44 protein-coding genes and 1 tRNA gene are annotated in these 53,541 nt (G+C 35.5%); 38 read left to right on the forward strand and 7 right to left on the reverse strand.

Going from position 1 to position 53,541, the window contains the following annotated elements; translation table 11 throughout:
• The first annotated feature begins 275 nt into the window (after window positions 1-275).
• From rpsF to ACEN4I_RS10490, 11 genes are all read left to right on the forward strand, one after another.
• On the forward strand, window positions 276-575 hold the full coding sequence (rpsF, locus tag ACEN4I_RS10440; RefSeq protein ID WP_204212979.1) for a 30S ribosomal protein S6: 300 nt from the start codon (window positions 276-278) through the stop codon (window positions 573-575).
• A gap of 42 nt (window positions 576-617) precedes the next feature.
• Entirely contained in the window at window positions 618-1,139 is a 522-nt protein-coding gene (gene ssb, locus ACEN4I_RS10445) for a single-stranded DNA-binding protein (RefSeq protein ID WP_407102901.1), read from the forward strand.
• A 27-nt stretch (window positions 1,140-1,166) separates the two neighbouring features.
• Complete coding sequence (rpsR, locus tag ACEN4I_RS10450; RefSeq protein ID WP_407096325.1) at window positions 1,167-1,400, forward strand: 30S ribosomal protein S18; 234 nt, start codon at window positions 1,167-1,169, stop codon at window positions 1,398-1,400.
• A 240-nt stretch (window positions 1,401-1,640) separates the two neighbouring features.
• Entirely contained in the window at window positions 1,641-3,674 is a 2,034-nt protein-coding gene (locus ACEN4I_RS10455) for a DHH family phosphoesterase (RefSeq protein WP_407127737.1), read from the forward strand.
• Window positions 3,671-4,126, forward strand: a complete 456-nt coding sequence (gene rplI, locus ACEN4I_RS10460) for a 50S ribosomal protein L9 (RefSeq protein WP_407096327.1) — start codon at window positions 3,671-3,673, stop codon at window positions 4,124-4,126. The genes ACEN4I_RS10455 and rplI overlap by 4 nt, the downstream gene beginning before the upstream one ends.
• A gap of 246 nt (window positions 4,127-4,372) precedes the next feature.
• Window positions 4,373-5,755 carry a replicative DNA helicase gene (dnaB, locus tag ACEN4I_RS10465; RefSeq protein ID WP_407096328.1) on the forward strand — a complete coding sequence of 461 codons (1,383 nt, stop codon included), beginning with the start codon at window positions 4,373-4,375 and terminating at the stop codon, window positions 5,753-5,755.
• A 190-nt stretch (window positions 5,756-5,945) separates the two neighbouring features.
• Complete coding sequence (locus ACEN4I_RS10470) at window positions 5,946-7,238, forward strand: adenylosuccinate synthase (RefSeq protein WP_407096329.1); 1,293 nt, start codon at window positions 5,946-5,948, stop codon at window positions 7,236-7,238.
• A 93-nt stretch (window positions 7,239-7,331) separates the two neighbouring features.
• Window positions 7,332-7,404 (forward strand) — tRNA-Lys (locus ACEN4I_RS10475).
• Window positions 7,405-7,740: 336 nt separating this feature from the next.
• Complete coding sequence (trkA, locus tag ACEN4I_RS10480; RefSeq protein ID WP_407096330.1) at window positions 7,741-9,093, forward strand: Trk system potassium transporter TrkA; 1,353 nt, start codon at window positions 7,741-7,743, stop codon at window positions 9,091-9,093.
• Between the two features lie 15 nt (window positions 9,094-9,108).
• On the forward strand, window positions 9,109-10,560 hold the full coding sequence (locus ACEN4I_RS10485; RefSeq protein WP_407096331.1) for a TrkH family potassium uptake protein: 1,452 nt from the start codon (window positions 9,109-9,111) through the stop codon (window positions 10,558-10,560).
• A gap of 296 nt (window positions 10,561-10,856) precedes the next feature.
• A complete protein-coding gene (locus tag ACEN4I_RS10490) occupies window positions 10,857-12,311 on the forward strand; it encodes an alpha-amylase (protein ID WP_407096332.1) in 1,455 nt (484 codons plus the stop codon).
• Between the two features lie 403 nt (window positions 12,312-12,714).
• Here ACEN4I_RS10490 and ACEN4I_RS10495 read toward each other — a convergent pair whose 3' ends face one another.
• Both ACEN4I_RS10495 and ACEN4I_RS10500 read right to left on the reverse strand, forming a co-directional pair.
• Entirely contained in the window at window positions 12,715-13,161 is a 447-nt protein-coding gene (locus tag ACEN4I_RS10495) for a YtxH domain-containing protein (RefSeq protein ID WP_407096333.1), read from the reverse strand.
• Window positions 13,162-13,218: 57 nt separating this feature from the next.
• Window positions 13,219-13,647 (reverse strand): DUF948 domain-containing protein, encoded by a 429-nt coding sequence (locus ACEN4I_RS10500; RefSeq protein ID WP_407096334.1) that lies wholly within the window; start codon window positions 13,645-13,647, stop codon window positions 13,219-13,221.
• Window positions 13,648-13,948: 301 nt separating this feature from the next.
• Here ACEN4I_RS10500 and ACEN4I_RS10505 point away from each other — a divergent pair, with 301 nt between their 5' ends.
• The 12 genes from ACEN4I_RS10505 (at window position 13,949) to ACEN4I_RS10560 (ending at window position 28,791) form a co-directional block, all read left to right on the forward strand.
• A complete protein-coding gene (locus ACEN4I_RS10505; RefSeq protein ID WP_407096335.1) occupies window positions 13,949-14,464 on the forward strand; it encodes a PTS glucose transporter subunit IIA in 516 nt (171 codons plus the stop codon).
• Between the two features lie 180 nt (window positions 14,465-14,644).
• On the forward strand, window positions 14,645-15,349 hold the full coding sequence (yycF, locus tag ACEN4I_RS10510) for a response regulator YycF (RefSeq protein ID WP_407096336.1): 705 nt from the start codon (window positions 14,645-14,647) through the stop codon (window positions 15,347-15,349).
• A gap of 3 nt (window positions 15,350-15,352) precedes the next feature.
• Window positions 15,353-17,191: a cell wall metabolism sensor histidine kinase WalK gene (gene walK / locus ACEN4I_RS10515; RefSeq protein WP_407096337.1), complete on the forward strand. Its 1,839-nt coding sequence runs from the start codon at window positions 15,353-15,355 to the stop codon at window positions 17,189-17,191.
• Window positions 17,188-18,498 (forward strand): YycH family regulatory protein, encoded by a 1,311-nt coding sequence (locus tag ACEN4I_RS10520; protein ID WP_407096338.1) that lies wholly within the window; start codon window positions 17,188-17,190, stop codon window positions 18,496-18,498. Before walK ends, ACEN4I_RS10520 begins: the two co-directional genes overlap by 4 nt.
• On the forward strand, window positions 18,485-19,348 hold the full coding sequence (locus tag ACEN4I_RS10525) for a two-component system regulatory protein YycI (RefSeq protein ID WP_407127739.1): 864 nt from the start codon (window positions 18,485-18,487) through the stop codon (window positions 19,346-19,348). Before ACEN4I_RS10520 ends, ACEN4I_RS10525 begins: the two co-directional genes overlap by 14 nt.
• 40 nt (window positions 19,349-19,388) lie before the next feature.
• The gene (locus ACEN4I_RS10530; RefSeq protein ID WP_407096340.1) at window positions 19,389-20,198 is read left to right on the forward strand and encodes an MBL fold metallo-hydrolase; all 810 of its coding nucleotides are present in this window, start codon (window positions 19,389-19,391) and stop codon (window positions 20,196-20,198) included.
• Between the two features lie 1,027 nt (window positions 20,199-21,225).
• Window positions 21,226-21,999 carry a YveK family protein gene (locus ACEN4I_RS10535; RefSeq protein ID WP_407102900.1) on the forward strand — a complete coding sequence of 258 codons (774 nt, stop codon included), beginning with the start codon at window positions 21,226-21,228 and terminating at the stop codon, window positions 21,997-21,999.
• Window positions 21,992-22,696 carry a CpsD/CapB family tyrosine-protein kinase gene (locus ACEN4I_RS10540; RefSeq protein WP_407102899.1) on the forward strand — a complete coding sequence of 235 codons (705 nt, stop codon included), beginning with the start codon at window positions 21,992-21,994 and terminating at the stop codon, window positions 22,694-22,696. The genes ACEN4I_RS10535 and ACEN4I_RS10540 overlap by 8 nt, the downstream gene beginning before the upstream one ends.
• A gap of 45 nt (window positions 22,697-22,741) precedes the next feature.
• Complete coding sequence (locus ACEN4I_RS10545; RefSeq protein ID WP_407096343.1) at window positions 22,742-23,713, forward strand: glycosyltransferase family 2 protein; 972 nt, start codon at window positions 22,742-22,744, stop codon at window positions 23,711-23,713.
• Between the two features lie 216 nt (window positions 23,714-23,929).
• Window positions 23,930-25,102, forward strand: coding sequence for a S1C family serine protease (locus tag ACEN4I_RS10550; protein ID WP_407102898.1), 1,173 nt, complete (start codon window positions 23,930-23,932; stop codon window positions 25,100-25,102).
• An 859-nt stretch (window positions 25,103-25,961) separates the two neighbouring features.
• On the forward strand, window positions 25,962-26,441 hold the full coding sequence (rlmH, locus tag ACEN4I_RS10555) for a 23S rRNA (pseudouridine(1915)-N(3))-methyltransferase RlmH (protein WP_407102897.1): 480 nt from the start codon (window positions 25,962-25,964) through the stop codon (window positions 26,439-26,441).
• A gap of 94 nt (window positions 26,442-26,535) precedes the next feature.
• Window positions 26,536-28,791 carry a DUF815 domain-containing protein gene (locus ACEN4I_RS10560; RefSeq protein ID WP_407127740.1) on the forward strand — a complete coding sequence of 752 codons (2,256 nt, stop codon included), beginning with the start codon at window positions 26,536-26,538 and terminating at the stop codon, window positions 28,789-28,791.
• Window positions 28,792-28,857: 66 nt separating this feature from the next.
• Here the strand turns inward: ACEN4I_RS10560 and ACEN4I_RS10565 are convergent, their stop codons facing one another.
• The gene (locus ACEN4I_RS10565) at window positions 28,858-30,024 is read right to left on the reverse strand and encodes an IS256 family transposase (protein WP_284029006.1); all 1,167 of its coding nucleotides are present in this window, start codon (window positions 30,022-30,024) and stop codon (window positions 28,858-28,860) included.
• Window positions 30,025-30,259: 235 nt separating this feature from the next.
• Between ACEN4I_RS10565 and ACEN4I_RS10570 the strand changes: the two genes are divergently transcribed.
• The 4 genes from ACEN4I_RS10570 to ACEN4I_RS10585 all read left to right on the forward strand — a co-directional run bounded on the left by ACEN4I_RS10570 (window position 30,260) and on the right by ACEN4I_RS10585 (window position 34,855).
• Window positions 30,260-31,009: a hypothetical protein gene (locus tag ACEN4I_RS10570; protein ID WP_407102895.1), complete on the forward strand. Its 750-nt coding sequence runs from the start codon at window positions 30,260-30,262 to the stop codon at window positions 31,007-31,009.
• Between the two features lie 226 nt (window positions 31,010-31,235).
• Window positions 31,236-32,129 (forward strand): hypothetical protein, encoded by an 894-nt coding sequence (locus ACEN4I_RS10575; RefSeq protein ID WP_407102894.1) that lies wholly within the window; start codon window positions 31,236-31,238, stop codon window positions 32,127-32,129.
• Between the two features lie 306 nt (window positions 32,130-32,435).
• Window positions 32,436-33,749, forward strand: a complete 1,314-nt coding sequence (locus tag ACEN4I_RS10580; RefSeq protein ID WP_407102893.1) for a serine/threonine-protein kinase — start codon at window positions 32,436-32,438, stop codon at window positions 33,747-33,749.
• A 290-nt stretch (window positions 33,750-34,039) separates the two neighbouring features.
• Window positions 34,040-34,855: a hypothetical protein gene (locus ACEN4I_RS10585; protein WP_407102892.1), complete on the forward strand. Its 816-nt coding sequence runs from the start codon at window positions 34,040-34,042 to the stop codon at window positions 34,853-34,855.
• Between the two features lie 243 nt (window positions 34,856-35,098).
• Here the strand turns inward: ACEN4I_RS10585 and ACEN4I_RS10590 are convergent, their stop codons facing one another.
• Complete coding sequence (locus ACEN4I_RS10590; protein ID WP_407102891.1) at window positions 35,099-35,479, reverse strand: VOC family protein; 381 nt, start codon at window positions 35,477-35,479, stop codon at window positions 35,099-35,101.
• A gap of 236 nt (window positions 35,480-35,715) precedes the next feature.
• On the opposite strand from ACEN4I_RS10590, the gene ACEN4I_RS10595 reads away from it, so the two are divergent.
• The 4 genes from ACEN4I_RS10595 (at window position 35,716) to gloB (ending at window position 39,352) form a co-directional block, all read left to right on the forward strand.
• Window positions 35,716-36,384 (forward strand): DNA alkylation repair protein, encoded by a 669-nt coding sequence (locus ACEN4I_RS10595; RefSeq protein WP_407102890.1) that lies wholly within the window; start codon window positions 35,716-35,718, stop codon window positions 36,382-36,384.
• Window positions 36,385-36,543: 159 nt separating this feature from the next.
• Complete coding sequence (yghU, locus tag ACEN4I_RS10600; RefSeq protein WP_407102889.1) at window positions 36,544-37,332, forward strand: glutathione-dependent disulfide-bond oxidoreductase; 789 nt, start codon at window positions 36,544-36,546, stop codon at window positions 37,330-37,332.
• Window positions 37,333-37,448: 116 nt separating this feature from the next.
• On the forward strand, window positions 37,449-38,192 hold the full coding sequence (gene map, locus ACEN4I_RS10605) for a type I methionyl aminopeptidase (RefSeq protein ID WP_407102888.1): 744 nt from the start codon (window positions 37,449-37,451) through the stop codon (window positions 38,190-38,192).
• A gap of 458 nt (window positions 38,193-38,650) precedes the next feature.
• Entirely contained in the window at window positions 38,651-39,352 is a 702-nt protein-coding gene (gene gloB, locus ACEN4I_RS10610; RefSeq protein WP_407102887.1) for a hydroxyacylglutathione hydrolase, read from the forward strand.
• A gap of 178 nt (window positions 39,353-39,530) precedes the next feature.
• Here gloB and fabV read toward each other — a convergent pair whose 3' ends face one another.
• Window positions 39,531-40,727: an enoyl-ACP reductase FabV gene (gene fabV / locus ACEN4I_RS10615; RefSeq protein WP_407102886.1), complete on the reverse strand. Its 1,197-nt coding sequence runs from the start codon at window positions 40,725-40,727 to the stop codon at window positions 39,531-39,533.
• A gap of 315 nt (window positions 40,728-41,042) precedes the next feature.
• On the opposite strand from fabV, the gene ACEN4I_RS10620 reads away from it, so the two are divergent.
• The 7 genes from ACEN4I_RS10620 (at window position 41,043) to ACEN4I_RS10650 (ending at window position 51,308) form a co-directional block, all read left to right on the forward strand.
• Window positions 41,043-42,614 (forward strand): histidine kinase N-terminal 7TM domain-containing protein, encoded by a 1,572-nt coding sequence (locus ACEN4I_RS10620; RefSeq protein ID WP_407102885.1) that lies wholly within the window; start codon window positions 41,043-41,045, stop codon window positions 42,612-42,614.
• 461 nt (window positions 42,615-43,075) lie between these two features.
• Window positions 43,076-44,080 carry an adenosine deaminase gene (gene add, locus ACEN4I_RS10625; RefSeq protein ID WP_407102884.1) on the forward strand — a complete coding sequence of 335 codons (1,005 nt, stop codon included), beginning with the start codon at window positions 43,076-43,078 and terminating at the stop codon, window positions 44,078-44,080.
• Between the two features lie 427 nt (window positions 44,081-44,507).
• Window positions 44,508-45,392, forward strand: a complete 885-nt coding sequence (locus ACEN4I_RS10630; RefSeq protein WP_407096355.1) for a helix-turn-helix domain-containing protein — start codon at window positions 44,508-44,510, stop codon at window positions 45,390-45,392.
• Entirely contained in the window at window positions 45,385-46,323 is a 939-nt protein-coding gene (locus ACEN4I_RS10635; protein WP_407102883.1) for an FAD:protein FMN transferase, read from the forward strand. The genes ACEN4I_RS10630 and ACEN4I_RS10635 overlap by 8 nt, the downstream gene beginning before the upstream one ends.
• A gap of 30 nt (window positions 46,324-46,353) precedes the next feature.
• On the forward strand, window positions 46,354-46,962 hold the full coding sequence (locus ACEN4I_RS10640; RefSeq protein ID WP_407102882.1) for an NADPH-dependent FMN reductase: 609 nt from the start codon (window positions 46,354-46,356) through the stop codon (window positions 46,960-46,962).
• A gap of 18 nt (window positions 46,963-46,980) precedes the next feature.
• On the forward strand, window positions 46,981-48,231 hold the full coding sequence (locus ACEN4I_RS10645; protein ID WP_407102881.1) for an NAD(P)H-dependent oxidoreductase: 1,251 nt from the start codon (window positions 46,981-46,983) through the stop codon (window positions 48,229-48,231).
• A gap of 536 nt (window positions 48,232-48,767) precedes the next feature.
• Complete coding sequence (locus ACEN4I_RS10650) at window positions 48,768-51,308, forward strand: HAD-IC family P-type ATPase (protein WP_407102880.1); 2,541 nt, start codon at window positions 48,768-48,770, stop codon at window positions 51,306-51,308.
• Window positions 51,309-51,364: 56 nt separating this feature from the next.
• Here ACEN4I_RS10650 and ACEN4I_RS10655 read toward each other — a convergent pair whose 3' ends face one another.
• Together ACEN4I_RS10655 and ACEN4I_RS10660 are read right to left on the reverse strand one after the other, a co-directional pair.
• Entirely contained in the window at window positions 51,365-52,807 is a 1,443-nt protein-coding gene (locus tag ACEN4I_RS10655) for a helix-turn-helix domain-containing protein (protein WP_407102879.1), read from the reverse strand.
• A gap of 40 nt (window positions 52,808-52,847) precedes the next feature.
• Window positions 52,848-53,207, reverse strand: coding sequence for an MmcQ/YjbR family DNA-binding protein (locus ACEN4I_RS10660; RefSeq protein WP_407102878.1), 360 nt, complete (start codon window positions 53,205-53,207; stop codon window positions 52,848-52,850).
• Window positions 53,208-53,541: the final 334 nt, after the last annotated feature.

Consider the following 53,541-nt stretch of genomic DNA (forward strand, 5'->3'; position numbering starts at 1 on the left):
AGCTTTTATTACTTTATATTTCTTATCTTCATTCATCGTTAGTATTATCCTTTTCATGATTTTATTTTATCATTTTGGGACATTTTATGCTTCGACCTACTTAGGACATTATCACGTTCGAACGATATATAACGTGTATCACGACATTTAGTTGTTGACAATAGTCAATAAAAACAGTATAATAATTAGACGTGAGTAATCTACTCGTTAGATATACTTTCCTTGCTCTTTTTGTCAAAAAAAGAGCCAAAGTCCATAAGGAGGTGACAGTCAAGATGAGTCAAACAGCAAAATACGAAATTTTATACATTATCCGTCCTAACATCGATGAAGCTGAAAAAACAGCTTTAGTAGAACGTTTCGATAACATTTTAAAAGATAATGGTGCTGAGGTAACTGAATCTAAAGACTGGGCGAAACGTCGTTTAGCATATGAAATTAAAGGTTACAGAGAAGGATTATACCGTCTCGTACATTTAACTTCTTCAGATGCAGCGGCTATCAATGAATTTGATCGCTTAGCTAAGATTAATGATAATATCTTACGCCATATGATCGTTAGAGAAGACGATTAATTTAATTGTTTCATGTGAAACAATCGGAAGGGAGCGGATATAGTGATTAATAATGTAGTGTTAGTTGGAAGAATGACTAAAGATGCAGATTTAAGATACACGTCTAATGGAACAGCAGTAGCTTCGTTTACTGTAGCAGTCAATAGACAATTCACTAATCAAAGTGGAGAACGTGAAGCTGACTTTATCAACTGTGTTGCATGGAGAAAAACAGCAGAAACGTTAGCAAACTTCACGAAAAAAGGATCTTTAGTTGGGGTAGAAGGCCGTATTCAAACACGTTCTTATGATAACCAGCAAGGTCAAAAAGTTTATGTTACTGAAATTGTAGTAGATAATTTCTCAATGCTTGAACCAAAATCTGTTACAGATCAAAGAAGAGCGCAAGACAATGGATCAACTACATCCAATTCGTCAAATAACTTTAATTCTTTTAATGCTAATCAAAACAAATCACAATCCCAACAAACTCCTGCTAGAGATTATCAAAATTTTGGAAACTCTGATCCTTTTGAATCAAGTGGACAACCTATTGATATCTCTGACGATGACTTACCGTTCTAAAATCGATTAATTAAAGGAGGAAATGAAATGGTACAACGCAGAGGCGGACGTAAGCGCCGTAAGGTTGATTTCTTTGCTGCTAATCATATTGAAAAAGTTGATTACAAAGATGTTGATCTTCTAAAAAGATTTATTTCTGAACGTGGTAAAATTTTACCTCGTCGTGTAACTGGAACATATGCTAAAAACCAACGTAAGTTGACTAAAGCTATCAAACGTGCACGCGTAATGGGATTATTACCGTTCGTTACTGAAGAATAAAATAAATTATTCAAAAAGACCGTGAGCTTATAACCAGCACGGTCTTTTTTAATTCCATTTGTAAGAGAAAAATGTTTCATGTGAAACATTTTAAAAGAGATGTACACATCAGTAAAACTAAGTTGGAACAACAGGTGTTGGTGTCTCCAAAGACTTTGTCAACGTTCTAGTATCTCAATAAGATAAGTGGTAGAATAGAACAGAACGGTGGTCAGAGGCGAAGGAGAAAAGGAGTTATAAATGAAAAATAAATTAACAGATGAAAAACTCCCACAGTTTTTAAAAAATGAAAATGTTAAACTAGCTGCAGTAGCATTGATTGTCATACAATTAATTGTTATTTTGTTAGGCTTTTTTTCTAACGTCATTATCGGACTGGTTATGTTGGTTATTTTCATTGTATTCTTATTATTGATTTATTTCTTTTCAAAACGAATGATAGGAAAAATCAATAAATATATCGATGATCTTTCTTACCGTATTAAGCGGGGCGAACAAGAAGCGTTGATTAAAATGCCAATTGGAATCATTCTATTTGATGAAGACTATAAAGTGCAATGGACCAATCCTTATTTTCAAGCACATATAGGCTATCAAGAAGAAATACTAGGGAAAAAAATCGAAGAGATTGATGAAGAGTTAAACCAGTTAATCAGACAAAGTCATGCAGATAACTTAACAACTATTGTATGGGGAGATAAGAGTTACCAAATCATCATCCAGGAAGATATCCGAGTGATTTATTTGATGGATATATCTGAATATAGTCAAGTTAAACAACGGTATCAAAATGAAAAAATTGTTTTAGGAAATATCTTTGTTGATAATTACGATGAAATTGTTCAAGGTATGACAGATAGAAACATCTCAAATATCAATACATTTATTACTACTCAATTATCAAACTGGGCCAAAGAACATCAAATTTATTTAAAACGAGTTTCTGAAGATCGGTTTATTGTATTCATGCACCGCAAATCGTTAAAGCAAATGGAAGCAGAAAACTTTAGTATCTTAGACCAAATAAGAGAAAAAACTTCTAAACAAAATATTCCGCTCACTTTAAGTATTGGTATCGCATATACAGAAGCTGATAAAGAAAATGAAAATTTAAATGAGTTGGCTAGTCTTGCTCAGAGCAATCTAGATTTAGCGCTGGGACGGGGTGGTGACCAAGCGGTTATTAAATCTTTATCTGGAGAGATGCGTTATTACGGCGGAAAAACAAATCCAATGGAGAAAAGAACGCGTGTTCGATCTAGGATGATCAGTCAAGCTTTACAAGAATTAATGAAGCAAGCTGACCAAGTTGTTGTAATGGGACATATGAATCCTGATTTAGATGCTATCGGTTCTGCTTTAGGTATTAGACGGATTGCTGAAATGAATAACAAAGAAGCATGGGTAGTTGTAGAGCCAGATCAATATAGTCATGACATTGAAAAACTCATAGAAGAAATTGAAAAAGATAATCAGATCAGTCGTTACATTATTACCCCAAAAGTTGCTGAGGAAATGATGACAGAAAATACTTTAGTTATTCTGGTTGATTTTCATCGACCGTCTATGGCGATTGCTCCTGATCTATTGAAGCAAAAAAATCGAGTCGTTGTTATAGACCATCATCGTCGAGGAGAAGAGTTCCCAGGAAATCCTGCATTAGTTTATATTGAACCGTATGCATCATCAACGGCTGAATTGGTCACTGAACTATTTGAATACCAATCTCAAGAAGCTGAACCAATCAATAAAATCGAAGCAACAGCTATGTTGGGTGGTATAGTAGTGGATACCAAGAGTTTCTCTTTACGCACGGGGTCACGTACTTTTGATGCAGCAAGCTATTTACGTTCTTGTGGTGCGGACGCTGTGCTTATCCAAAGATTATTAAAAGAAGATACGGATACGTATTTGCTTCGCAGTCATTTAATAGAGTCCATGGAATTTGTTACTCCTAATATGGCTGTTGTAGCTGGTGAAGAAAACCAAGAATATGATACAGTAGTAGCAGCACAAACAGCCGATACGATGCTATCTATGAGTAAGGTTGATGCCGCTTTTGTAATTTTTAAGCGATTAGATAAACGTATTGGAATCAGTGCTCGAAGTTTAGGCGAAATCAATGTTCAAGTTATTATGGAAGAATTGGGCGGTGGCGGACATTTGTCAAATGCTGCTACCCAACTAGAAAATAGTTCAGTAACTGAAGCTAAAAAACAATTAAAAGAAGCTATTTTAGCTCATTATTCTACTAAGGAGGCTGCAACAACATGAGAGTTATTTTTTTAAAAGATGTAAAAGGACAAGGTAAAAAAGGCGAAGTGAAAGAAGTACCAAATGGGTACGCTTCAAATTTCTTATTTAAAAAAGGGTTGGCGAAAGAAGCCAATGCTGCAAGTGTCAGTGAGTTAAAAGGAAAGAAAAAAGCACAAGAAAAACAAGAGGCTGAAATTCTTGAAGAGGCAAAAGAGTTAAAAGTCTTTCTGGAAAAAGAAGAAAATGCCATTGAGATCAAATCAAAAGCAGCTGATGATGGTCGATTATTTGGATCGGTAACAACGAAACAAATCGCTTCTGCTGCAAAAAAACAATTGGGTATTGAATTGGATAAACGAAAAATCGACTTGAATGTTCCTATGCGTTCTTTAGGAACTCAAGTAATGGATGTTAAAATTCATCCACAAGTTGTTGCAGAAATTACTGTACGGGTTGTACCTGAAAATTAAAGTGAACCGCTAAATAAGTTAGCCAAGAGAAAACTTGGCTGACTTATTTTATTGGAATCAAACTAAGGTAAAATAAATGCTATTGAATGATGTGACGCTAAAAGATAACTTTACGCCAAAAGGAACAAACGTTCCCTTTGTTAGATTGTAATCTCAGTGATTTTCAGTTAGAATAATAGCAGAAATGACACATTGAATGTGGAACAGTACAAGCGTTTTTATGTATTTGAAAGGAAGTTGAAAAACTTGGCAAATGAAGCGTTCCAAGATCGTTTACCACCGCAAAGTATTGAAGCTGAACAAGCTGTATTAGGATCTATTTTCTTAGATGCGGATACACTTGTTGGAGCTTTGGAGTTTATAGAAGCTAAGGATTTTTATCGTCGTGGTCATCAAATGGTTTTTCAAGCTATGATGGACCTCAACGATGAAAATGAAGCTATTGATATCGTTACGATCACAAATGCATTAGAATCCAGAAACCAATTAGAAGACATTGGGGGTATTCCATATCTGACAGAATTAGCAGTGGCGGTACCAACAGCGGCAAACATGGAATATTACGCAAAAATTGTGGAACAAAAATCCATTTTGAGAAACCTTATTCATACAGCCACAGAAATTGTGGCTAAAGGATATGAGGAATCTGATGAGGTTGCTTCAATTTTAGATGATGCGGAAAGAAGTATCTTAGAAGTATCGGAGAGACGAAGCAGGACCGGTTTTTTGTCTATTTCAGATGTGTTAAACTCAACTGTAGCTCAAATAGATCAATTGTATCAAAATAATGAAGAAATTACGGGCTTGCCAACAGGATACAAATTATTAGATAAAATGACTGCTGGCTTGCAAAAAGAAGAGCTGATTATTTTAGCTGCCAGACCGGCTGTAGGGAAAACGGCTTTTGCTTTAAACATTGCTCAAAATGTTGGAACAAAAACGGATGAAACAGTGGCTATTTTCAGTCTGGAAATGGGAGCCGAGTCTCTTGTTAACCGGATGTTGTGTTCAGAAGGCAGTATCGATGCCAGTAATTTAAGAACAGGTAATTTAACAGAAGAAGAATGGCAGAATTTGATTATTGCCATGGGTAGTTTATCTAAAGCGAGTATTTATATCGACGATACTCCAGGTATACGTGTGGCTGAGATTCGTGCCAAATGTCGTCGTTTAAAGCAAGAAAAAGGTAATCTGGGATTGATACTAATTGATTATTTGCAACTTATTGAAGGAACAGGTAAAGAAAGTCGTCAACAAGAAGTATCTGAAATTTCACGTCAGTTAAAAAAATTAGCTAAAGAATTGAAAGTTCCCGTTATTGCGTTATCTCAGTTATCTCGTGGCGTGGAACAAAGACAAGATAAACGTCCAGTATTGAGTGATATTCGTGAGTCTGGTTCAATCGAGCAAGATGCGGATATCGTAGCGTTTCTTTATCGTGATGATTATTATGATCGCGAGGGTCAAGAAGATGGCGAGGATAACTTTGAAGCAGATGAAGACAACGTGATAGAAGTAATCATAGAAAAAAACAGAAGTGGTGCAAGAGGAACTGTAAAATTATTATTTATTAAAGAGTACAATAAATTTTCTTCCTTATCTTACTATCCTGAAGATGCCATCTCATAAAAAATTAAAGGCTTCATAAACGAGTATAAAGTTCGTTTATGAAGCCTTTAATTTTTCTTTAAGATGAAATGATTCGCCTTTGGACCTTTATTTTAAATAAAATAATAAAAATGTTCGTTTTTTATTGAATAGTAAAAAGATTACTGGTACACTACAAAAGGATTTTTAAAAATAAAAAAGAGGTGTTTTTATGTCTTCTGTAGTAGTTGTTGGTACACAATGGGGCGATGAAGGAAAAGGAAAAATTACCGATTTCTTGAGTGAAAATGCGGATGTGATTGCACGTTATCAAGGTGGAGATAATGCAGGCCATACGATTAAATTTGGTGGCGTAACGTATAAACTGCACCTTATTCCTTCTGGTATCTTTTCTTCAGAAAAGATAAGTGTGATAGGTAATGGAGTAGTGGTTAACCCTAAGGCTCTGGTACAAGAGTTGGCTTATTTGCATGAAAAAGGAATCAGTACAGACAATCTCCGAATCTCTGATCGTGCACATGTTATCTTACCGTATCACATTCAATTGGATCAACTACAAGAAGATTCTAAAGGCGCCAATAAAATCGGAACAACTATCAAAGGAATCGGTCCAGCATATATGGATAAGGTTTCTCGTGTAGGCATTCGGATTGCTGATTTATTGGATAAAGAGCTTTTTGAAGAACGTTTGCGTGTTAACTTAGAAGAAAAGAATCGGTTGTTTACTAAATTATATGATTCAACAGCTATTGAATTTGAAACTGTTTTTGAAGAATACTATCAATATGGCCAAGAAATCAAAAAATATGTAACAGATACAACCGTTATTTTAAATGATGCTCTTGAGGCTGGGCAAAATGTTTTATTTGAAGGGGCTCAAGGGGTTATGTTGGATATTGACCAAGGCACTTATCCTTTTGTAACTTCTTCGAATCCAGTTGCTGGTGGAGTGACAATCGGAAGCGGAGTTGGTCCTTCAAAAATCAATAAAGTAGTTGGTGTATGTAAAGCCTATACTTCTCGTGTAGGTGATGGTCCGTTCCCAACGGAATTGCATGATGAAATTGGACAACAGATTCGAGATATAGGGAAAGAATACGGAACAACAACTGGACGTCCGCGTCGTATTGGCTGGTTTGATACAGTTGTGATGCGCCATTCAAAACGCGTTTCAGGAATCACCAATTTGTCTTTAAATTCAATTGATGTATTAAGCGGATTAAAAACGGTTAAAATTTGTACAGCTTATGAGCGTAATGGAGAGAAAATTTTTCATTATCCTGCAAGCTTGAAAGAATTGGCAGAATGTACTCCGATTTATGAAGAAATGCCAGGCTGGGAGGAAGATATCACAACTTGTCGTACATTGGCAGAATTACCTGACAATGCTCGGAATTATGTGGAACGTATTTCTGAATTGGTAGGAGTTCGAATTTCAACTTTTTCAGTTGGACCAGGTCGTGAACAAACGAATATTTTAGAAGATGTTTGGAGTCAAATCTAAATAAAAGCCAATTGAATACAAATTATTTAAGAAAAAGTGTCACCAATGTGAAAAAATGTGTTATAATTGTTTCGTTGCATTGGTGACTGATTTGGGTTATTAGCTCAGTTGGTAGAGCAGCTGACTCTTAATCAGCGGGTCGAGGGTTCGAGCCCCCCATAACCCATAAGTTAAATACATAAAAAACTTTAGTTTAATTTCCAAAGAATATTTTGGTAAATAAATTAAAGTTTTTTTTATTTTGTACTTGTTTACTATATGACTTAGAGAACGTTAACTAATTAAAGCACGGTATATCCATAAATAAACAGAAAAAGTGAGACATACTTCTTAGGTATTTCCCAGGAAATAATACACGAATTGATCGTCTGGTGATTGTATTTTTTTTATATTCTGCTAGAATACATCTGTTAATAAAATTACTGTATAAAATAGCCGTAATATGCTAAGTTGATTATACTTTATGGATTAAAATTAGAAAGCATCGTAGGGGGCAGGAAAAATGAATATTGTTATTGCTGGAGGAGGCAAAGTTGGAGAGGTTCTCTGTTCAGAAATTTCCTCTGAAGGAAATGATATTATCCTAATTGAAAAGAATAGCAAACGAATAGATGCTTTAATCAGCAAATATGATATTGCAGGAATAGCAGGAAATGGAGCTAGTTTTGATCTACAAATGGAGGCTGGCGTTCCAAATTGTGATATATTCATTGCTGTGACTCCACAAGATGAAATCAATATTATGTCAGCAATTATAGCCAAAAAACTAGGCGCAAAATATACAATTGCACGTGTTAGAAATCCAGAGTACACAAAACATATTGGGTTTGTTAAAGAGAGTTTAGGCATTACTATGATGATCAATCCTGAACTGGAGTCTGCAAAAGATATTATGAAAGTTATTAAATATCCTACTGCTTTAAGCGTAGAATCATTTGCAAGCAATCGCGTCAATCTTGTAGAACTAAAAATTAAACAAAATAGTCCGTTAATAAATATTAGTTTAAAAGACTTTAGAACGCGGTATGGGAATATTTTGGTGGCCATCATTCAACGTGGAGATGACATTATCATTCCTTCTGGAGAAAACTATTTAAGAGAAGGAGACCGTATCTATGTAGTTAGTTCATTGAAAGAAGTGAACAAGTTCTATAAGTTGATGGGAGACAATCGGGCTAGAATGAAGTCTGCTTTAATTATTGGTGGCGGACGCATTACTTATTATTTAATCAATATGTTGAAAGATTACAAAATGGATATAAAAGTTATTGAAAATAATGCAAAAAGAGCCGAAGAACTAAGTGAAGCCTTTCCTGGAATCATGGTGGTTCATGGAGATGGAACAGACCAAGAATTTTTAGAAGAAGAGCGTATTGAGGGATACGACGTTTTTATCAGTCTAACAGGTGTGGACGAAGAAAATATCATCACTTCTTTGTACGCATCTCAACAAGATGTAAGAAAGATCGTTACAAAAGTCAATCGAACATTATTGCTGAAAATATTTGGTACAATGGGATTACAAACTGTTATTACACCAAAAAGGGTGATCGCGAACACTATCTTACAATTTGTACGTTCCTTAACCAATCAATCTGTTTCAAATGTAGAAGCGTTATTCCGTTTAGCGGATAATCAAGTTGAAGCTCTTCAGTTTAGAGTGAAGGCAAGTAGTCGTGTGGTTAATGTACCGTTAGAATCCTTATCAATAAAATCGCATTTACTAATTGCTTATATTATTAGAGGCAAAAAACTCATTGTTCCTGGAGGACAAGATACAATAAAAACAGATGATCATGTTATTGTCATTACAAAAGAAAAAAATTATGATGACATTGATGATATATTAAAATAAAGGGGTATCGCACTTGTGAACATTAGTATGGTGAAATATGTTATTGGAAGAATTTTACAAGTTGAATCTCTTTTACTAGTTTTTCCTTTGATAGTTAGTATCTTTTATCAAGAAGAATGGAAATACCCATTCAGTTTTCTAGCTATTAGTGTACTTTTGCTAGTTATTGGATATCTATTAAGTAGAAAAATACCAGTGAAAAAACAATTATTTGCTAAAGAAGGCTTTGTTATTGTTTCATTATCTTGGATACTGCTTTCCTTTTTCGGCGGACTTCCATTTGTAATGAATGGAGATATACCTAGTTTGATTGATGCTTTTTTTGAAACGAGTAGTGGATTCACAACTACTGGTTCTAGTATTTTAACGGATGTTGAAGCGTTATCTCATTCCTCTTTATTTTGGAGAAGTTTTACTCATTTAGTGGGGGGGATGGGAGTATTAGTATTCGCACTAGCTGTCTTACCTCAAATAGAATCTGAATCAGTACATATTATGAAAGCAGAAGTACCTGGTCCGGTTTTTGGAAAATTAGTTTCAAAACTGTCCTCCTCAGCGCGTATTTTATATAAAATCTATCTAGCAATGACTGCTATAGTAGTAATGTTATTGCTTTTTGGAGGAATGAATTTATTTGAGGCTTTATTACATGCCTTTGGGGCTGCTGGGACGGGTGGCTTTGGTATAAAAAATGGAAGTATAGCTCCATATGATAGTGCTTATATTGATTATGTCCTTGGAACTTCCATGATTCTCTTTGGTGTGAATTTTAATTTGTTTTATTTGATCTTGATTGGTCATATAAAAGACGTTTTGAAGAGTGAAGAATTAAGATGGTACATCGGAATTATTATAAGTGCAGTTATTTTGATTTGTGTGAATTTATTTTCTTATTATGAATCTTTTGGACGATTAGTTCGAGACGTCTTTTTTACTGTTTCATCTATCATTACTACCACAGGTTTTTCTACTGCAGATTTTGGCCAATGGCCGTTATTTTCTCAGACGATACTGCTCATACTCATGTTCTTTGGAGCAAGTGCTGGATCTACAGCGGGTGGATTAAAAATCTCTCGAGTAGCTATTTTATGGAAGACCGCTGTTGCTGAATTCAAGCGTAATGCACATCCTAACCGAGTAGTAGCGATCAAGTATGAAGGAAAATCATTAAGCAAAGACATTAAGCATGGTGTAGTAAATTACTTTGTCATCTATATGATTATTTTTTTCATTTTGTTGTTATTAATCAGTATGGATGCTCCTGACTTTACATCTGCTTTTAGTGCCATAGCGGCAACATTTAATAATATCGGTCCTGGTTTAGGAACCATTGGACCTGCGGAAAGTTTTGCACACATCAGTGACTTTTCAAAAATTTTGTTATCTTTTGTAATGATAGCCGGAAGATTAGAAATATTCCCTATCCTAATTTTATTTAATCGAAATACTTGGCGAAAACATATCTAGAGAGAAGTTTAAAAGAATCGTGTAAATTGATGACTGTAATGACTAGTCAGCATCTCTATCTTATAAGAAAGATGGCTCCTATTATTGGGTGTCATCTTTTTTATGTCATCTAAATGGAGGTAGGATTTGAATAGTTTAAAGATGGTATTCAAGACCAATAAATTTCTATATTTTATATGTAGAGTAAAAAGTTTCCAAAGCTTTAAAATTGCTATTATGACGGGAAAGACTTATGATTTAGGTATGTTTATTTTTATGTTTATTTTTTTATTTAAGTTTATTTAGGGGGAAGAACGATGGTTATAAACGGAACAATGATGCAATATTTTGAATGGTTTACAGAAGCTGATGGAAAACATTGGCAACGCCTAAAGGAAGATGCGGCACATTTACATGATATTGGTATCACTGCTGTCTGGATTCCACCTGTTTTTAAAGGAGTAACGATCAATGATGAAGGTTACGGTATCTATGATTTATACGATTTAGGAGAATTCGATCAAAAAGGCGGCGTGCGGACCAAGTATGGGACAAAACAAGAATTGCTGGATGCGATTGAAGAACTGCATAAGTACGATATCCAAGTCTATGCAGATGTTGTTTTAAACCATAAAGGCGGAGCTGACGAGACAGAACGATTTAACGCAGTAGAAGTAGCTGAAGACGATCGTAATAAAGAAATAACAGAACCCTATGAGATAGAAGGATGGACAAAATTTACTTTTCCGGGCAGAAATGGGAAATATTCTGATTTTATATGGAATTACCATCATTTTAGTGGAATAGACTACGATGAATTAAATGACAAAAAAAGCATTTTTCGTATAGCAGAAGATGATAAAAGTTGGGCTGATGATTCTGCAGTAGCCAACGAATATGGGAATTATGATTATTTGATGTTTGCGGATATCGATTATGGTAATGCGGATGTAGTAAATGAAATTAAACAATGGGCCAGTTGGTTTGTAAAAGAAACAGGCGTAGATGGATTTAGATTGGATGCTGTAAAACACATCCATGAAGAATTTATGAATGATCTTGTTTGTGGGTTACGAGAAGAGTTTGGAGAAGACTTTTTTGTAGTTGCAGAATATTGGGATCAAAAATACGGACATTTAAAAGACTATTTAAAAGCTCATAACGATGACATCAGTTTGTTTGATGTATCTTTGCATTATAAATTGTCTAATGCTTCTAAAGAAGGAAACGCGTATGATTTAAGACCTTTATTTGATGAGACATTGATGCAGAAAAAACCAACTTCTGCGGTAACGTTTGTAGACAATCATGATTCGCAACCATCTCAAGCTTTAGAATCTTACGTTGAACCGTGGTTTAAACCTTTAGCTTATAGCATCATCTTACTAAGAAAATATGGATATCCGACTGTTTTTTACGGAGATTATTATGGTCTTAAAGGGGATAACCCTATTGAAGGACAATCAGAAATCTTGGATAAGTTAATTTATCTTAGACAGCAGTACGCTTACGGGGATCAAACAGATTACTTGGATCACGCGAATTGTATTGGTTGGACGAGATCAGGGGATGAAGAGCATCCAGGAGGATGTGCTGTAGTTTTATCTAACAGTGAAGAAGGCTTCAAAGAAATGAATTTTGGCGAAGAGCGATCTGGAGAAGTCTTCTATGATTATCTAGGCCACCGTGAAGACGAAGTAACGTTAGATGAAAATGGTGTAGGGATCTTCCCTGTAAATGCTGGATCTGTTTCAGTTTGGGTGAAAAAATAATGAATCTTATATTTTAACGTTGGTAAAGAAATTTCCTCCGGCCTATGTGGTTGCTTATGAAAATCCATGGGAACGCCTTGAGCCGAAAACCGCGTCTCAAGACTTGCAAGCGTCAAACTAAGCGTAACGGCTAAAGCCAAATACTAAGTAATTGCCATGATTGTTGCTGCTTCAGCAGCTTACAAGCATGGTACACTGTGGGCGTACGCCCACAGTGTTTCCTTTTTTTTGCATCCTTTTTCATGGCTATAAGCAACCCCATATTCCTCCTGAAATTTCTAAGAATGCGCTTCTAATAGATTTAGCCTTAAAAAGAACTGTATTTTTTATTGATCAACGTTAAGTGTTGTAGAACCAAAATAACATAAAAAACGTGCCTAAGAGAGTAGGCACGTTTTTTTTTTTAGATATCTGGAGTTGGTGCTACAGGTTTCTCCGCTGTTGGAGGTACATTTGGACCAACTGGCGGTACAGGTCTTTCAACAGGTGCTGAAGGATCTGTTGGAATCGAACCAGCATGAGGATGTGACACTAAGTCAACAGGCTCAGGAGTTAAAATGTCCGCTTTTTCTTGATTTGGATGATACAAGTCTGTTTCGATATCTGCAATAGTCTCTTCTAATTCCGGATCTGGATTTGCGTAATCCATTTCTTCTTCTACCTCATGATAAGTTTGTTTAAACTCATCTGACAATTCATTTACTTTGGTCATAGCTTTATCTTTCACCACTAAACCTTGTTCTTTTAAATCGCCTCTTAACTCTTTCCCGGATTTAGGAGCAAAAAGTAATGCGGTCGCCGCTGCTGCTAATCCTACAACTAGTGTTTTGCCAAAGTTATTTTTTCCCATAATACAACCCTCTTTCATTAATAGTAGTCACTACTGATGTACTGAGTAAGCCATTTATTACTTTTGACGATTTTTAACCATTTTTTGAGCCGTTTTCCCAACTTTAATAAGTGATGGAAAAGTGCGTTTAGTCGTTTTTCCTGGCGAACTGACGAATTGATTGCTGAGTTCTTGGCCAGAAGATTTTAAGTGGTTCAAAGAATCGCTAAACTCAGTCGTTCTTGTAGAAAATTCTTGAATGTACTGTTGCTTGTCTGATACATCTTTCATCATTAAATCAGCCCGATTTTGGATGTTAGCAACTTTTGAGTTGATAGCATTCACGTCGTTGTTGAATCGATCAACAGTGTGATTGACGTCCAATACAACAGTGTTGACTTCATTCATTAAGCTGGTAATGCGTTTTTTAATGATTATTCCGGCAACAACAAGACCAACGATCGCTAAAACTACGATTGCAATAGCAATATAGAATTCAATAGTCATAGTTGATTTGACCTCCTTCAGTAATATTTTGAACATATTATGAACGTAAGTGATAAAAAAATCAAGAAAAGGGGTATCTCATTAGTCGAATTTCAACTTCTTATAATCTATGAAAACCCATTATTTTAAGTTCAGTCTATCATTTATCTGATTTTTATCCAAATAAAAACAGTTGTACGATGTGAAATAAGATTTTGCTGCGGAAAGAAAAAAGTGACAAAGGTATAGTAAAATCCTTTTATTTGTTTTACAATACAAAATATTAGGGTATAAGAATAGAGACAGTTGGGGGAAAAGAAAAGTGGCGCAAGCAAACAATTCAAATCATGTTAACGAGGACCAAATACGAGATAAATTTCAACTCGTAACGGTTGCTGATGGAGAAATTATTCGCTTGGAAGAAGTTCCAGATCCTGTATTTTCCGAAAAAATGGTTGGTGAAGGGTTTGCTGTGATTCCAACCTCTGAAGAAGTTGTAGCACCTATAAGCGGCAAGTTATATCAAGTTGCGGATACTTTACATGCTTATGTGATTGAAACCAAAGAAGGAATAGAGGTCTTAGTCCATATTGGTATAAATACAATTAGTCTGCATGGAGAAGGGTTCCAATCAGAGCTGAAAAAAGGGATGTACGTGACAAAAGGCGATAGATTGGCAACTTTTGATCGCAACTATTTGGAAGAAAAAAATATTTCTTTGGTTATACCAGTTGTTGTGATAAAAGGATTAGATGATGAAACAACTGCCACCATGAATTATGCTAAAAATGGTGTAGCGGGAGATACTATTGCTATGTGTACGTTTAAAGAGGAATAAAAAAATTGAAAGATTGCTTATAGCTGCACCATAAAAATTGGTGGAGCCTTTTTTGCACCAAATCACTATGAGAAGGTTATTACCGTTTTTTGCACTTCTATTCTGGATTATGTATAATATAAGATAGGAAAATACCTAATTTTTCATAGATAAATGCTCGTATATCGAGGAGGATAAAAGATGAAAAAGATATTGGTCGTAGATGACGAAAAGCCGATTTCAGATATTATAAAATTTAATTTAACTAAAGAAGGTTACGATGTTTACACTGCTTATGATGGTGAAGAAGCAGTCGAAAAAGTAGAAGAAATTATACCGGATTTAATTGTACTTGATTTAATGCTGCCTAAAATGGATGGCTTAGAAGTATGTCGAGAAGTTCGAAAAACGCATGATATGCCGATTATCATGGTAACAGCTAAAGATGCTGAAATCGATAAAGTATTAGGTTTGGAATTAGGTGCGGACGATTATGTGACAAAACCATTTTCAAATAGAGAGTTAGTGGCACGTGTAAAGGCTAATTTAAGAAGACAGAGCAGTAAAGTTCCTCAAGTAGAGGAAGAAGTTTCAACTGATATCGAAGTAGGAGCATTAGTGATTCATCCAGACGCTTATATTGTATCTAAGCGTGGAGAAACGATTGAACTGACTCATCGTGAATTTGAATTGCTGCATTATTTAGCGAAACATTTAGGACAAGTTATGACCCGAGAACATTTACTCCAAACGGTTTGGGGATATGATTATTTTGGTGATGTCCGAACTGTTGATGTTACGGTACGAAGATTAAGAGAAAAAATAGAAGATAAGCCCAGTCATCCAACATGGTTGATTACTAGAAGAGGTGTAGGCTACTATTTAAGAAACCCTGAACAGGAGTAACCAATGAAAAAGAGAATTCAATTTTTCCAATCCATCAATTTTAAAATTGTATTGATTTTTATTCTTCTGTTGACAATAACGCTGGAAATCATTGGCGCAAACTTTGTAACACAACTAGAAAACCAATTAGTAGACAATTTTAAAGAGGATCGCCGGATACAAGTTGATTTCTTAGAGAATACGTTGCAACCCATTTTATTAGATGAAGAGAATACTGATAAAAGAGCTAGTATAGCGAACTTATTGAGAGATTTCTCGGGTAGTGGGGTTGTCGAGGTACAAGTTGTTGATCCAGAATATTATATTATTGGTACAAGTGACAATACGCAACAGTCATTGATCGGAAGAAAATCCACAGATTCGGATGTCCATCAATCGCTGTTGTTAGGCAACAATGTGACTAGTCAGTACCTCGACCCGTTAACCAACGACCGTAGATGGAAGTTGGTTTCTCCTGTTTATGCAGAAGATTCTTCTGATATTTTAGGGGTTATTATGTTGGAAACGAATATCGAGACGATTTATGAACAAGTGAATGAAATCAGTATTATTTTTATTAATTCAGCGTTGATTGCAATTGTGTTAATGATTATTTTAGCGCAATTTGTTTCACGAGCTATCACTAAACCTATCTCAGAAATGAAACAACAAACGATTCAAATCGCAGAAGGAGATTACTCCGGTCAATTAAAAGTTTATGGAGAAGATGAGCTAGGCCAGTTATCCAATGCTATTAATGAGTTGTCTACTCGAGTAGAAGAGGCACAAGAAACCACGGAAGCAGAGCGGAGAAGGCTAAACAGTGTGCTTTCTCATATGACTGATGGCGTTATTGCCACCGATCGTCGGGGAAAAGTTGTGATCATTAACGAAAAAGCACAGGAAATGTTAAATATTTCCCAGGAAATAGCTTTTGGAAAATTAATTATGGATATTTTGAATAGCGAAATGACTTTAAGACAGTTATTAGAAATAGAGGAAGAACTTCTTTTCGATTTTTCTACTAATGACAATCAAGTGATTTTACGAGGCGGTTTTTCTTTGATTCAAAGAGAATCTGGATTTATCAGTGGGTTAGTTTGTGTGCTGCACGATGTAACCGAACAAGAAAAAATTGAACGGGAGCGTAAAGAGTTTGTTTCCAATGTATCACATGAATTACGAACTCCTTTAACAAGTATGCGCAGTTATTTGGAAGCTTTGAATGATGGAGCTTGGAAAGATGAAGAAATTGCTCCCCAATTTTTAAAAGTTACTCAAGAAGAGACTAATCGTATGATTCGAATGGTACAAGATTTGCTGGAATTATCCAGAATGGATTCTGGAAAGAGCAATCTTCAATTAGAATTGATCAATTTGAATGAATTATTCCACCATGTTCTGGATCGCTTTGAAATGATGATAAAAACCAGTACAGATGAGCCGCTTAAAAATTACTCTATTGAGCGGGAAATCACGAAACAAGAAATCTGGGTAGAGATCGATGCAGACAGAATTATGCAGGTATTAGACAATATTTTAAATAATGCCTTTAAATATTCTCCTGATGGCGGAATCATTACGTGCCGCTTAGTTAAAACACATAACAGTGTAGTGTTAAGTATTGCGGACCAAGGAATGGGTATTCCGAAAAAAGATTTATTGCATGTATTTGATCGCTTCTTCCGTGTCGATAAAGCAAGAGCACGATCAATGGGAGGAACGGGTCTAGGATTAGCTATTTCTAAAGAAGTTATTCAACATCATGGAGGAAAGATCTGGGCGGATAGTACAGAAGGAAAAGGAACTACATTCTATATTTCTCTGCCATATGTTCCATATGAAGAAGGTGATTGGGAATGAATTGGCCGTTAATAAGAAAAATCGTCTTGACTCTTTTAATTGTGCTTAGTTTATTTTTAACGGTCCTGTTATGGCGTAATCCAGGGGGCTATGTTGTTCAAACTGAGAACAATGAGGCACCGGTTGTGTCTTCCGTTACTTTTGATCGTCAATTATCCACTGTCTTTGGTCCAACTGAAGTAGCTGAACATACGAATCAAGGAACATTTATTACAAAAAATAAAGCAGTTTTAAGCAGTTTATTTACTGCTTTTCAAAATTTTGAAGTCAATGATGTAACAGACCCTATTACAATGAATGGCGAAAATTATATCGATACAGTGAGCCAAGCAAGCAATGTAGAACTTATTTTCTCCAGTGCTATTCCTTTTGGATTATACCAAGATTCTTTTTCTTTTCTTCCAAGAGAGTATGAAAACAGAACCTTTAATAGAATGTATCTCTCTCTAGATAACCCAGGAGTTATTTATTTCTACAATACTCGTTCAATGCTGTTTTATGAAGCTGAAGTGTCCAATATAGATACAGATTTAATACCCACTGCATTGAAAGAAAATGAAAGTAGTCATATAGAGGCGGAGTCTGTTTCCTTAAAGGAACACATTACTTATTTGCCTGTAAACTCTCTAGAGTTGCCCGTACTCAATTATCTAGTCGAAGAGCAGCCGAATAGTTTATTTATTGAGCGCTTATTCGATGATACTTCAGAAATTCAAACGGTCATCAATGAAGAACTTTCACGTTACTATGATTATTTCAGTGAATTGAGCATTGACAACGAGAAAGATATCTTAACGTATACACGTCCCCAAGTAGGAACGGATAATGATAGTTTGTCCACTACTGTATTGAATAGTTTTAATAAATTGATTCAATATGAGCATTGGCCTAACGAATTATATTACTATGGATATTCTTCTGTCACTAATGAAGTGGAATTCCGGCGTTATATTAAAGGGTATCCGATTTTCGGGACACCTGACTATGGCGGTACGTTTGTCACGGTTTCCGATAACAGTATGACAGCTTTAGAAATGCCGACAGTGGTAGCACAGACGCCTATTTCGGATCAAGAAACGGATAAAGAACTGTATGCTGTAGATGAGTTAACGTCAGTTCTTGCCAGTGCCGGGCAATCATTAAACGATATTGACGATATAAAAGTAGGCTATACGTGGAACTACAGTGATGAGTCTAATCGAGTTGTTACTCTAGAGCCTAATTGGTACGTTAAAGTTAATGGAAACTGGATGAGCGTTCAAACGCTGATAAGCTCATCTAAAGGAGGTGTTGATGATGGATTTTAAAAAAATCGAAATCATCTTTATCCTTGCATTTTTATGCTTAAACGGATATCTGTTGTGGCGTGTTTTAGATAACAGCCAAAATGATTTCACTGGGATTGCTACAAATCAAGTAGATTTGATTGAGGAAATGCAAGATGAAGGAATTGAATTGCCGAATTTTGCAGATGAGGCTCATGAGGTTCCATATGTTCAAGCAGAAATCAATAATCTGTTAGAAGAAAATTCAAGCCGTTTGACTAATCAAACAGGCATTATTGAGAACAATGGGTCACTGTATGCCAGTATTTTGTCAGATCCTATAAAATTGTCTCAAGGAGCAGAACTGACATCTGGTGATTTAGAAGTGTTGACGGAATTTATCTTGAGTGATGCCATTTTATATGGAGATCAATATCAATTCATTCGTTATATTCCTTCTACCAGACAAATCATTTATGGGCAAATAGCAAATAACATTCCTATTGTAGATGGAACAGCAGATATTATTTTCCATTTGAATGGAAATAAAGAAATCATTTCTTATGAACAAAAATATGTTGGACCGATCACAGTACAAGGAGAAAGCAGGACCTTGATCACAGATCAAGATGCCGTAGAAATCCTTTATCAAAATAATGAAATTCCTACTGGGGCTGAAGTGAGTAAACCGATATTAACTTACAGCCGGACGCTGAACTTGGAAGATTTGAGCATGTATGTGCCGGTATGGTTGATAGAAGTGGTAACCAGTACAGATGGTGTACTGAAACGTGTTGATGCAGTAAACGGAAGTGTTATTCAAGAAAGCAGCAAGGAAACACCTTCAGATTCGAGCAGCGAGTCGAGTGAATCGACTAGTGTTGATGAGTAATAATCAAACAGGAACAGATCAAAAAGGGACGAGGGTTTAAATGGCAATGCAAACAGAAGGATTAAGAGTGAGTATTCTGGCAAGCGGAAGTTCAGGAAATATTACTTATATCGAATCCGACAAAAAGAAATTACTTGTAGATTGTGGACTTAGCGGTAAAAAAACCACTGCATTATTAAGCCAAATCAACCGTACTCCACAAGAATTAGATGGTATTTTAATTACTCATGAACATAGGGATCATGTTCATGGAGTAGGGGTTATGGCTCGGAAATATAATTTAGATATTTATGCTAATGAACAAACTTGGCAAGCAATGTCTCCTATCATTGGAAATATCAAAACAGAGCAAAAACATCTTTTTGAGATGGGCAAAACAATGACAATAGGTGATATAGATATTGAAAGCTTTGGTGTCTCACATGATGCCATAGCCCCTCAATTCTACAGTTTCCATAAAGACAATAAATCTTTCGTGATGCTGACAGATACTGGGTACGTCAGTGATCGTATGCGAGGAATCGTGTCAAATGCGGATGCGTATCTATTTGAAAGCAATCATGACTTGGATATGCTTCGTATGGGAAGATACCCATGGAGCTTGAAACAGCGCATCTTAGGCGATAAGGGTCACTTATCAAATGAAGATGGTGCTTTAGCTCTTAGTGATGTGATTGGAGACAATACTAAAAGAATCTATCTGGGTCATTTAAGCAAGGACAATAACATGAAAGAAATTGCTTATGGTACGGTGGAAAGTATTTTAAGAGAAAAAGGCAAAGGTGTCGGTGAAGCATTTCAGCTTTACGATACCGATCCAGATGAAGCTTCTTTATTGTTCTCTTTGTAATCACTTATTTAAAAAGCTTTTTGTCTTCTAATGTTAATAAAGAAATTTCCTCCGTCCTATAGGGCAGCTTATGGAAAGCCATGGGAACGCCTTGAGCCGGAAGTTTCAAGGCTATAAGCAACACCATATTCCTCCTGAAATTACTAGAAATGGTTTCTAATAGGTTTAGGGTTAAGAATAAATGATTTTCTGTTTACCAACGATAAATATTGTAGAACCATTTAAAATAGCGAGTAGTAGAGGAAGGTGGTATAGGACCATCTTCCTTTTTGGATTCTTCATCATTCTAATGTTAGTAAAGAAATTTCTTCCGGCCTAGGGATTGCTCCTGAAATTTCTAGGAATGTGTTTCCATTAGGATTAGAATTAAAAAGAAGTGCATTTTCTATTTACCAACGTCAAATATTGTAGAACCTGTTTTTGTTCGCTTTTTTGTCACAAGTATAAAAAAAAATTTTGTTCTTACTAGTTCCTATTTTCTTTTTAAAATGAACCGTGATAGACTTTGGTCAACAACTTAAGATATTTAATCATGTTTATGGGCTATTGTTTAATAACGTTCTTCCTCTAATCACACCTACCATATTCATGCCTCTTATTTTTACTCTCTAATATTTCACAGATCACTGTTATTTTCTTACACATTATTCAGGCTTGTTTGTTTGTGCTGTATTTTACCATTAGACAAATTTGTTTAATGTTCTAAATTAGTTCACCAACGGGTATCTTCAAGAATGAAGTTTTTAAAAGCTGTTCATATCATTCTCCTCAAGACTTACCAAGCACACCTCGCCCCTCTTTTAACGGAAACAAGTGCGCCGTTGGATTCTTGGAGATACTCTCTTAAAAAAACATTTTTTTAATGGTTTTACATCACCCAAAACTCTCACTACATACCCAAAGATCCTACTCCTGCAACCCTAAAGGTACACATTCACATGAAGAGAATTAAAATTCTGTTGGTACATTTTCTTTGGTGCAATTCATAGGCAAACATATAAAAGCTGATAAATTAGGAGGAACTCCAATGGACAGAATGATCACTATGGCCGAATGGATTCGTTTATTGCGGCAAAAATGGTATTGGATAGGATTATTTTTGCTGCTTGGAATAGGAAGCGCGCACATTATCACCATTTATGTCATCGAACCAGAATATAGCGCAGAAACGAATCTTTTGGTCAGTAGAGCAACAGAAACCAACCAAGCTATAGAACTGGGAGAAATCGAGACAAATATTCAAATGATCAATACTTATCGAGACATTATCCAAGATCCAGTAGTGCTAGATAAAGTACAAGAAGAATTGGGAGATAGATTTTCTGAAGAAGAGCTAAAAGACAAAATGGAAATTATCATTCAATCAGACTCGCAAATATTTGGGATCCGGGTTATGGATACAAACCCTCAACGTGCGGCCTTGATAGCAGATACGATTGCTGCAGTCTTTAAAGACAATGTAGGATCTGTCATCAATATAGACAACGTAGCTATCTTGTCCTTAGCTACAGTCCCTTCTGCTCCAGTTTCACCAAACTACTTATTCAATATGGTCATTGGTGCAGCGGCAGGAATTGCACTTAGTACAGGGCTGATTCTGTTCCGATTTGTGGCCGATACAAAAGTTCATGATGAGAATTTCGCTGCGGATCAGTTAGGATGGATTCAATTAGGAAGTATATCTACCCTGTCTAAAAAAGAATTGATCCATTCCGATCAGCTTCTTTCTTCTCAAATGAAAGGAAATAAAGATCCTGTAGAAATAAAACGTGTGACTAGAAAGGAGCCTAACCATGTTTAGACAAAAGAAAACGCAGCACAATGAAGAAGGGAACAGTTTGATTACATTGATGAAACCCAGTTCAGTTATCTCTGAGGAATTTAGAACGCTTCGAACGAATATCCAATTTTCGATGGTAGACAAAAAATTTAAGACACTGATGTTTACATCTGCAAGTCCAGGAGAAGGAAAAACGACGGTAGCTTCAAATGTTGCTGTAGTATTTGCTTCACAAGGCAAAAAAATTCTTTTAGTAGATGCAGATATGCGCAATCCTAGTGTGCACCAACTGTTCAACGTATTAAACCATAAAGGATTGACCGATTTACTGACTGATGATCAAACGAGGATACAAGACATTGTTCACCAGACAGTCATTAAGAATCTGTTCATCCTGAGTTGCGGAATCATTCCTCCAAACCCATCGGAACTATTGGCTTCTAATAGAATGGATCAATTGCTGAGACGATTAAAGGATTCTTTTGACTTGATCATCTTTGATTTGCCTCCTATCTTAGCTGTTACGGATGCCCAAGTAATGGCGAATAAAACGGACGGAACGATTTTTGTGATCCGAGATGGAGTAGCTGAAAAAAATAATTTATATAAAGCAAAAGAGTTACTGGATCACGTTCAGGCAAATGTTATTGGAGTGGTGTATAATGACAAAAAAAGATCAACAGATGCTGCATACCATTATTATGGGATTGAAAATTGAGCACAGTGATGAGCCTGCATTAATGCTTTGAAGGAGGTGGAGAAATTGATTTCTATTATCGTGCCTGTTTATAATTCTGAAAAGCATTTAGTGAGGTGTTTAAACAGTTTACGATATCAGACGTATCACCGGATAGAAATTATTTTGATCGATGATGGTTCCAGTGATTCCAGCAGAAGCATTTGCGAAAGATATTGTAAAATGGACGAACGGTTTCATTTGATCAACACGAATAAAGTAGGGATATCAGCGGCTCGTAATATAGGTGTATTGTCTTCAGAAGGCGAGTATATTGGATTTGTTCATCCTGGAGACTGGATAGATGAAGACATGTTTGAGCAGCTGATGACTATGCTGGATAAGTACCAATCAGAAGCTGTCATCTGTCGTTACACGGAAGAAATAAGAAATCAATTGATTTTTCCTCCTGGTCCAGAAGTGATCCGGCTGTTAAGTCCGGAAGAAGCGATCAATTTGATGTTATTGCAAAACCGGACAGAAAGTTTCCTATGCAATAAGCTCTTTTCAGCTAGTTTATTTAAAAGCGGAACAATGATTTTGTTTGATCAAAAATTGCACTTATATGCAGACTTGGATATTTGCTGCCAACTTTACTTTAAAAGTCAGTCAATATTGTGTGTGCCAGAATCGAAGTATCATTATATGACAGAAAATCATGTATGGAAAAAAGAGTTTTATGACAATTACTTTTCCGGATTAGCGGCTTTACTAAAAATAATGGATCGATTAAAAATACACTCTACTCAGTTATTATGGCGGATCAAAGAAATGTATATGCGTTTGAATCTGTATTTGCTTCTGGTTGGATACAAATATAAACCAAATGGAAAAAAACAGCTCAAAGAATTGAAGCATAACTTGTATCGTTTTAAACTGTCCGAATTAAAAGATGCTTCTCTCAAGCGAAACATCCTAATGTTACGCATCAGCATTCCTATAAGTTATTCAGTTTTTGGTTATTCGATATTATACAAACACCTTGAAATAAATTCATAGTTTAAAAAAGGATGGACCTCTCTTAAAATAGAGGTTCATTTTTGTCTATTGGATCAAGTAAGCGTTGAATTGGAGAGCTAATTTTCATGGAATTTTCTTTTTTATGATAGAATAAAGAATAAGAAGTGTTGTTTTATCTCAAAGGATTCATATAAAATTCAAAACTCATTTGTAGAATAGAGTTACAAACAAATTATATTAAGAGGTGAATGAGCGGTGAAAGATACATTAAAAAAGAGTTTGGTATTCGGTTTAACTGCTGTGGCACTTGCAGGTTGTCAAGCGACTTCTGATGAAGGAGCTAGTTCAGATGCTGCATCTACTCAAACAGATGGAGAAACCACACAAATGCGCGTAGAAGTTACTTCAGAAATCACAGATGCTGTGGCAAAAGTAGAAGATTCGGTTGTTTCAGTTATCAATATGCAACAACAAAATACAGAAGGATTTGGTGGAGTTTTCGGTGCAAGCGAAGAGTCATCCATCGAAGACAGCGAGTTGCAAACTGCTGGAGAAGGTAGTGGCGTCATTTACAAAACTGATGGGGATTCCTCATACATTGTTACCAACAACCACGTTATCGAAGGATCAGATGCTATTGAAGTATTGTTAAAAGATGGTACTAAAGTAGAAGCTGAATTGGTGGGATCAGATTCTTGGACAGATTTGGCTGTTTTGAAAATCTCTTCTGAAAATGTAACGACGGTTGCTGAGTTCGGCGATTCTGATGTGTTGACGGTTGGAGAGCCGGCATTAGCTATTGGATCTCCGTTAGGCACCAACTATGCTTCTTCTGTTACTTCAGGTATCATCTCAGCTAAAAACAGAAGTGTTCCAGTGGATATTGATGCTAACGGAGAAGTAGATTGGGAAATGACAGCTATTCAAACCGATGCAGCGATCAATCCCGGTAACTCTGGTGGGGCATTAGTGAATATTGCGGGACAAGTCATTGGGATCAATTCAATGAAAATTTCATCAGATACTGTAGAAGGTATGGGATTCGCTATTCCAAGTAACGATGTAGTAGATATCATTGCTGAATTGGAAGCCAATGGTGAAGTGGTTCGTCCGGTACTCGGAATCAGCTTATTGGATCTAAGCCAAATTTCAGAACAACAACAAACAACTGTATTGCAATTGCCTGATGATATCAATTCAGGGGTAGTGGTAGCTCAAGTTCAGTCAGGATCCTCAGCTGAACAAGGCGGTATGGAACAATACGATGTTATTGTAGGATTTAATGGAGAAGAGATCACCGACACCATTGAATTACGACAAGCTATCTATGGTACAGAAGTAGGCCAAGAAGTAGAAATAGAAGTCTACCGAGGCGGAGAACTGATGACCGTAAACGTTGTAATGACCTCATCTGACGACGTAATGTAGAGCGCGAAGAAAACCGCTTAGTAGAGAGATTGGAGCAAACCGTTTAGACTTCCGTGAGTTTCACTTTTATCTTTTAGTTGGGTGGTTTTTCCCAACAAAAAGATAAAATGAAACTACAGGAAGTCTGGTTTGTGCAACTCGTTTAAGAGCAGCGCGTCTAAAACAGCGCAAGCCAAACCAGATAAAAACAAAATACTATCAAAACAGGGCCATCTATTTTATAACGTTGGTAAAGAAATTCCTTCCGGAAACGGGGTTGCTGGGTGAGAGCCATGGGAACGCGTGGAGCCTAAAGTCTCCACGCTTGCAAGCTTCAAACAAAGCATAAGCGCTGAAGCGCCAACGCTTTGTAATTCACATTGCATCCTTTACATGGCTACCAGCAACCCCGTTTCCTCCAGGAATTTCTAGAAGTTAGTATTTAAGCAGCTTAGACGTTCTACCATGGCTGTATAATGAAGAACCCAAAATAGGAGCTGGACACAAGTCCAGCTCCTATTTTTTTTGCTGTCGAAAACAATTAATCTTGGGATAAACTAAAAGTAAAGGTCGCTTTTTGTGGATAACTTTTGTAAAATAAAGGAAAACCTTAAATTAACGGGCGAAAAAAGTTATCCACAAAGTTGTTAACAACTGTGCATAACTGAATATAAAAAATGAAAAACAAGCTCAAAAGCTTTTGAATTTAAGGTTTCCAGGGAATGGTTTCCAAATTGAAACGTGTGGACAATTTTTATAAAAAAAGTTATCCACAAACTATATTTTGTAGTGAACATATATTCGCATACTAAATGTTGATTCGAAATTGTGGATATGTGGATAACTACTGTGGATAACATGTGATTAGAGGGGGATAACTGTGAATATCAAAATTATAACAGTGGGAAAATTAAAAGAAAAGTACTTGAAAATGGGAATTGCAGAATATGCTAAAAGATTAGGACCATTTTGCAAATTAGAATTAATTGAAGTGGCAGATGAAAAAGCGCCTGAGAAATTGAGTGAATTAGAAATGATTCAGGTAAAAGATAAAGAAGGCGAGCGTATCCTTGCCAAAGTTCCTGATCAAGCACATGTATTTGCTTTAGCTATTGAAGGAAAACAGCGTACCTCAGAAGAATTTGCCCAAGAGATCAATCAATTAGGGATTCAAGGAAAGAGTAACCTAGTGTTTATTATTGGTGGTTCTTTAGGATTAAGCAAAGCTGTAATGGATCGCAGCAATACCAAAATATCATTTGGTAAAATGACATTGCCACATCAATTGATGCGCCTCGTTTTAATTGAACAAATTTATCGTGGATTTAAGATCAATCGGAATGAACCGTACCACAAGTAAATGAGGTTTTTTTGAAAAGGTGGAAGTAAAAATATTTAATTTTGGCAGTAAACTTTAAAGAGGATTTACCTTAGTTAGAAAGGAGGCTATTATAATGTTTGATTATAATTTATTAGATGACTTGGAATTTGAATCGTTGTGTAGAGATATAATGTCTATAAAACTGGGAAAAGAATTATATCAATTTCCACGAGGAAGAGATGGCGGTATTGATATTAGCGATGATGAGAGTAACCCTAAAATTATCATTCAAGTAAAACATTATGCAAAAAGCACGGTGAGTAATTTAATGAGTTCACTAAGAGAAGAAAAGGATAAGATTCAAAATTTGAAGCCTGAAAATTACTACCTGTTTACAAGTATAGGCTTAACACGCAAGAAAAGAATAGAGATTATCGAAATGTTCTCACCTTATATGAAAGATTTAGAAAATATAGTAACCAAAGATGAAATCGATATCTTTTTGAACGATTCATTAAATAGAGGGATTTTAAATAAACATCATAGACTGTGGATTCAATCAGTAAATATATTATCCGAATTTCAAAGTAAAGCAGTAAACATGGATAGTTATGCCTTATTGAGTGATATTGACGCAAGAAAAAAATATTATGTTAAAACCCAATCCTACGAAAAAGCATTAAAAAAGATTGGAGATAATAATATTTTACTCCTTTTAGGAAATCCTGGTACTGGTAAAACAACGATTTGTGAGATGATAGTTTTAGAATATTTAAAAAATGGTTACCAAGTTATATACGCTTCAACTAATGACTTAAAAAGTGTAAAAGAATCAATTATACAGTCAAGCAAAAATAAACAAATAATACTTCTTGATGACTTTTTAGGTCAACATTATTTAAAGGTTAAGGATACAAAGTCTTCTGAATTAAAAATGCTTATATCTTTTATAAAAACATTGGAAAATACCAAGCTCGTGTTAAATAGTAGAGTAACAATTTTAAATGAAGCTGTGCAAAAAGATAACAAATTTAGAGAGTTATATGAGAATTATTCAGACTATGTTTTTAGGATTGACATGGATAGTGTTTATGAAAATGAAAAGAATAGAATTTTTAAAAATCATTTAGTTTATAATGAAATTCCTGCTAATTATCTGGAATATTTAAAGGCAGATAATCGGTTTTTAGATGTTATTAATCATGTGAATTTTAATCCACGCATAATAGAGTATGTTACAAATAAAAGAAAGACCATAGGGAAGACTGAAGAGTCATATTATAATTTTATATTGAGTAAGCTAGATGACCCTAAAGATGTTTGGAGAGATGAGTTTGAGAATAGAATTGAACCAATAGATAGAATTTTTATATATATTTTATACTCAATTTCAGAAGGAAAAACGACTAACGAAAATTTAAAGCTAGCATTTGAAAAAAGAATATCGGACGAAAAATTTATAGATATGACAATTAATAATTATGAAAGAACATTAAAAAGACTGTCTAACTCGTTAATCAAAATTACAGAGGGATATAATGAGTTAGAAATATCAATTATCAATCCATCTTTAAGTGAATATGTATATAAAATATTACAAGAAAATTCTGAAGAACAAAGGAAAATTTTAAAAAATGCTTACTTTTACGATCAGATTCCTCAAACAGTGACCCATAAGCTATTAGAAAGTGATAGGGTGAGAAAATTATCTGAAGTGAATATTTTATGTTACCCAACATCATCTAAATCTAAAGATATTTATAGTATTTTCTTGAATGAAATTATTACTTATCGAGTTAGAGATTATAGTTTATCAGAAAAAATTAAAATATCTCTAGATAATATAAGTAAAGAGTACTGTATTAATAGTTCTGATAATATGTCCGAGATATTAAAAACATTGATTACCGATGATTACTTTGGAATATATGATGTTTTAAATATTTTAGCTAAGACTAACAACTTAGAAAATATTTTAACCTATATAAGTAGTAGAGATTATCTAATATATTTATTTAATAAATGCTATTTTAAAAATAAACATCTGACAAATGAATGCGTCACAATATTTAGAGAACGTTTTAATCAACTTATAACACCCATCTTAATGTTATTCTTTAGATTTGAAACATTTGGAATAGATTTCGATAAAGAATTAAGCTTCTACAGTCACAGTAAAGTAGGGATTAAAGAAAAGTTAGAATTACAAAATGAATTAGTAGATAATTTGTATGATAAAGCCAAATATATTTTAACTGATAGAATTATAATGGAATATATGGATGCTAGGTTTGAAATCGAACTACAAGAACTTGAGCAATTAATTAATACAATTTTTAATAAGGAAGATATAGCATTTGCTGTAAAGAACTACTTTGAAGGTGAATGATTTTCGAGTCAAGTCCATAAAATTGTGTAAAATACAGTACACTGTTTTAAAGCTTTAACCTATAGGTTAAAATTGAATATATTTTCTGGTAGAGCTTAGCCAGTCTTCGTGACGGTCAATAAGAACTGCACCGATTAAACGATTGGCAGAGGCGTGATTCGGAAAGATCCGGATAACTTTTTCTCTGCGTCTGACTTCTTCATTTAACCGTTCAAGAAGATTCGTGCTTTTTAATCTCGATTGACCTTTACCGACAACGGCGTATTGAAAGGCATCTTCGAATCCTTCATCTAGTTTTTCACAGGCTTTATGGTATTTTGATTGTTCGCTATAGGCACTTACTATAGTATTTTTAGCCTTGCGAGCCGTTTCAATATCCGTAAATTTGAAGAGTGCTTTGACTTCTTCTCTGAAAGGTTTTGAATCTTTCTTAGGGATACAATTGAGGATATTACGCATAAAGTGAACCTGGCATCGTTGCCATGAAGCGTTTGTAAATGACTTCTTGATTGCTTTGACTAAGCCTTTGTGGGCATCGGAAATGACCATTTCCACTTCACTTAACCCTCTGGTTTTGAGGTAGTCGAAGAAGAGAGACCAAGTTTCGTCACTTTCTTCATCTTGAATCATAAAGCCAATAATCTCACGCTCTCCATCTTCTGATATGCCAATCGCTATATGGCAGCTTTTAGATACGACACGATGATTCTCTCTGATTTTGATGTAGATAACATCTGTCATAACATAAGGGAAAGACCTGTCTGATAGAGAACGATTTTGCCATTCAGAGACCATAGGGTCTAACTGGGCAGTTAAACTGGAGACAAAGGATTTAGAGACTGATTTACCGCATAGTTCTTCAACGATTTGAGAGACTTTACGTGTAGAGACACCAGAAATATACATCTCTAACATAGAGGCTAACAAAGCCTTCTCATTGCGTTGATACCGCTCAAATACAGTCGGTGCAAATTCACCGTCGCGTGTTCGGGGAACTTTCAACTCAAGAGAGCCAATACGAGTCGTTAATTCTCTTTCATAATAGCCGTTGCGTTGGCTTCTTCGATCGTCTGATCGTTCATAGTTTGTGGCTTGAATATAATCTGTTCGCTGCTCGTCCATCAACTGATTAAATACAGTTTGTAAAATTTGTTTAGCCGCATTATCTTTGACCGACTGGTCAATTAAACTTTGAATATCTTCTGTTTCCAGTGTAAAATGTACTTGGGTCATATGATTGCCTCCTGGGTATGTTTTTAGTGGTTAAAAACATTGTACCGTAAAGAGGCGTTCATATGGCCTTTTTGCTTTTACACAATTATATGGACTTTATCAAAATATTAAATATACTATGAAATATCGGGAGGAATTCATTTAATTTAAATACTCCTGTATATATTTAATTCTATTTATTAAAATAGATTAATGCTTGAGTAATTGTAAGAAATAGATCTGGAGAGTGAGGATTTTGAATAAAATGGCAACAGACAGTTTTATAAAAGTAATGACTTTGAATGTTAATGGTTTTAGAGGAATCGATAATAAAATTATATCTGATGAAATTCGTTTAAATCATATGAAATTAATAAGGCAGTTAATTGCTAAAGTTTTAGTTAATAAAAATGATATTATCATATTGCAAGAAATACCACATAAAATTATGGGAAGTAAACGAGGGCATTGGTTTACAAATCCACTATATAATAAATTTAAAGAAATTTTTCAGGAGTATAAAATACTACAACCGAAATATTTAATAAATTCTATACAGTGTACAGTAGCAATATGTGGAAAAAACAGTTTGTGGGAACAGCTTAGAGAAGATCTACTACAATATGACTCAAGTCATTCTTATGGAAATAAGTTTGTTGAACTCCAATGCGGTGGTATTAACTTATTAGGAGTTCATATGCCCCCAGAAGAGGAAATGTGGAATCAATTGATGCAAACATTGAAGGATGCACCATATACATTTATTGTAGGTGATTTTAATGCTTATGAAAAAAGAGGTGAAATGTCTGATAAGCCTAAAAGCATAATAGATTGCGGATATAATTATCTAATAGCAAATAATATAATTACTTGCTATTCATATCAATCATCAATAGATAATATATATATGAATTTTAATTTTACGATAGATAAATATATTGAAGTTAAAGTTGTTAATACTAATTTATCAGACCATGCTTTATGTATTTTAGAGTATGGTTATTAATTACTATTTTAAGATTGAAGTAGGAGTACATTCTAGTTGTTTTATAGGAAATACCATAAAATATGAATTTCAAATAGTCACTTATGATGATTATAGGTATACTATAACAAACAGTGGACCAATTAATTCATAGTGATGAGTTAGATTTAACTACGTAAGGTTTAGAAAAGGATTAATAAATTCAAAATAAGTAATTAATGATATACCAAAGGGAGAGTAATCATATATGAAAAGTTTTGGAGAATTGGAAAAAAGCGATTTAGAAAGTGATTTTGAAGGTGCTATATTTAAGAGCTTCGACTATGAAGAGATGCATGAATATAAATTATTCAATATAGAAGGTTCGAAGTTAGATTTAGTGAAAGAATACATTAACAGGATTAATAAAGATGAAGAGTATTTTTTATACTATCGAGGAGATTCATTTAAGAGATTCGGTGAAAGTTGTGATGACATAGTAAATTGTTCGCTTAATAAATTTTTTATAGTTGGCTTTAAAGGTATTGATTTTTATAAAAATGAGAGAGCAGAAGGTTACTATGATCCTTTTGATGTTGATAAGTCTGAATACATAAAAAAATTAACTAACGCAGTAAGAGATAAGTTTCCAAATTTCTCCGAAGATAAGTTGGAAAAATATTCTGATACTAAATTAGAAGTTCTTTATTCATTGATTCATAATGTAGGGAAAGAAAAAATGCCAGAAGAAAAGGAAAATTCGCCGCTTATATCTGTCACAGTAGGTGATAATAATTATGAAGTCGCAAAAGGTTTTTGTGGTATAGATGAACATGGATATGGTTTTATTATTTTAGGTTTCGAAAAGTTTGGAAAATATTCTATTGATTCTGAAATACTTAAAGAATTTAATCTTCAAAATGGAGATTTATTTGAAGATGAAAAAGAAATATTAATTAAAAATGCATTATGGCCTTCCAATATTATAGGAATTTTTATTGTAAAAAGTAATGAAAAAATTTTTATTATAAATCCATGGCTCTTACTTAAATTTAAGACTAGTACACAAAGAGAATCATATTTAATTAATATTAATCAAGAGAATTTTACTAAGCTAAGAAAGGGTTTGAGTTATAGTCAGTATAGTGCTCGACCTTACTAGTTAATAAGGTACTTCAAATAAATATCTAAGTATGTAGGTATTACACTTGAGTTAAATAAATAAAAAATCTTATGAAATTGTGTTTTAAAAAAAGTTTTAAAAAAAGATACAAAGAATCAAAATACAATTAAATAAATTTTATATTATTTACTATGTACTAGAAAAACTGGTGGAATATACTATGTTTTAATAGTTTAATAAATACCAAACTTGTTTTTAATAGGTGCTAGATTAGTAATTGAATACTATTGATATACAAAGGTTTAAGGATATATGAACATTGAAAATTAAGTAAGGAGAGATTAAATGAAATATACTATCAAAGATACTCCATATATTGTAACTACAGAAGAACAACCAAGTTATCATGGTGGTGTAGGTAAAATTTATGATTGCACTCTTCAGGATGTTGATGGGAATATTATCCAGAGTAACTTAGTTCTTAAAAAGATTGGTAATGAAGAAGACTTTAAGCAATATCATAGATTTGATAGAGAAATGAGGTATATTCAAAATTTAAATCATAAAAATATATTGAAACCAGTATATTGTGATTTTGATGAATTTTTCATTATTATGGATAAATATCCTCATAATTTAGAAGAATATATACGAGACCAAGATCTTGTTTTAGAGCAAATTATTGATATATTTTCACAAATATTAGATGCAGTTAAATTCTATATTTCAGAAGGTTATCTTCATAGAGATTTAAAACCACAAAATATCTTATTAGATTTCGAAGGTGATATTAAAATTACAGATTTTGGGATATCGTCTAAGTCATTTAGAGAAGATACTATGAATTTAACAGTAGGTGGTGGTGGAGGTACATATTATTTTTGTGCTCCTGAACAATGGTCAGATTTAAAAAATGCTGATGAAAAATCGGAAATATTTAGTTTGGGAAGAATTTTATATGTGCTTAGTACTAAAGATTTTAATTATTATGAAATGACAAAATTAAATGAAATAAGTCCTCAAATGAGAAGTATTATAAAAAAAGCTACTGAATTTAAACCTGAAAAACGATATCAAACAATAATTGAATTTACAAATGAGTTTTATTTACTTAAGGAACCTGTCCAAAGTTTTAATGTTAAAGATTATAAATTAGATAATATTATTCAATTGATTTCAGAAAAAGATTTAAGTCTTAATAATGTTGAGGTTGAGTTAGATTTTATAACAAATCCTGATTATGAAGAAAAAGTAGATCTAATGATAAAACTTGATATAGATACCCATAAGAATATATGGGAAGAAAAAAACGCTTTTTATACAGAATTTATAAGTAACGTTTGTGATGATATTGAAACTAGAGAATACCCGTTTAGTTATGTTGACTCTATTGTTTCATCGACAACTTCATTATTAAGTGGTTTAAGTGAAGTTTTAGATATTGAGTTACAATTGCGGATAATTAAAGCAAGTGCAAGAGTAGCTGTTAGGCATAATAGATTTTTGGCAATGAAGTATGTTGGCCAATATATTTCTGAAATAGATGATCCATTTCTAAAAAAAACATTGCATGATGAAGAAGAAATTCGCTTCAAAGAAGATTTAGGAGTAGTTTCAGCTTATAAAGATAGTAATGTATTGCAAGAAATCATACTCTAATTACTATTTCAGAAAATCAAAAGATAGATACCATAAAAAAGTGGTAAGTTATATATTAACTAAACAAGAAGAGAAGCCATCTTCAAACGAGGACTCATAAAAAATATAAGAAAAGGAATCAATCAAAAGAAAAGACTATTAACTCAAAATGAAAAGTAATATAAAAAACCTCACTTTGTGTAGATGCGGAGAACCGTACCATAAGTAGGTGAGGTTTTTACGAGAATGACAGTATATTTAAAAGCTACCTTGAAAGTGAAAAAATACAACATGTTTTAAGGAGGGAAACCTTGTATACGTTAAACAACTTAAGGAAGAAGTTAGTTACTCAGAAAATAACTGAAGAAGAATATGAATTATTGAAAGATTTTAATGAATATTTCCAAAAGTATGCAAATATTTATGATTGTTGCTTCAATGTAATGAAGTCTTTAGAGGAGCTTAATACATTTAATGAAGGTGCTAAGTACGATGATAAAATTGCTTTAAATATACTATATGCTGAATATAAATATCTTATATATAAATACATTTTATTTACTAGACAGTTAGTCGACAATATGAAATCTTTTGGTGCCCAAATTAAGAATGAGAATGTACAAACGATAATAAAAGAATATGAAAAAAAGGACGAGAGTCAATTCTTGAAAGTATTGAGAGATTTTGGGCAACATTTTTCATTGCCAATAACTAATTTCTCAAAAAAAATTGATGGTGTTAGCGGTGAAATAACATGTGAGTTGATAATTGAAAAGAATCATCTTAAAAAAAATAAAGGAAAGAACTATAAAAACGATAAATATATTAGCAGTATAGAGCTAGAGGAAATTAATGTATTAAACTATTTACCTGAATGGGAGAAAAACATTTTAGACTTGTTTAGTATAGTCACTAAAGAATTTTGTCTTTCAATTGATAAGAATATCACTAAAATATTAAGAGATTACTTTCAACCGTACAAGGATGGAGATTACTTCTTTTCTCCTGATTCAATTAGTTTGGGCGAAGATGTAGGGGGATCGTTCTATTCAAAAGAAACATTCTATTTTGATGAAAATGCTATGACGATAATGGTTTCAATAATTAATACTATTGATAATCAGTAAAAAGGTCTATTACGTGAGTGAATCTATGTAGCATGATATATTTTTAATCAAAAAGATATGTGAAACAACTCTACGTTGATTAAAAACCGCAGAAACAAACGATACGAAGAACCCTATCATAAGTAAATGAGGTTTTTAAAAGTAATGAATGAAAGAGATATTGTGAGTAATAATAAGAAGGAATTAAAAAATGTAAGCATATTGGGAACAACCAACATGCTTACATTTAAAAGAGTCAAAAAATTATTTTGCGCGCTTTACTTCAATTCGATAGCCATCAGGGTCCGTCACAAAGAAATAGGTGGGTGTGCCGCCTGAAAGTCCTCTTAAATCGCCTGTTTTGTAAGCAGAAGCGTTACAAACTCCATGCATTTTTTCTAAATCATCTACAGTAACACCTAAATGACTGAAGCCATCTCCTACATTGTAAGGTTCAGCGTCGTAATTGTAAGTAAGTTCAATTTGCACAGAAGAACCGGGAGAATTCAAATAAACTAAATCAAATTTATTTTCAGGGAATTCTCTGCGGCTGGCAATTTCAAAATCGAACAGATTAGTATAAAAGTCTAAAGTAGCTTCAAGATCTCTGACACGCAGGCAAATTTCAACAAGTTGTTGGCTCATAATAATATCATCCTCCAATAGTTTCTTGTTTTTATTCTAGCATGAATAGGTCATATAGGCACGCCTATGTTAGGTGATATATTGCTTTCTAATAGAAAAACAGGCAAAAAGCGTAAAGTTTAATCTGTTAGTACGAGGAATTATTGATAAATCTTAAACTTTTCGCTAATAGATTATTTATTTTAAGTGTGAAGTACATAATAGGAATTAATTATTTTATACAGGAGGTAAATGAAATGACTGAAGATAAACGAACAAAAATAAAACGCACTTCAAAAGCAGAAAATATTCTCCTTAAGATAAATAGTAAAACTAAGCTAGGCGATTTAAGGAAGATTGCGAAGGAAATAAAAAAAGACCACGAACTAGCTATGGAATTATGGTCAACTGAAGAGTTTCTGCCCAGATTATTAGCAATTTTAATTATGGATAAAAAACTTCTCTCAGAAGATGATATAAATAAGCTGACTAAGGATATGCAGACTCATAATTACGATGAGCGAAATAACTTGATGGATTGGTTAATGGCTAATCAGCTTACCAAAGATAAAAAGAAAATTGCATTGATGGAGTCATGGGAAAAAAGCCCTTTTGCTCTTCAAAGACGAACTTACTGGTATTACCAAGGACGTTTGAGATGGACGGGCAAAACACCGCCTGATAACACTGAAGACTTGTTAACTGCATTAGAAGCGAATATTGCGCAGGAAGAACCAGAAGTGCAATGGGCAATGAATTTCACTGCAGGCTGGATAGGCGTTTATGATGAAAAATATCGCGTTCGTTGTATTAAATTAGGTGAGAAGATTGGTCTTTATAAGGATGAAAAAGTAGCAAAAGGATGTACTCCCAACTATTTACCAGAGTTTATTGCCATTGAATTTAACAAACGACAGAATAAGTAGTTTGCTCTAAGCACTATGGCAGCTAGTTAGTTAAATAGGTAAGAGAGGAACGTACATGATGAAATTGTATGAAAATCTAATTATCGTTCTTTTCATTGAGTATATGGATGCATGAGTAGTATGATGGAGTTACGAATAAACATTATAAGGAGTGGTATGATGACGGAATATAAATTACCAAAAGTGTGGCAGTGGGAAGAAGAAAATCCGAAAAAAGGGGGCAATCGTCCAACGGCTGGCAGTCGCTTCGAACAGAAATTACCAGTTGGAGAGGCTCCGTTCCAACTTTATTCATTGGGAACACCGAATGGTATTAAAGTCACGATCATGTTCGAAGAGTTAAAAGAATTAGGTGTAGAGGGTATAGACTATGACGTGTACACTATTAATATTGGAGAAGGCGACCAATTTGGTTCAGATTTCGTTGAGATTAATCCGAATTCTAAGATTCCAGCTCTAGTAGATCAAAGTCAAAAACCTCGTGTGGATATTTTTGAATCAGGCTCCATTCTTCTTTATTTGGCCGAGAAATTTAATGAACTGATTCCGAAAGATATTCATGGTCGGACTGAAACCCTAAATTGGTTATTCTGGCAAATTGGAGCAGGTCCGTATGTTGGGGGAGGATTTGGTCACTTTTTCGCTTATGCTCCCGAGCCTATGGAATATCCGATCGATCGCTTTACGATGGAAACGAAACGTCAATTGGATTTGCTCGACAAAACCTTAGCACAGCGCTCTTATATAGCGGGAGACACGTATACGATCGCAGATATTGCCATCTGGTCTTGGTACGGTCGTTTAGCTTTAGGAGAATTATATGAAGGCTCGTATGAATTTTTAAATCTGGATGAGTACACTCATCTTTTGGAATGGTCTCACCGCATTGCAGAACGACCAGGTGTCCAAAGAGGTCTGGCAGTGGAATATCAACCGATTGGGGAGTAGTTCATAAAAACGAGGTAGTGAAGTTTTTCTTTTCATAGCTTGAGGAAAGTCTTATTTAGATATATCACGAACTAAGAAGGATAGGTATAAAATTACATTTAAAAAGAGGACGTATAATGATTGCAAAAAGTGAAGAGGACTTTAATGGACTAAAAGAAATTGGCCGTATTTGCGGATCCATCAGAAATAAATTAGTCGAGTGTACTAAGCCCGGAATGACTACAAAAGAGCTTGATGAAATGGCAGAAAAGAGTTTTGAAGAAGCTGGGGCTTTGTCCGCACCTAAAGAAACATATAATTTTCCAGGGTATGTGTGCATAAGTGTAAATGAGGAAGTAGCGCACGGAATTCCAGGAGGTCGGGTTATCCAAGAAGGTGATCTTGTAAATATTGATGTATCAGCTTCTAAAAATGGGTATTTCGCAGACACCGGGATTTCTTTTGTGGTTGGTCAGGGAGAGACAAGTAAAGAAAAAGTATGCGAGGTTGCTAAAGAAGCCTTCTACGCAGGTCTTAAAAAAGCAAAACCAGGATCTAAAAAAAGCGCCCTTGGAAAAGCAGTACACAATGTAGCAAAACGACATGGTTTGACTGTTATTAAAGATCTTACTGGACACGGCATTGGACGTTCCATTCATGAAGCACCAGACCATATCTTTAATTATTTTTCTCGTTGGGATGATGAGCTCTTAAAAGAGGGTATGGTGATTGCTTTTGAGCCGTTTATTTCTACTCTGGAAGAGGAAGTATTCGAATCCGAAGAAGATGAGTGGACACTACTCACTCAGAAAAGCTTAGTGGCTCAATACGAACATACCATTATTCTTACGCAAGAAGGACCGATCATCACTACTTTGTGAGAGTAGCAGGAATAAATTGGCTCTTCATCTTCTAACGTTGATAAAGAAATTTCCTCCGGACTATGGGATTGCTTATGGAACGCCATGGGAACGCCTTGAGCCGAAAACCGCGTCTCAAGACTTGCAAGCGTCAAACCCCGAGTAAAAGCTGAAGCTTAACTCGGGATAATTCTCATTGCATCCTTTTCATGGTTATAAGCAACCCCATAGTCCTCCAGAAATTTCTAAAACTGAGTTTCTAATAGAGTTAGAGTTAAAAAGAAGTGTATTTTCTACTCACCAACGTTAAATGTTGTAGAACCAATAAATGGGGTTTTGCTCAAACAGCAAACACCATTAAATAGGTCCAGACTATAAAAATAGAACTTCTTTATTTTTAGAAGTTCTATTTTTATAGTCGATAGGCGGTATAACTGAATTTTTTGTTTAGGAAAAAATCAAACTAAGGGGGAAAAGCAATGGATGTTAAACCTATCAAAGCTCTTTCTGACAATTATATTTGGGTCATTAAAGAAGGCACCGAAGCAGTAGTGATCGATCCCGGAGAAGCTGAAGGCGTCATAGATTACTTGGAGGAACAACAGCTGGATTTAATCGCTATTCTTTTGACTCATAATCACGATGACCATATTGGCGGGGTGAAAGAAATCTTAGCGAAACACCCCGGTACTCCTGTATATGGACCGAAAGAAACGGAACCTTTAGCTGATTCTATTGTTCAAGAGGGAGTCTCTTTCAAGTTGCTGGGCCAAAATATTCAAGTTTTCAAAACTGGTGGTCATACTGCTGGACACATCAGCTTTTTAATGGGAATGAGTCTCTTTTGTGGAGATGCTTTATTTTCAGCTGGCTGTGGTCGAGTCTTTACAGGAGATTATCAAGCTCAATATGGTGCTTTGCAGACATTCAAGCGTTTAGACGATAAAGTACAAGTCTATGCGGCACATGAATATACACAAACCAATTTGAACTTTGCTCATTCTGTGCAGCCGTCTAATGAGGTGATTTCTGAAGCCTTGGGCCACGTCAATCATTTGCGCGCACAAGGAGTGCCGACACTACCGTCAACCATCGGTCGGGAGAAAGAAATCAATCTGTTTATTCAGGCAGAAACGCTGGAAGATTTTATAGACTTGCGTAAAGCACGTGACGAATTCTAAAAAATTTTTCGAATCTAAACTAAGGAACCAAAACTCATTGATGTATTTACAGTGAATCTTCTTATAAGTGATAGCAAAGAGCGAATCCAACATCAAATTCTAGATTCATCTACATTGAAAACCCCCAAGCATTTTTCTGCTTAGGGGTTTTTGTTCTTATCGATATGGTCAAAATAACTTAATAGTTTAACGCTTTTAAATCTTCTATAGTCACTTCTTGCTCAGTATAGCCATCTACCATAAATCCGCTTAAATTTGAGAACTCTTTAAACAGGATGTCATAAGCGGCTATTTCAGAATTGAAATTATCTTCATTTAATTTTGAAATAAGTTCTTTCGTTTGGGCTTGAGTGTCGCTGTCCAGTTCCCAACTGTCAGGTCTAAGTCGTCCCATTTCATCATATTCAGACTTTTCACCGTAAATCATTTCGCGATAAATGCGGTCTTGATGCATAATGGGTGTTTCGTGAGTTCCTTTGTCTGACATGACTTTGTATAGAGCGATGCAATAAACAGGGAAAAAAGGAATCACTGAACTGGCTTTAGTTGTAACTGCAGTAGCAACCACAATTTCGGCTTTTCCGTTAATATCAGCCAGCAATTCATTAATGTTCTCCGCCTTTTCATCACAATCCGCTTTAGCAAGACCAAGAGTACCTCCACCGTAATAAGGACGATTCAACTCTGTTCCTAAATAAGAATAATTAGTTGTCAGCACTCCATCAGCCAATACACCTGCTGCTTTTAGGGCTTCCATCCATAATTGCCAGTCTTCGCCACCCATGACTTTGACTGTACCTGCGATTTCTTCATCAGTTGCAGGATCCAGAGTCTCAGTATAGAAAGAGTGGTTTTGCATATTAATATTCGGACCAACTACTGGCTCGCTAAGAGCTTTAATGGAGGAAGTATAGGTTTCTCCAGTATCAGGATCTGTTCTTCTGCCGCTTGCCAGACTGTAAACGACTAGGTCGACTTTACCGCCAAATTCATTTTTTATATAATCGATGATCTCTTGTTTGCTCTCATGGCTAAAGGCGTCTTGTACAAAGTTTTTGGCGACTAAGCCTTCTTTTTCAGCTGCTTCTCGAAAAGCGATATTGTTGTACCAACCAGCTGTTCCTAGATTCTTTTCGTTTTTTGGTCCCTTTTCAAAAGAAACACCAATGGTATCTGCTCTTGCACCGAAAGCTAGGCTGATGCGGGTAGCTAAACCATAGCTTGATGAAGCACCAATGATCAATACTTTTTTCGGTCCTTCATAAGTCCCTTTGCTTTTCACATAGTCAATTTGATTCAGTACTTCTTGTTTGCATCCAAGTGGGTTTACGCCTAGGGCTACATTTCCCCGGATATTTTGTTTGAATTCCAACATGATTTATTTTCCTCCCTTAAACTGTCATAGGAATATCATATCAGAAAAAGGTTCTCAAGAATAAATAATCTAACAAAACTTCAAGTTTAAGTTAGTCCTTAGTTTTATCGACTGGCAGATAAATTAAAAAAATAGTTCATTCAAGTAAAGGAAACAGTTCTTATCTAATGGGTATCAAATTGCCTTATATGCTGTCGCAAACGTTTATATGTGAACGGTTTGTGTCAATGGATAATGAGCCGATTTTGATGTACCTATATAAAAAAAACTGTGTTACATTAAAAGTAAAAAATGACTAAAAGAGGATGCCCTATCATGAATTCACAATTGACTGCTTATGTATCAATTATCTGTACGTCTGGTGTATTGAACTTATATTTATTCTTATATGTGTATGTTAATCGGCACCGTTACAAAAGAATTGCGCATATTTTTATGGTTTACACTGCAACAATAGCTGTTTATTGTTTTGCTTCAGCTTTTGGATTACTAGCTACAACGCTTGATCAGATCAAATTTTGGACAGTTATGCAATATGTGGGGATGCCGATTTCTACGCCGTTAGGACTACTGTTTGTTATGCAGTATTTAGGCATTTCAATTTCAAGAAAAAAAGCTTTTTCTCTTCTGGTTGTTCCTTTGATTACGTTAGTCATGGTAGCAACGAATGACTGGCATCATCTTCATTATCGAGTGTTTGAGATCGACTCATCTTTAGGCGCTCCTTATATACGGCAGGAAATAGGGCTATGGTATACGATTCATGGAATCTACATATTTACCTGTATGCTGGTTGCTTTGTTATTGGCTATCTCTCATTGGAAAGAGACTGCAAAAAATTATCGCCCACAATTATTTGCTTTAATAATCGGACAATTGATTCCTATACTGACAGCTTTTCTGTATTTAGTAGGATTGACCCTTGAAGGAGTAGACCCAGTTCCGATGGTCTTGTGGTTGTCATCTCTGTTGTATTTGTGGTCGATCAAATCTTCCCGTTTGTTCACGCTGATGCCCATTGCAAAAGATGCGATATGTAATGGCATCAATGATGGTGTAATGGTATTGGATGAGTCTCGCCAATTGATCGAGTTCAATCAGACATGTGAAGAGTATTTTCCACAATTAAATAAAACTCTACTTGGAATGGACTTTTCTAAAATTTGGTATCCATTGTCAGGCAATTCTGTTCCATTAAATCTTGAAGTGACCAGTCAGTCCCAAGAAGTACAGGTGATTGTGAATGGTGTCAAAAGTATGTACCAGATTCGTATCTCACCATTGATACAGGGGAAAAATAGTAAAGGTTTAATACTGATTTTTACAGATATTACTGAACTCAAAAGACTCCAAACTAAATTGGAGTACCAAGCCAATTATGATGGACTAACTCATATATATAATCGACGGGCCTTTATGGAACGCTGCGTACAAGATTTTGAAGCATCGAAACGAGAATACACTCCGTTTACAGTAATACTGATGGATATTGATCATTTTAAGCAGGTGAATGATACATATGGACATCATATAGGAGATCAAATACTTAAGCATGTCGTAAACATTTGTGAAAATCAGTTAACGGAAGGACTGGTGTTTGCTAGATACGGTGGGGAAGAATTTGCTTTGTCTCTGAGTGGTTATACAGCAATAGAGGCAGCAGCATTAGGAAATAAATTGCGTAAAAGTCTAGAGATTCAGAATCTTCATTCTGCAGAAGGAGACATTCCGGTTACGTTCAGTATGGGAGTGGCCGAAGCGATACAAGAGGCAAAGGAGACTGTAGATCAGTTGTTGATCAAAGCGGACAAAGCATTGTATTCAGCAAAACAATCAGGGCGTAACCAAGTACATGTCTATACGGAAGATAAAGTAAAGGCTGGCTGAAAAAGAATGTAGTATATAGAGATGGAGCCTCAGTGAGCTTCATCTCTATTTGATGTCCAATAAAAAATACTTGTCTACCATTAAAATCAGTCTCTATTTAAATAAATACACAATTATTATAAAGCGAAATAATGAAAAATGCGGCCATTCAGGTTGTTAAATGAAGGTACATTTGATATATTTGAAACTATTAAATTCTTCGTTTATAGATAAGTCGAAGTCGTTCTTTCGTACTATAAACCAGCTTTGGCATAAAGAAGAATAAAAACGCGCTAATTGTGAGTTAACCACAGAATCGGCGTTTTTTTTTATATCATTCGTTTGATTATCGTTCTGAAAACCAGCTTTCTACCAGATACTTAATGGCAATATTTCAAACGTGTTGAGCGTCATATGAGGAGATTTAAATAACCAAAACACCAGATGGAATAGAAAATAATTTGTGAAGGGATCTGGATAACGTGCAGAAAGAAATTGTTCATCAACTACCTAAAGTAGAGTTACACTGCCATTTAGATGGTTCTGTGCCGATGAAAACATTAAAGAAACTAGCGGAAAAACAACAACTTGATGGAGCTTTACTGGATCAAGTAGCGGCACCGGAAAAATGCAGAGATTTATCGGATTATCTAAAAAGTTTCGATATCACTCTCCAACTCATGCAAACCCGTGAGCAGCTTGAAGAGTCAGCTTTTGCGACTGCTGAAGCAGCGGCTTTGGAAAATGTTCGTTATATGGAATTGCGTTTTGCTCCGCTCTTGCATACAGAAGCAGGAATGACGTTACCAGAAATTATTTCAGCGGTCAGTGAAGGGGTCCATCGAGCCATGGAACAATACAATATCCTAGTGAACCTATTGATTTGCGGTATGCGTCAGGATTCTAACGAAGAAAATCTTGCGATGTTGTCCGAATTGACACAAACGCAAGAAAGCTTATTGGTTGGTTTTGATATGGCAGGACCGGAACCTGATTTGGCAAATGACCACATTGAACCTTTGACTGCTTTTGCGCAAGAAAAAGGCCTGCAAATTACCCTTCATTCTGGCGAATGCGGTTGTGCTCATAATGTTGTTCAAGCAATCCATTTAGGAGCCGACCGTATTGGACATGGCATCGCCACTCAAATGGATGAAACAGCACAGGCACTGTGTGTGGAAAAAGGAACGGTCATCGAATTATGCCCGACGAGTAATATTCAAACGAACGCGGTGGATAGTTGGGAAGATTACCCCTTGCTTGATTTTATGGAAAAAGGGATCCGCTGCTGCATCAATACCGACAATCGTACGGTTTCCCACACGTCACTGACTAGAGAGTACTTGTTGTTGGCTGAACATTTAGGAATCAATTATGCAACGATGAAATCATTGAATTTAAATGGCCTGTCAGGAGCCTTCACCACTGCAGAGGTCAAGGAAAAACTTGCTGCAGTCATTGAGATAGCTTACGCGCCTTATAGTTGAATTAGGAGAAAAAAGTGGAATCTACTAGCATGAGTCTAGTTAGGTTCCACTTTTTGTGCGCTTAATTATAGAATTTTATACATTATTCCGCTTGTTAATGCATACATTAATATAAATTATTTCATTATACCTTGGGATTATAAAATTACATTGTTCGAAGTTGAACGAAATAGCTTTTTTACTCTCCTATACTATTTTATATAAATAGGGTGACGATGAAAAAACAAGTTAAATCAACAATTTATTACAGAGACTCTAAAGAAAGAGCAATAGAGTAATGAAATTTTTGTTGGCAAAAAATTCACAAAATTATATAATTTTTTATATATTTAGTTGACGATTATATTTCTGGAAGGTATAATTCGAGGTGTAAAACAAATGTGAAAATGAGCACAAACTAAACCGCCGCTAGTTATTGTATGGAGGGATGGACGTGAATATAGAGCGATTTGTTGAAGCGCGTAAAGCGATAGGACTTTCTCAAAGTGAAGTGGCCGAAGGGATCTGTACACAAGCTACCTTAAGTCGTTTCGAAAATAACGGAAAAGTACCAAGTTTAAAAATCCTTATTCAGCTGTGCAATCGTCTGGGGTTGCCTTTAGGCGAGTTGTTCCCAAAAGTAGGCGTAAAATATTCAGAGATCATTGAAAAGATGAACCAAGCTGAATTTTTTTTGATTACGAGTGAATATGAGCAAGCTAAGCAGCTGCTCAACACCATCTCAATCAGTAGTGATATAGAAGAACCTAAGCTAGCAATGCGTTACCATTATTTAAGTGGTTTTGTCATGATTTTTCAGAAGCATGCAATTACGGATGTTCTTTTTATGTTCGATCACATTTTATTAGCTGAAGAGACTGAAGATTCTATTATTTTTCGTTTACTAGCTTATACGGGGAGCGGAATGGTTTATTCACGCGAAAATGATCAAGAGAAAGCTGAATTTTATTTTAATAAGATTTTGGAAAAAATTTACAGTTATCCAACCACAACCACTGAAGATACTTGGAGAGTACTCAATATTGTGTTTCAATGTGGTCTGTTTTATTCCAAAATCCAAGAAATAGACATCAGTAATGCTTTGCTCCATTATGCTGTTGCTATTTGCTCAGATAATCACGTAACGTATTATCTTGCTAGAGCAGCTATTCAGTTAGCTAAAAATGCCATTATAGAACATCAACCAAAAGAAGTGATTTTGGAATTGATTTATGATGCTAGAGCCTATTCAAAAATCAATCGAAATAAAATCGCGTTAGCTGAACTAGCAAGTTTAGAAAAAGAAGTCTTGTTGAGTCAAGGAGATGAATAAACTGATACAAAAAAGAGAAACGGTTCGTTTAATGGGAACTGTCATTGATTTATTAGTGGAACATGAATCTCCAGAGCCGATAATGTCTGAAGTAATCAATCGGTTAAAAGAATACGAACATCGATTCAGCGCCAATGATCCCAGTTCTGAATTGATGGCCGTCAATCGCCATGCAGGGATTTGTCCTGTTACTGTTCATCCCGAGTTGTATGAATTGATCCAGATAGGAAAGAGACATAGTTGTGCTCCAGGCAGTTATTTGAATATTGCTATTGGTCCGTTAGTCCAAACGTGGCGAATTGGATTTGCTGATGCCAAAGTGCCTTCAGAGCCAATTATCAAGGCGCTGCTGAAGAAGATAGATCCTCACAAGATTATGTTAAACGACAAAGAAAAATCAGTTTATTTAAGCGAGAAGGGGATGTCGATTGATTTAGGGGCTTTAGCAAAAGGCTATATTGCAGACTTAGTCATTCAGTATTTAAAAAGCGAGGGTGTGGCCTCTGCATTAATCAATTTAGGCGGAAACGTCGTTGGGTTAGGACCTTCTCAAACTTCTAAAAAAAAGTATTGGACTATAGGGATTCAAAATCCCAACTTGGATCGCGAACACTATTTGACCACGTTGAAAATCAAAAACCAATCCGTCGTGACTTCAGGAATTTACGAAAGAAGTTTAGTGAATAAGGGGAAAACCTACCATCACATTTTAAGTCCTCATACAGGGCGCCCTATCGAAACAGATGCAGCCAGTCTGACTATTCGGTCGGATCGATCGGTGGATGGTGAGATATGGTCTACTCGCTTATACGGTCAATCAGCTGATGAAATCATCACTGAATTGAACAGAGTAGAAGGAATAGAAGGATTAGTGATTACAAAAGACGAACAGTTATGCTATTCAAAGGGTTTGGAAAAAATAAACGGTTAAAAATCGAGGAAATTGAAAGGAAGTAAAAAAATGAAAAAATTTATTGGATTAGTAGGAACAAACTCAGACCACTCAACAAATCGTACATTGCTGCAATTTATGCAAAACCATTTTTCCGCTAAAGCAGAAATTGAGATTTTGGAAATCAAAGACATGCCGGTATTCAACAAGCCTGAAGATAAAGGAATTCCTGAAATCGTGCAAGTGATGGCAGATAAGATCAATGATGCAGATGGCGTTATCATCAGCACGCCAGAATACGATCATACTGTTACCGCGGCATTGCTGAATGCGCTGAGCTGGCTTTCTTATGGTATTTTCCCTTTTGTTGATAAGCCCGTAATGATTACCGGAGCCTCTTACGGAACTTTAGGATCTTCAAGGGCTCAATTGCACTTGCGTCAAATTTTGGATGCACCTGAGTTGAAAGCGCGTATTATGCCAAGTTCAGAGTTTCTGTTGAGCCATTCTTTACAGGCATTTGGTGAAGAAAACAACTTAAATGATCAAGCGCAAGTAGAAAAATTAGAAGGGTTGTTCGAAGATTTCTTAACTTTTGTAACAATCACGAATCAATTGAATCATGTACATGCACAAAACACAAAAGAAGCAGAAAACTTTTCTTGGGAAACTATATAAAGATAGGGGACAGTAAAAATGAAATTAGTCGGTATTGTAGGATCCAACGCAGAAGTATCATATAATCGCACATTATTGAAATTTATCAAAAAGCAGTTCAGTTCTTTATTTGATTTAGAGATCATTGAGATCAAGGATGTTCCAATGTTCAATCAAAGTGATGACCAAACAAACAGTCCGATGATCCAAAAAATAAACAGAAAGATACTAAATGCAGATGGTGTCATCATTGCTACACCAGAACACAATCGGACAATTCCTGCTGGATTAAAAAGCGTTCTGGAATGGTTATCATTTAAAATTCATCCTTTAGAAAATAAACCTGTCATGATCGTTGGAGCTTCTTATTACGATCAAGGATCGTCTCGTGCGCAGCTGCATTTGCGCCAGATTTTAGATGCGCCAGGTGTTAATGCTATGGTATTGCCTGGAAATGAATTCTTACTAGGCAAAGTAAAAGAAGCTTTTGATGAAAATGAAAATTTAAAAGACCCAGGAACAATTCAATTTCTGGGCAGTTGTTTAGAAAAATTCCTTCAGTTCATCAAAGTGGTCACTGTAATAGAAGGGCCTAAAAAAATAGAACTTGAACCAGAAGATCTATACGCAACTGGCAAAATCAACACAACCATTGAAGACATTGATATGTACGCAGATGATTGGTTGGAACAAGCCGCAGAAAAAGTTGGTGCAGTAGAAGGAAATACGTATGTTAAATTGGATCGTGGATTATTAACGGTTGATCAATTGAATTGTTTCTTAGCTTCAATGCCAATGGAATTAACTTATGCAGACAGCAACAACCAATTCTTATATTACAATCAAACCAAACCGGCAGAGGAAATGTTAGCTGCTCGTGTTCCTGGACAAGTAGGGAACCCATTAGCCAAATGTCATCCAGAAAAAGTGCATAAAAACGTAGGGTATGTGATTCAACAATTGCGTTCTGGAGCAATGGATGCATTTCGTGTCAATGTGCCAACACATGGTCCTGACAAATATGTCGTGCATAATTATCAAGCTATGCATGATAAAGAAGGAAACTTTGCCGGAATCAATGAGTTTATTTTAGACTTTAAACCGATCATTGATTGGTATTTGAAACAAACTGGTCAAACATTAGTAGGTGATGTAGACGCTGTTTCTGGTGCTTCAGCTAAAGACCATAAAACAGAAGAAGTAGATGCAGTCTCAGGGGCTTCTATAAGTGAAAAAGAAGAAACCAAAGAAACTGTAGATGCCGTTTCAAGCGCGTCTGTTAAGAGTTAATCCATAAAAGATAAACAAAAAAACTTCGACTCTTCATCTTCTAACGTTGATAAAGAAATTTCCTCCGGCCTATGGGGTTGCTTATGGAACGCCATGGGAACGCCTTGAGCCGAAAACCGCGTCTCAAGACTTGCAAGCGTCAAACTTAGCATAACGGCTAAAGCCTAACGCTAAGTAATTGCCATGATTGTTGCTGCTTCAGCAGCTTACAAGCATGGTACACTTGGGCGTACGCCCACAGTGTTTCCTTTTTTTACATCCTTTTCATGGCTATAAGCAACCCCATATTCCTCCAGAAATTTCTAGAACTGAGTTTCTAATAGATTTAGAGTTAAAAAGAAGTGTATTTTCTACTCACCAGTTTCAAATGTTGTAGAACCAAAACTTCTCGTACAACGAGAAGTTTTTTGTTGTGCTAAATAAATAGTGAGTAGCCATTCAACAAAAAATGCACATCTTTGTGAAAAAGTTGCAATCTTTTTGACGATTTCTTCCCCTATACTTTAGATACAACAGAAATAGAGGAGGAGAACGATATGAAATGGTATGCAATGAGAAACAAAGAGGTAATGAGCACTTTAACAGCGACACAAACAGGTTTGAGCGGTACAGCAAGAAAGGAACGGTTAGAAAATAGAGGCAAGAATAAACTCACTGAAAAAGCAGCAGAAAAACTTTGGCAAAAAGTAGGGAAGCATTTTACAGATCTATTGATGATCATCTTGATCGTAGCAGGAATCTTGAAAGGACTAACAGGCAGCTTCGTTGAAATGGTAATTATTTTTATCGTCGTATTGATCAATGGGTTCATTGGTTACTACCAAGAGCGAAAAGCAGCAGCTTCCTTAGATGGACTCAAGAAAATGAGCAGTCAAGAGTCCATCATTTTAAGTGGAAATCAACGTAAGAAGGTCGAGACGGAGACGCTTGTTCCTGGCGATATCGTGCTTCTGCAAGCAGGAGATATCGTTCCAGCTGATATTCGCCTCATAGAAGCAACAAATCTGTTGATCGAAGAATCAGCCCTGACTGGAGAATCCTTACCAATCATTAAAGACAACCAAGTCTTGGCTGAAGATACGCCTCTTGGAGATCAAATCAATATGGCCTTTTTAGGAACGTTGGTTCAAGAAGGATCAGGAGTAGGTGTGGTAGCAACTACAGGTGACGAAACTCAATTAGGTCAAATCAACCAAGCCTTGCAGACGGTAGAGGAAACCACAACACCATTGGTACGAAAAATCAATCAACTCAACCATCAAATTTTTAAAGGCTTGATTGCTTTTATAATCTTTCTTTTGTTCTTTGCAACATTACGTTATGGAATGGACTTCAACTTATTGCTTGCAGCCAGCATCTCGCTGATTGTAGCGATTATTCCAGAAGGATTACCGGCTGTTTTGACGATGATTCTCTCTATGGGTGTCAAAGAAATGGCAGAAGAAAAAGCCATCATCAAAAGTATGCCGGCTGTAGAAACGTTAGGGTCCATCACTGTTATTTGTTCGGATAAAACAGGAACATTGACTAAAAATGAAATGACTGTGGTAGATACGGTAGTGGCTGAAGAAGACAAAGAAGTGTTATACGACATCATGCATAATTGTCAGGATCTAAAGACAGAGAATCAACAAGAAATCGGACAATTAACTGGAAACCCGACAGAATTAGCTTTATTGAAATATGTAGATCAGCAGACTGTCCCTTTAAGAAAGAAAATAGACAAGATTCCTTTCAGCTCCACTTACAAATTAATGGCAACATTGCATGAAGTAGACCATATATCGATGATTTATGTTAAAGGTGCTCCAGATGTGCTTCTTCATCAAGCGGACTTGACGCCTGAAAATCGAATCGAGTGGTTGGAGAAGGTGGAAGATTTAGCTAAAAAAGGACAACGCGTTCTAGGTTTTGCTAAAAAAGAAAGTACAGACTTGGATATTGAGCAACTGGACAACTTAACGTTTATCGGAATCGCAGGTATCATGGATCCGCCAAAAGAGTCTGCCATTGAAGCTGTAGCAGACTGCAGCAGAGCTGGAATCTCTGTCAAAATGATTACAGGGGACCACAAAGACACGGCTCAAGCTATCGGAAAGGAGATCGGGTTAAACCATACTGGAAACGTGCTGGAAGGTTCTGACATTGATCAATTAACGGATACAGAATTAGCAGAAAGTGTACAAAGCGTCGATATATATGCACGAACGACTCCGCAACACAAACTGAGAATCGTTCAAGCTTTGCAGCAGCAAGGAGAGATTGTGGGGATGACAGGAGACGGTGTGAACGATGCACCGGCTTTGAAGCAAGCTGATATCGGAATCGCCATGGGAATCAAAGGGAGCGAAGTCAGCAAGCAAGCTGCAGATATGGTCTTGGCTGATGATAACTTTGCAACGATCTCTAAAGCCGTCAAAGAAGGCAGACGAATTTTTGCAAACTTGAAAAAGACGATCAACTTTTTCCTGCCGACTGCTTTGGCACAAGGATTGATTGTGATCTTAGCATTATTGGCAAACCAGCCGCTGCCCTTGTCACCGATACAAATCCTCTGGGTGAATATGGTAACGACCATCACTTTGTCTTACGCATTAGGATTTGAAAAAGCAAGCGATGATTTAATGTCTCAAAAGCCAAGAAATCCGAAGCAGCCTATTTTGACTAAATACAATCTGTTTAGATTAGGCTATGTCTCTGTGTTGATCACGATGTCTATGTTGTGGTTGTCATCTTTTGCCTCGACGCCAGCCGTACAGCAAACGATATTGGTTCAAGGTGTCGTACTGGCCCAAGCTTTTTATATGGTCAATTGTCGAGAAGAATTGAATTTTTCAATCAACCGTCAGCTCTTCCGCAACAAAGCATTAGGTATTTCTCTATTGTGTCTAGTCGCCTTGCAAAGCATCATTCTATTTGTTCCGTCAGCACAAGCCGTTATTGGAACGACGGACTTGAGTTTGATCCAACACTTATCAGTATTTGTAGTAGCCTCTCAAATATTCTTTATGGTTGAAATTGAGAAAGCGGTCAGCAAAGCTATCCAGACAAATTCTAAAAAAGCGATGGTGAAATAATGAACAAAACATCCGTCTTTGAATGAATAAATATTCATCCAAAGACGGATGTTTTGTTAGAGCATATACAAGTTGGAGAGTGCTCGTTTGATGTTCATGATTTCATTCGTTTTAGGCACAAATGAGATGGGAAAGACCTGGTTCTTATCAACGTTAGACGGTATCGGCATATTAGTGATCAGGTAATCATCAGGATCAATTCTATTTAAGTCGGAATAGTCTAAGATATGGAAATCAATCCGGCTGCCGACTAAATCTTGAATCTCTCGTGTCAAAAAGTATTTCCATGCTGGTTCACCTTGATAGCAAAAATAGACCGTAGCTAAAGATTTAACAGAATAAAGTTCGGTCTGGATGATCATTGCTGCTGAGATCAGTAAATTGAGCTCTATTTTAGTTTGGAAGACGGTTGACCATATAGGAGCTAACCACTGTAGCACATTCTTGAAACGATACCGAGCAGCTTCGATGATTTCTGGATACTCCATCGTAAAGGTCTCTGTTAATTTCTGTGACTCTTTGTACTTTAGTAAGAAAAGCTGCAGATTACGAAGCAGCACATTATCTGTATCTTGTACAGTATGCGTCTGTTCTCTAATTTTTTCCATCATTTTTAAGCAGTCTTGTTGAATATCTTTATAATAAGTTTCCATTAGATGCAGCAACTTTTCTGAGGGGGTAAAAGGATAACTCCAGCTTTCCAAAAAACAAAAGAAGGCGAAAAAAGATTCATCCATAGGAAGTTTAAGGCCTTCGAGCTGATACAAATGTTGAATTTCAGGCAAAAACAGCTGTAGCAACGGATCTTTTTTATCATAAATCAGATTTTCCAAAAGGCAATTAGCTCTATTGCGTAAACAATTGATGTAAAACCAGCAGATTCCAAAAATTTCTTCACTGGCAGGAGCAGATTCTTGACGCTCCATGCGTCGCAAAAAGCCTTCATAGTGGACTTGATGCATGTGGTATTCCTTAGAGAAAAATTGTTCATGGGTAAAAGGCATCAGCAGACGATGATAAAACATACGTATCTGCAGCTCATCACCTTCCCAAAAAAGATTTCCAGAAGCCAAATTGATTTGAAGATGGTAATAACTTAACCGCTCATTCAACTCTTTGAGGCCTCTTTTTAAGCTGGCTTCAGAGATACCCCATTCACTAACTTGTTCTTCGACAGAAAGTTTATTTTTAGAAAGCAGCTGCTTGACTAGTTGAACGCCTAGAGATTGCCCCATATAATACAACCATAATTGTTTCACATCAGCTTTATTAGTCGAAATCAGCTTTAGCCCGTTGTTGCCTACTGATTCGAGAGTCCATTCTGAAGGCAAGTCAAAACGCAGACTTTGCAAGTCGTTAAAGACGGTACGTTGAGAAGCTTGGGTGATTTCGGCCAACTCTTTAGCTGTTAATTGAGAATGATTCAATAAATGTTCTATGATAATGATTTTCCGATGCAAGTCTTTTTCAATGATTAGTTCTTTAGCAAGTTTAAACATGAAGAATTCCTCCTAATGAATCAAAATGGACAAAGACAGATCAGCTTTTAGTTAAGTCAAAACTAGTTTCGATCAATTGTTCGATTTCAGTTACTTCATTTACTTGGCCTAAAATCACAGAAATCCAGTGCTCTTTATTCATATGATAGGCGTCTTCGATTTCTCTTCGTTCTTTTAGACTGCCATTCAGCTCAGGGGGGCTTTTGAGTTCCAGTACATCGATTTCTTCCTCCCCTTCCAGTCCTATTTTTTCCGGCAAAATATTCATTACAACGCCATACCATTTTCCATTTGAAGGATGTTTGAAAACAGCGTAACCTGGAAATTTTTCCCACAAGTATTCTGGCTCTGCACCATAATGTTTTTTCATATACTGAAAGAGTTTATTTCTTGTTAGCATTTAGACACCATCCTTTTATGACCATAGTACCACTTGAGCAATCCGACTGCTAATAAATGAAGCAGCTATGATTAAACAAGTTAAGGCTTTTGTTCCAACTGGAAAAGTCGTTAAAAGTTGATTCAGTGACCTCTAATAGTTATTCTTGGGATATGAGATTATCTTAGTAAGGAGGAACGGGAAATGATAGAGACAGTAGAACATGCTTCACTAGTGTTGCATAAATATAGTCAGAATATTCTGAATTATTATTTTCTTGAAAAAAGTAAAAAAAATCGAATGCTTACGCAAAGGATGACTATTTCCAGAAAATTTTGCTTATTTAGCTGATTCC

It is taken from the genome of Desemzia sp. FAM 23990 (genome assembly GCF_045528485.1).
In the GTDB taxonomy this organism is placed as follows: Bacteria; Bacillota; Bacilli; order Lactobacillales; family Carnobacteriaceae; genus Desemzia.

Coding starts and splice junctions, on each gene's coding strand:
- gloB (WP_407102887.1), top strand. CDS start 38,651: ATGGATGTTAAACCTATCAAAGCTCTTTCTGACAATTATATTTGGGTC.
- map (WP_407102888.1), top strand. CDS start 37,449: ATGATTGCAAAAAGTGAAGAGGACTTTAATGGACTAAAAGAAATTGGC.
- ACEN4I_RS10470 (WP_407096329.1), top strand. CDS start 5,946: ATGTCTTCTGTAGTAGTTGTTGGTACACAATGGGGCGATGAAGGAAAA.
- ACEN4I_RS10640 (WP_407102882.1), top strand. CDS start 46,354: ATGAAAAAATTTATTGGATTAGTAGGAACAAACTCAGACCACTCAACA.
- ACEN4I_RS10520 (WP_407096338.1), top strand. CDS start 17,188: ATGAATTGGCCGTTAATAAGAAAAATCGTCTTGACTCTTTTAATTGTG.
- ACEN4I_RS10630 (WP_407096355.1), top strand. CDS start 44,508: ATGGACGTGAATATAGAGCGATTTGTTGAAGCGCGTAAAGCGATAGGA.
- ACEN4I_RS10455 (WP_407127737.1), top strand. CDS start 1,641: ATGAAAAATAAATTAACAGATGAAAAACTCCCACAGTTTTTAAAAAAT.
- ACEN4I_RS10645 (WP_407102881.1), top strand. CDS start 46,981: ATGAAATTAGTCGGTATTGTAGGATCCAACGCAGAAGTATCATATAAT.
- ACEN4I_RS10530 (WP_407096340.1), top strand. CDS start 19,389: ATGGCAATGCAAACAGAAGGATTAAGAGTGAGTATTCTGGCAAGCGGA.
- ACEN4I_RS10575 (WP_407102894.1), top strand. CDS start 31,236: ATGAAAAGTTTTGGAGAATTGGAAAAAAGCGATTTAGAAAGTGATTTT.
- ACEN4I_RS10655 (WP_407102879.1), bottom strand. CDS start 52,807: ATGTTTAAACTTGCTAAAGAACTAATCATTGAAAAAGACTTGCATCGG.
- ACEN4I_RS10580 (WP_407102893.1), top strand. CDS start 32,436: ATGAAATATACTATCAAAGATACTCCATATATTGTAACTACAGAAGAA.
- yycF (WP_407096336.1), top strand. CDS start 14,645: ATGAAAAAGATATTGGTCGTAGATGACGAAAAGCCGATTTCAGATATT.
- ACEN4I_RS10490 (WP_407096332.1), top strand. CDS start 10,857: ATGGTTATAAACGGAACAATGATGCAATATTTTGAATGGTTTACAGAA.
- rpsF (WP_204212979.1), top strand. CDS start 276: ATGAGTCAAACAGCAAAATACGAAATTTTATACATTATCCGTCCTAAC.
- yghU (WP_407102889.1), top strand. CDS start 36,544: ATGACGGAATATAAATTACCAAAAGTGTGGCAGTGGGAAGAAGAAAAT.
- ACEN4I_RS10660 (WP_407102878.1), bottom strand. CDS start 53,207: ATGCTAACAAGAAATAAACTCTTTCAGTATATGAAAAAACATTATGGT.
- ACEN4I_RS10525 (WP_407127739.1), top strand. CDS start 18,485: ATGATGGATTTTAAAAAAATCGAAATCATCTTTATCCTTGCATTTTTA.
- ACEN4I_RS10560 (WP_407127740.1), top strand. CDS start 26,536: ATGTTTGATTATAATTTATTAGATGACTTGGAATTTGAATCGTTGTGT.
- ACEN4I_RS10650 (WP_407102880.1), top strand. CDS start 48,768: ATGAAATGGTATGCAATGAGAAACAAAGAGGTAATGAGCACTTTAACA.
- ACEN4I_RS10620 (WP_407102885.1), top strand. CDS start 41,043: ATGAATTCACAATTGACTGCTTATGTATCAATTATCTGTACGTCTGGT.
- fabV (WP_407102886.1), bottom strand. CDS start 40,727: ATGTTGGAATTCAAACAAAATATCCGGGGAAATGTAGCCCTAGGCGTA.
- trkA (WP_407096330.1), top strand. CDS start 7,741: ATGAATATTGTTATTGCTGGAGGAGGCAAAGTTGGAGAGGTTCTCTGT.
- ACEN4I_RS10595 (WP_407102890.1), top strand. CDS start 35,716: ATGACTGAAGATAAACGAACAAAAATAAAACGCACTTCAAAAGCAGAA.
- ACEN4I_RS10590 (WP_407102891.1), bottom strand. CDS start 35,479: ATGAGCCAACAACTTGTTGAAATTTGCCTGCGTGTCAGAGATCTTGAA.
- ACEN4I_RS10565 (WP_284029006.1), bottom strand. CDS start 30,024: ATGACCCAAGTACATTTTACACTGGAAACAGAAGATATTCAAAGTTTA.
- ACEN4I_RS10535 (WP_407102900.1), top strand. CDS start 21,226: ATGGACAGAATGATCACTATGGCCGAATGGATTCGTTTATTGCGGCAA.
- rplI (WP_407096327.1), top strand. CDS start 3,671: ATGAGAGTTATTTTTTTAAAAGATGTAAAAGGACAAGGTAAAAAAGGC.
- ACEN4I_RS10500 (WP_407096334.1), bottom strand. CDS start 13,647: ATGACTATTGAATTCTATATTGCTATTGCAATCGTAGTTTTAGCGATC.
- ACEN4I_RS10495 (WP_407096333.1), bottom strand. CDS start 13,161: ATGGGAAAAAATAACTTTGGCAAAACACTAGTTGTAGGATTAGCAGCA.
- rpsR (WP_407096325.1), top strand. CDS start 1,167: ATGGTACAACGCAGAGGCGGACGTAAGCGCCGTAAGGTTGATTTCTTT.
- walK (WP_407096337.1), top strand. CDS start 15,353: ATGAAAAAGAGAATTCAATTTTTCCAATCCATCAATTTTAAAATTGTA.
- ACEN4I_RS10540 (WP_407102899.1), top strand. CDS start 21,992: ATGTTTAGACAAAAGAAAACGCAGCACAATGAAGAAGGGAACAGTTTG.
- ACEN4I_RS10635 (WP_407102883.1), top strand. CDS start 45,385: ATGAATAAACTGATACAAAAAAGAGAAACGGTTCGTTTAATGGGAACT.